Origin of the sequence: Mesorhizobium sophorae, from assembly GCF_002270415.1 — a bacterium.
Lineage (GTDB): Bacteria > Pseudomonadota > Alphaproteobacteria > Rhizobiales > Rhizobiaceae > Mesorhizobium > Mesorhizobium sophorae.
On record NZ_NNRI01000012.1, the window covers coordinates 169881 to 223181 of the forward strand.

64 protein-coding genes, 2 tRNA genes and 1 pseudogene (2 of these 67 running past the window's edge) are annotated in these 53301 nt (G+C 62.4%); 28 read left to right on the forward strand and 39 right to left on the reverse strand.

Annotated elements, in window-relative coordinates:
• Window positions 1–83, reverse strand: the beginning of a protein-coding gene (locus CGZ66_RS18050; protein WP_095086067.1) for a D-arabinono-1,4-lactone oxidase. It extends 1198 nt beyond the left edge of the window; only the first 83 of its 1281 coding nucleotides appear in the window; its start codon is at window positions 81–83; its stop codon lies beyond the left edge, outside the window.
• Between the two features lie 9 nt (window positions 84–92).
• Window positions 93–1280: an MFS transporter gene (locus CGZ66_RS18055; RefSeq protein WP_095086070.1), complete on the reverse strand. Its 1188-nt coding sequence runs from the start codon at window positions 1278–1280 to the stop codon at window positions 93–95.
• A gap of 124 nt (window positions 1281–1404) precedes the next feature.
• Between CGZ66_RS18055 and CGZ66_RS18060 the strand changes: the two genes are divergently transcribed.
• From CGZ66_RS18060 to groL, 3 genes are all read left to right on the forward strand, one after another.
• Window positions 1405–2031 carry a TetR/AcrR family transcriptional regulator gene (locus CGZ66_RS18060; RefSeq protein ID WP_095086073.1) on the forward strand — a complete coding sequence of 209 codons (627 nt, stop codon included), beginning with the start codon at window positions 1405–1407 and terminating at the stop codon, window positions 2029–2031.
• A gap of 173 nt (window positions 2032–2204) precedes the next feature.
• Window positions 2205–2501: a co-chaperone GroES gene (gene groES, locus CGZ66_RS18065; RefSeq protein ID WP_006203049.1), complete on the forward strand. Its 297-nt coding sequence runs from the start codon at window positions 2205–2207 to the stop codon at window positions 2499–2501.
• Between the two features lie 62 nt (window positions 2502–2563).
• Window positions 2564–4219, forward strand: a complete 1656-nt coding sequence (gene groL / locus CGZ66_RS18070) for a chaperonin GroEL (protein WP_095086076.1) — start codon at window positions 2564–2566, stop codon at window positions 4217–4219.
• Between the two features lie 92 nt (window positions 4220–4311).
• Here the strand turns inward: groL and CGZ66_RS18075 are convergent, their stop codons facing one another.
• Window positions 4312–4920 (reverse strand): TetR/AcrR family transcriptional regulator, encoded by a 609-nt coding sequence (locus CGZ66_RS18075; RefSeq protein ID WP_095086079.1) that lies wholly within the window; start codon window positions 4918–4920, stop codon window positions 4312–4314.
• A 98-nt stretch (window positions 4921–5018) separates the two neighbouring features.
• Here CGZ66_RS18075 and CGZ66_RS18080 point away from each other — a divergent pair, with 98 nt between their 5' ends.
• The 3 genes and pseudogenes from CGZ66_RS18080 (at window position 5019) to CGZ66_RS18090 (ending at window position 6907) form a co-directional block, all read left to right on the forward strand.
• Window positions 5019–6029: a zinc-dependent alcohol dehydrogenase family protein gene (locus CGZ66_RS18080; RefSeq protein ID WP_095086082.1), complete on the forward strand. Its 1011-nt coding sequence runs from the start codon at window positions 5019–5021 to the stop codon at window positions 6027–6029.
• A gap of 34 nt (window positions 6030–6063) precedes the next feature.
• Window positions 6064–6505, forward strand: a pseudogene (locus CGZ66_RS18085) (OsmC family protein).
• Window positions 6506–6520: 15 nt separating this feature from the next.
• Complete coding sequence (locus tag CGZ66_RS18090) at window positions 6521–6907, forward strand: nuclear transport factor 2 family protein (RefSeq protein ID WP_095086084.1); 387 nt, start codon at window positions 6521–6523, stop codon at window positions 6905–6907.
• Between the two features lie 20 nt (window positions 6908–6927).
• Here the strand turns inward: CGZ66_RS18090 and CGZ66_RS18095 are convergent, their stop codons facing one another.
• The 9 genes from CGZ66_RS18095 to CGZ66_RS18135 all read right to left on the reverse strand — a co-directional run bounded on the left by CGZ66_RS18095 (window position 6928) and on the right by CGZ66_RS18135 (window position 11820).
• Window positions 6928–7539, reverse strand: a complete 612-nt coding sequence (locus CGZ66_RS18095; protein WP_095086726.1) for a LysE family translocator — start codon at window positions 7537–7539, stop codon at window positions 6928–6930.
• A gap of 140 nt (window positions 7540–7679) precedes the next feature.
• Window positions 7680–8063: a YkgJ family cysteine cluster protein gene (locus CGZ66_RS18100; RefSeq protein WP_095086087.1), complete on the reverse strand. Its 384-nt coding sequence runs from the start codon at window positions 8061–8063 to the stop codon at window positions 7680–7682.
• A 4-nt stretch (window positions 8064–8067) separates the two neighbouring features.
• On the reverse strand, window positions 8068–8223 hold the full coding sequence (locus CGZ66_RS18105) for a hypothetical protein (protein WP_095086090.1): 156 nt from the start codon (window positions 8221–8223) through the stop codon (window positions 8068–8070).
• Window position 8224: 1 nt separating this feature from the next.
• Complete coding sequence (locus CGZ66_RS18110; protein WP_095086093.1) at window positions 8225–8632, reverse strand: hypothetical protein; 408 nt, start codon at window positions 8630–8632, stop codon at window positions 8225–8227.
• Entirely contained in the window at window positions 8632–8859 is a 228-nt protein-coding gene (locus CGZ66_RS18115) for a hypothetical protein (protein WP_095086096.1), read from the reverse strand. The genes CGZ66_RS18110 and CGZ66_RS18115 overlap by 1 nt, the downstream gene beginning before the upstream one ends.
• Window positions 8860–9243: 384 nt before the next feature.
• Complete coding sequence (locus CGZ66_RS18120; protein WP_010915421.1) at window positions 9244–9453, reverse strand: cold-shock protein; 210 nt, start codon at window positions 9451–9453, stop codon at window positions 9244–9246.
• A gap of 395 nt (window positions 9454–9848) precedes the next feature.
• The gene (locus CGZ66_RS18125; RefSeq protein ID WP_245331137.1) at window positions 9849–10631 is read right to left on the reverse strand and encodes an SRPBCC domain-containing protein; all 783 of its coding nucleotides are present in this window, start codon (window positions 10629–10631) and stop codon (window positions 9849–9851) included.
• Window positions 10628–10948, reverse strand: coding sequence for an ArsR/SmtB family transcription factor (locus CGZ66_RS18130; RefSeq protein WP_095086102.1), 321 nt, complete (start codon window positions 10946–10948; stop codon window positions 10628–10630). The genes CGZ66_RS18125 and CGZ66_RS18130 overlap by 4 nt, the downstream gene beginning before the upstream one ends.
• Before the next feature lie 212 nt (window positions 10949–11160).
• On the reverse strand, window positions 11161–11820 hold the full coding sequence (locus CGZ66_RS18135; RefSeq protein WP_095086105.1) for a glutathione S-transferase family protein: 660 nt from the start codon (window positions 11818–11820) through the stop codon (window positions 11161–11163).
• Between the two features lie 187 nt (window positions 11821–12007).
• On the opposite strand from CGZ66_RS18135, the gene CGZ66_RS18140 reads away from it, so the two are divergent.
• On the forward strand, window positions 12008–12196 hold the full coding sequence (locus CGZ66_RS18140; protein ID WP_167392156.1) for a CsbD family protein: 189 nt from the start codon (window positions 12008–12010) through the stop codon (window positions 12194–12196).
• Window positions 12197–12249: 53 nt separating this feature from the next.
• Here CGZ66_RS18140 and CGZ66_RS18145 read toward each other — a convergent pair whose 3' ends face one another.
• Window positions 12250–13383, reverse strand: a complete 1134-nt coding sequence (locus CGZ66_RS18145; RefSeq protein ID WP_095086112.1) for a metallophosphoesterase — start codon at window positions 13381–13383, stop codon at window positions 12250–12252.
• 103 nt (window positions 13384–13486) lie between these two features.
• Entirely contained in the window at window positions 13487–14041 is a 555-nt protein-coding gene (locus CGZ66_RS18150; protein WP_167392157.1) for a TetR/AcrR family transcriptional regulator, read from the reverse strand.
• A gap of 150 nt (window positions 14042–14191) precedes the next feature.
• On the opposite strand from CGZ66_RS18150, the gene CGZ66_RS18155 reads away from it, so the two are divergent.
• Window positions 14192–14971: an NIPSNAP family protein gene (locus tag CGZ66_RS18155; RefSeq protein ID WP_095086115.1), complete on the forward strand. Its 780-nt coding sequence runs from the start codon at window positions 14192–14194 to the stop codon at window positions 14969–14971.
• 76 nt (window positions 14972–15047) lie between these two features.
• On the opposite strand, the gene CGZ66_RS18160 is transcribed toward CGZ66_RS18155, so the two are convergent.
• Both CGZ66_RS18160 and choX read right to left on the reverse strand, forming a co-directional pair.
• Entirely contained in the window at window positions 15048–15887 is an 840-nt protein-coding gene (locus CGZ66_RS18160) for an alpha/beta fold hydrolase (RefSeq protein WP_095086119.1), read from the reverse strand.
• Window positions 15884–16822, reverse strand: a complete 939-nt coding sequence (choX, locus tag CGZ66_RS18165; RefSeq protein ID WP_095086123.1) for a choline ABC transporter substrate-binding protein — start codon at window positions 16820–16822, stop codon at window positions 15884–15886. The genes CGZ66_RS18160 and choX overlap by 4 nt, the downstream gene beginning before the upstream one ends.
• 83 nt (window positions 16823–16905) lie before the next feature.
• Here choX and betI point away from each other — a divergent pair, with 83 nt between their 5' ends.
• The 5 genes from betI to CGZ66_RS18190 all read left to right on the forward strand — a co-directional run bounded on the left by betI (window position 16906) and on the right by CGZ66_RS18190 (window position 21135).
• On the forward strand, window positions 16906–17544 hold the full coding sequence (betI, locus tag CGZ66_RS18170; protein ID WP_095086126.1) for a choline-binding transcriptional repressor BetI: 639 nt from the start codon (window positions 16906–16908) through the stop codon (window positions 17542–17544).
• Window positions 17545–17687: 143 nt separating this feature from the next.
• Window positions 17688–18521, forward strand: a complete 834-nt coding sequence (locus CGZ66_RS41750) for an SDR family NAD(P)-dependent oxidoreductase (RefSeq protein WP_245331138.1) — start codon at window positions 17688–17690, stop codon at window positions 18519–18521.
• Between the two features lie 51 nt (window positions 18522–18572).
• Window positions 18573–19970, forward strand: coding sequence for a class II fumarate hydratase (fumC, locus tag CGZ66_RS18180; protein ID WP_095086732.1), 1398 nt, complete (start codon window positions 18573–18575; stop codon window positions 19968–19970).
• Window positions 19971–20150: 180 nt separating this feature from the next.
• A complete protein-coding gene (locus CGZ66_RS18185; protein ID WP_095086128.1) occupies window positions 20151–20570 on the forward strand; it encodes a DoxX family protein in 420 nt (139 codons plus the stop codon).
• A gap of 160 nt (window positions 20571–20730) precedes the next feature.
• Window positions 20731–21135 carry a DoxX family protein gene (locus CGZ66_RS18190; RefSeq protein ID WP_095086735.1) on the forward strand — a complete coding sequence of 135 codons (405 nt, stop codon included), beginning with the start codon at window positions 20731–20733 and terminating at the stop codon, window positions 21133–21135.
• Window positions 21136–21138: 3 nt separating this feature from the next.
• On the opposite strand, the gene ppx is transcribed toward CGZ66_RS18190, so the two are convergent.
• Entirely contained in the window at window positions 21139–22674 is a 1536-nt protein-coding gene (gene ppx / locus CGZ66_RS18195; protein ID WP_095086131.1) for an exopolyphosphatase, read from the reverse strand.
• A complete protein-coding gene (locus CGZ66_RS18200) occupies window positions 22674–24875 on the reverse strand; it encodes an RNA degradosome polyphosphate kinase (protein WP_095086134.1) in 2202 nt (733 codons plus the stop codon). The genes ppx and CGZ66_RS18200 overlap by 1 nt, the downstream gene beginning before the upstream one ends.
• 238 nt (window positions 24876–25113) lie before the next feature.
• Between CGZ66_RS18200 and CGZ66_RS18205 the strand changes: the two genes are divergently transcribed.
• Window positions 25114–25359, forward strand: coding sequence for a zinc-finger domain-containing protein (locus CGZ66_RS18205; protein ID WP_095086137.1), 246 nt, complete (start codon window positions 25114–25116; stop codon window positions 25357–25359).
• Window positions 25360–25378: 19 nt separating this feature from the next.
• A complete protein-coding gene (locus CGZ66_RS18210) occupies window positions 25379–26617 on the forward strand; it encodes an FAD-dependent monooxygenase (protein ID WP_095086140.1) in 1239 nt (412 codons plus the stop codon).
• Between the two features lie 40 nt (window positions 26618–26657).
• Here CGZ66_RS18210 and CGZ66_RS18215 read toward each other — a convergent pair whose 3' ends face one another.
• The 5 genes from CGZ66_RS18215 to CGZ66_RS18235 form a co-directional block, all read right to left on the reverse strand.
• The gene (locus tag CGZ66_RS18215) at window positions 26658–27326 is read right to left on the reverse strand and encodes a TIGR02117 family protein (RefSeq protein ID WP_095086143.1); all 669 of its coding nucleotides are present in this window, start codon (window positions 27324–27326) and stop codon (window positions 26658–26660) included.
• Window positions 27327–27441: 115 nt separating this feature from the next.
• Complete coding sequence (locus CGZ66_RS18220) at window positions 27442–28191, reverse strand: amino acid ABC transporter ATP-binding protein (RefSeq protein ID WP_184872215.1); 750 nt, start codon at window positions 28189–28191, stop codon at window positions 27442–27444.
• A gap of 79 nt (window positions 28192–28270) precedes the next feature.
• Window positions 28271–29428, reverse strand: coding sequence for an amino acid ABC transporter permease (locus CGZ66_RS18225; protein ID WP_095086157.1), 1158 nt, complete (start codon window positions 29426–29428; stop codon window positions 28271–28273).
• Window positions 29429–29432: 4 nt separating this feature from the next.
• Entirely contained in the window at window positions 29433–30620 is a 1188-nt protein-coding gene (locus CGZ66_RS18230; RefSeq protein ID WP_095086160.1) for an amino acid ABC transporter permease, read from the reverse strand.
• 62 nt (window positions 30621–30682) lie between these two features.
• Window positions 30683–31711, reverse strand: a complete 1029-nt coding sequence (locus tag CGZ66_RS18235; protein WP_095086162.1) for an amino acid ABC transporter substrate-binding protein — start codon at window positions 31709–31711, stop codon at window positions 30683–30685.
• Here CGZ66_RS18235 and CGZ66_RS39200 point away from each other — a divergent pair.
• A complete protein-coding gene (locus CGZ66_RS39200; protein ID WP_143748784.1) occupies window positions 31710–32057 on the forward strand; it encodes a hypothetical protein in 348 nt (115 codons plus the stop codon). The genes CGZ66_RS18235 and CGZ66_RS39200 overlap by 2 nt on opposite strands.
• A gap of 74 nt (window positions 32058–32131) precedes the next feature.
• Here CGZ66_RS39200 and CGZ66_RS18240 read toward each other — a convergent pair whose 3' ends face one another.
• Window positions 32132–33022 carry a DUF2182 domain-containing protein gene (locus tag CGZ66_RS18240; RefSeq protein WP_095086165.1) on the reverse strand — a complete coding sequence of 297 codons (891 nt, stop codon included), beginning with the start codon at window positions 33020–33022 and terminating at the stop codon, window positions 32132–32134.
• Between the two features lie 9 nt (window positions 33023–33031).
• Window positions 33032–33667, reverse strand: coding sequence for a DUF1326 domain-containing protein (locus CGZ66_RS18245; protein ID WP_095086166.1), 636 nt, complete (start codon window positions 33665–33667; stop codon window positions 33032–33034).
• A gap of 326 nt (window positions 33668–33993) precedes the next feature.
• Here CGZ66_RS18245 and CGZ66_RS18250 point away from each other — a divergent pair, with 326 nt between their 5' ends.
• From CGZ66_RS18250 to CGZ66_RS18270, 5 genes are all read left to right on the forward strand, one after another.
• Window positions 33994–35163: a cystathionine beta-lyase gene (locus CGZ66_RS18250; protein ID WP_095086170.1), complete on the forward strand. Its 1170-nt coding sequence runs from the start codon at window positions 33994–33996 to the stop codon at window positions 35161–35163.
• A 168-nt stretch (window positions 35164–35331) separates the two neighbouring features.
• Entirely contained in the window at window positions 35332–36417 is a 1086-nt protein-coding gene (locus tag CGZ66_RS18255; RefSeq protein ID WP_095086173.1) for an HPP family protein, read from the forward strand.
• A 101-nt stretch (window positions 36418–36518) separates the two neighbouring features.
• Window positions 36519–37193, forward strand: coding sequence for an RNA polymerase sigma factor (locus CGZ66_RS18260; protein WP_095086176.1), 675 nt, complete (start codon window positions 36519–36521; stop codon window positions 37191–37193).
• Window positions 37194–37298: 105 nt separating this feature from the next.
• The gene (locus CGZ66_RS18265; RefSeq protein WP_095086738.1) at window positions 37299–37823 is read left to right on the forward strand and encodes a DUF4142 domain-containing protein; all 525 of its coding nucleotides are present in this window, start codon (window positions 37299–37301) and stop codon (window positions 37821–37823) included.
• Window positions 37824–37833: 10 nt separating this feature from the next.
• A complete protein-coding gene (locus tag CGZ66_RS18270; protein ID WP_095086179.1) occupies window positions 37834–38142 on the forward strand; it encodes a cupredoxin domain-containing protein in 309 nt (102 codons plus the stop codon).
• Here the strand turns inward: CGZ66_RS18270 and CGZ66_RS18275 are convergent.
• On the reverse strand, window positions 38088–38984 hold the full coding sequence (locus CGZ66_RS18275) for a crotonase/enoyl-CoA hydratase family protein (protein WP_095086182.1): 897 nt from the start codon (window positions 38982–38984) through the stop codon (window positions 38088–38090). The two genes, CGZ66_RS18270 and CGZ66_RS18275, sit on opposite strands and share 55 nt — an antisense overlap.
• An 87-nt stretch (window positions 38985–39071) precedes the next feature.
• Here CGZ66_RS18275 and CGZ66_RS18280 point away from each other — a divergent pair, with 87 nt between their 5' ends.
• The gene (locus CGZ66_RS18280; RefSeq protein WP_167392158.1) at window positions 39072–39659 is read left to right on the forward strand and encodes a TetR/AcrR family transcriptional regulator; all 588 of its coding nucleotides are present in this window, start codon (window positions 39072–39074) and stop codon (window positions 39657–39659) included.
• 98 nt (window positions 39660–39757) lie between these two features.
• Here CGZ66_RS18280 and CGZ66_RS18285 read toward each other — a convergent pair whose 3' ends face one another.
• The 6 genes from CGZ66_RS18285 to CGZ66_RS18310 all read right to left on the reverse strand — a co-directional run bounded on the left by CGZ66_RS18285 (window position 39758) and on the right by CGZ66_RS18310 (window position 44193).
• Window positions 39758–40984, reverse strand: coding sequence for an anion transporter (locus tag CGZ66_RS18285; RefSeq protein ID WP_095086197.1), 1227 nt, complete (start codon window positions 40982–40984; stop codon window positions 39758–39760).
• A gap of 112 nt (window positions 40985–41096) precedes the next feature.
• Window positions 41097–42110: a glycosyltransferase family 4 protein gene (locus CGZ66_RS18290; RefSeq protein WP_245331139.1), complete on the reverse strand. Its 1014-nt coding sequence runs from the start codon at window positions 42108–42110 to the stop codon at window positions 41097–41099.
• A 195-nt stretch (window positions 42111–42305) separates the two neighbouring features.
• Window positions 42306–43088, reverse strand: a complete 783-nt coding sequence (locus tag CGZ66_RS18295) for a GGDEF domain-containing protein (RefSeq protein WP_095086200.1) — start codon at window positions 43086–43088, stop codon at window positions 42306–42308.
• A 179-nt stretch (window positions 43089–43267) separates the two neighbouring features.
• Entirely contained in the window at window positions 43268–43492 is a 225-nt protein-coding gene (locus tag CGZ66_RS18300; protein ID WP_095086203.1) for a hypothetical protein, read from the reverse strand.
• Between the two features lie 272 nt (window positions 43493–43764).
• Window positions 43765–43841: transfer RNA gene (locus CGZ66_RS18305), tRNA-Arg, on the reverse strand.
• Window positions 43842–43887: 46 nt separating this feature from the next.
• Entirely contained in the window at window positions 43888–44193 is a 306-nt protein-coding gene (locus CGZ66_RS18310; protein WP_095086744.1) for an ETC complex I subunit, read from the reverse strand.
• 123 nt (window positions 44194–44316) lie between these two features.
• On the opposite strand from CGZ66_RS18310, the gene CGZ66_RS18315 reads away from it, so the two are divergent.
• Window positions 44317–44393 (forward strand) — tRNA-Pro (locus CGZ66_RS18315).
• A gap of 310 nt (window positions 44394–44703) precedes the next feature.
• Window positions 44704–45165, forward strand: coding sequence for a hypothetical protein (locus CGZ66_RS18320; RefSeq protein WP_095086206.1), 462 nt, complete (start codon window positions 44704–44706; stop codon window positions 45163–45165).
• On the opposite strand, the gene hdaA is transcribed toward CGZ66_RS18320, so the two are convergent.
• From hdaA to CGZ66_RS18340, 4 genes are all read right to left on the reverse strand, one after another.
• Window positions 45162–45866 carry a DnaA regulatory inactivator HdaA gene (gene hdaA, locus CGZ66_RS18325; protein ID WP_095086209.1) on the reverse strand — a complete coding sequence of 235 codons (705 nt, stop codon included), beginning with the start codon at window positions 45864–45866 and terminating at the stop codon, window positions 45162–45164. The two genes, CGZ66_RS18320 and hdaA, sit on opposite strands and share 4 nt — an antisense overlap.
• 47 nt (window positions 45867–45913) lie before the next feature.
• Window positions 45914–47119, reverse strand: a complete 1206-nt coding sequence (locus CGZ66_RS18330; RefSeq protein WP_095086212.1) for an AI-2E family transporter — start codon at window positions 47117–47119, stop codon at window positions 45914–45916.
• The gene (locus CGZ66_RS18335; RefSeq protein ID WP_095086215.1) at window positions 47091–47648 is read right to left on the reverse strand and encodes a CDP-alcohol phosphatidyltransferase family protein; all 558 of its coding nucleotides are present in this window, start codon (window positions 47646–47648) and stop codon (window positions 47091–47093) included. Before CGZ66_RS18335 ends, CGZ66_RS18330 begins: the two co-directional genes overlap by 29 nt.
• 136 nt (window positions 47649–47784) lie before the next feature.
• A complete protein-coding gene (locus CGZ66_RS18340) occupies window positions 47785–48774 on the reverse strand; it encodes a methyltransferase (RefSeq protein ID WP_095086218.1) in 990 nt (329 codons plus the stop codon).
• Between the two features lie 280 nt (window positions 48775–49054).
• Between CGZ66_RS18340 and purM the strand changes: the two genes are divergently transcribed.
• Genes purM through CGZ66_RS18355 form a run of 3 tightly spaced genes read left to right on the forward strand, consistent with a single transcriptional unit; the run spans window position 49055 to window position 51354 of the window.
• Window positions 49055–50119 carry a phosphoribosylformylglycinamidine cyclo-ligase gene (gene purM / locus CGZ66_RS18345; protein ID WP_167392159.1) on the forward strand — a complete coding sequence of 355 codons (1065 nt, stop codon included), beginning with the start codon at window positions 49055–49057 and terminating at the stop codon, window positions 50117–50119.
• Window positions 50116–50829 (forward strand): phosphoribosylglycinamide formyltransferase, encoded by a 714-nt coding sequence (purN, locus tag CGZ66_RS18350; protein ID WP_095086224.1) that lies wholly within the window; start codon window positions 50116–50118, stop codon window positions 50827–50829. Before purM ends, purN begins: the two co-directional genes overlap by 4 nt.
• A gap of 15 nt (window positions 50830–50844) precedes the next feature.
• Window positions 50845–51354: a SixA phosphatase family protein gene (locus CGZ66_RS18355; RefSeq protein ID WP_095086227.1), complete on the forward strand. Its 510-nt coding sequence runs from the start codon at window positions 50845–50847 to the stop codon at window positions 51352–51354.
• Between the two features lie 50 nt (window positions 51355–51404).
• Here the strand turns inward: CGZ66_RS18355 and CGZ66_RS18360 are convergent, their stop codons facing one another.
• From CGZ66_RS18360 to CGZ66_RS18370, 3 genes are all read right to left on the reverse strand, one after another.
• Window positions 51405–51644: a DUF680 domain-containing protein gene (locus CGZ66_RS18360; RefSeq protein WP_095086230.1), complete on the reverse strand. Its 240-nt coding sequence runs from the start codon at window positions 51642–51644 to the stop codon at window positions 51405–51407.
• A 325-nt stretch (window positions 51645–51969) separates the two neighbouring features.
• Window positions 51970–52197 carry a DUF680 domain-containing protein gene (locus tag CGZ66_RS18365; RefSeq protein WP_095086233.1) on the reverse strand — a complete coding sequence of 76 codons (228 nt, stop codon included), beginning with the start codon at window positions 52195–52197 and terminating at the stop codon, window positions 51970–51972.
• A 62-nt stretch (window positions 52198–52259) separates the two neighbouring features.
• Window positions 52260–52493 carry a DUF680 domain-containing protein gene (locus CGZ66_RS18370; protein WP_095086236.1) on the reverse strand — a complete coding sequence of 78 codons (234 nt, stop codon included), beginning with the start codon at window positions 52491–52493 and terminating at the stop codon, window positions 52260–52262.
• A gap of 531 nt (window positions 52494–53024) precedes the next feature.
• Between CGZ66_RS18370 and CGZ66_RS18375 the strand changes: the two genes are divergently transcribed.
• On the forward strand, window positions 53025–53301 hold the 5' end (the start) of the coding sequence (locus CGZ66_RS18375; RefSeq protein ID WP_095086239.1) for a response regulator. 392 nt of this gene lie beyond the right edge of the window; 277 of the gene's 669 nt are visible here — the first part of the coding sequence; it begins with the start codon at window positions 53025–53027; the stop codon falls past the right edge of the window.

A 53301-nucleotide genomic window follows, 5' to 3' on the forward strand; every position in this document is an offset into this window, starting at 1 on the left:
AGTTCGCCGGCGTCAGTTGGGGTGGCAATCAGCTGCGGTTCAGCGCTGACGTAGCCGGACCAGTTGCTCCAGGTTTTCGACATGTTGCCTCCTCAGGCAACGGCGCGGCGACGCCGCGACACGAGGATGAACAGGCCGAGCAGCGCCGCGCTGGCAATGGCGCTGGTGGCGGCGAATTCCGGCACCGGGCAAAAATCCTTGCCGTCGATGAGCAGCGACGCCGCGACCGGCCCTATCGCCAGGCCAAAAAGCTGCGCCGCCGGCACGAGCAGCACGGCGGTGCGCGTCTCATCGGCGGTGATCGCCAGCCGGATCTGGTAAGGCACGATGAACAAGAGGATGAAGCCCATGATCAAGGCGGCAACCCAGAATGTGATGAGGTCAGGTCCGCTGGCGAGGACCAGGGAGCTGACAAACGCGACGGCACCGATCGACGCGATGGCAAGGCGGTAGTCGATGCGCGCCTCGAACACGGTCGCCGTCATCGCACCCAGGACCTGAACCGCGAGGCTGGCCGAGACGATCAGGCCAACGGTGCGGCCATCGATGCCGTATTGTGCGCCAAGCGGCTCCAGAAAGGCCCACACCGCGCCGAAGAACATGAAGTAGCAGAAGACCGACAGCAGGGCGGTCATCGAAGGGACCGTCAGCACATTGGCCAGATTCTCTTCCTTGGGCAGATCGGCATAGTCAGTGGGAACGGTGAAGGCGACCGCCAGCGAGGCAACGCAGACGATGGCGAGAACGATGAAGCCGCCCGCCGACCCGGCTGCCGGGATGACATAGAGCGCCAGCAGCAGGGCAAGCGCGCATTGCGCCAGCGTTTGCATGGTGACGAAATAGCCACCGATGCGCTCGGCCCGCCGTGAGCGGGCAATGAGTTCGGTGGCGACCGCCACCAGGCCGCCCTCGGCCAGCCCGGCCAGGGCGCGAACCGCAATCAGCATGTTGGCGCCGGCGGCATAGGCCGTCCAAACATTCGCCAGCGCCAGCAGGAGCAGAAGGGCCGCACTTTTCCAGCGCATATTGTGGGCCGAAAGCAGCATCGCCACGATTGCCGAGCCGATGGCAATGGCGATCATCTCGGCGGTGGCGACCAGCGCCAGCTCATCGCCGCTGACATGGCCCTCGGTGAAAAGGGCGCCGAGCAGCACCGGTTGCAGTCCGAGGATGAGCAGGCCGACCGAACCGATCCACAGCGCCGAGGCAAGCTGCCTGCCGGTCGGATTGCCGACCAGCCAGTCGCCGCTTCCGGGGTGCCCGGTATCTGTCGAAGTCAAAGGCGCCTCCCAACGTCCTTGCCGCGCGGCAAAAAAACTGACAATCTGTCAGCATTTCAGAAGCTGATACTTGATCATATTTTTTGTCAATCAGAATTTGGAAACTCGTGCGAAAGACCCGTGCATGATGGAAGCAACGCGAACAGCCACCGAACCCAGGCGCAAACCCAAGCAGGAGCGCAGCCGCGAGCGCATCGACGCGATCCTGTCGACAACCATGCGGCTGATCGGCGAAAAGGGCATCGACGCCGTGACCATGAAGGAGGTCGGCATGCTGGCGGGCGGACCGATCGCCACCGTCTACCATTACTTTCCCAACAAGTCGGCGATCCTGGCAATGCTCTACGAGCGGTTTTCCGAGGTCAGCCGCACGCGGCTGACAGCGATCATCAGCGACATCCGCGAGGCCAAGGACGTGATCGTGGCGGCTGACCGGCTGCTTGACGACTATCACAGCCGTGTCGCCGGCGATCCGGCCATCCAGGATTTGCAGAACGCCATCCAGGCCGACAAGGCGCTCAAGAATCTCGACATCGCCGAAACCCGGCATCAAGCCAAGATGTTCTGCGACCGCGTCAGTCCCCTGCTCGCCCCCGAGAAGCGCGAGCAGTTCGAACGCATCGTTCTGCTGATCTTCCAGCTAGCCGGTGGTGTGGTGCGCTTGGCGCTTGCCGAGGGCGAAGCGGAAAGTCGGCAAACCATCGAGGATTACCGGTCGATCATCCACACTCAGTTGCGGCTCTTTCTCTAGCCGCCGCCTCATGCGAATTTCGCGTGTTTCGACAGCGTGTCGCGCCTTGACTCTGGCAGGCCGGCGGCCTATTTCAGCGCCACGTTAGCACTCGCCATTGGTGAGTGCTAACCATATGTCCGGCGTCGCCGGACGGAGGAACTGTTCTCACCGTTCTCATCGAGGAAGAAAAAATGGCAAAGTCGAAGTTCCGCCCGCTTCATGACCGCGTGGTCGTTCGCCGGGTCGAATCCGAATCCAAGACCGCCGGCGGGATCATCATCCCCGATACGGCAAAGGAAAAGCCGCAGGAAGGCGAGATCATCGCTGTCGGCTCCGGCGCTCGTGACGAAGCCGGCAAGCTTGTCCCGCTGGACGTCAAGGCCGGCGACCGCATCCTGTTCGGCAAGTGGTCGGGCACCGAAGTCAAGCTCAATGGCGAAGACCTTCTGATCATGAAGGAATCCGACATCATGGGCATCATCGGCTGATATCAGCACTTTCCGTCAACTGAATTCCCGGGCTCAATCCAAGCCCTTGCCAGGAGTTAAAAATGGCTGCCAAAGACGTAAAATTCTCCCGTGATGCCCGCGAGCGCATGCTGCGCGGCGTCAACATCCTCGCCGACGCGGTGAAGGTCACGCTCGGCCCCAAGGGCCGCAACGTCGTCATCGACAAGTCGTTCGGCGCCCCGCGCATCACCAAGGACGGCGTCACCGTCGCCAAGGAAATCGAGCTCGAGGACAAGTTCGAAAACATGGGCGCGCAGATGGTCCGCGAAGTTGCTTCGAAGACCAACGACATCGCCGGCGACGGCACCACGACCGCGACCGTTCTGGCGCAGTCGATCGTCCAGGAAGGCCACAAGTCGGTTGCCGCCGGCATGAACCCGATGGACCTGAAGCGCGGCATCGACCTGGCCGTGACCGAAGTCGTCGCGGCGCTTGGCAAGGCTGCCAAGAAGATCAAGACCTCCGAGGAAGTTGCCCAGGTCGGCACGATCTCGGCCAATGGCGACGAGTCGGTCGGCAAGATGATCGCGGAAGCGATGCAGAAGGTCGGCAACGAGGGCGTCATCACGGTCGAGGAAGCCAAGACCGCCGAGACCGAACTCGAAGTCGTCGAAGGCATGCAGTTCGACCGCGGCTACCTCAGCCCCTACTTCGTCACCAACGCCGACAAGATGGTTGCCGAGCTCGAGGACGTCTACATCCTCCTGCACGAGAAGAAGCTCTCCAACCTTCAGGCCATGCTGCCGGTTCTCGAAGCCGTCGTGCAGACCTCGAAGCCGCTGCTCATCATCTCGGAAGACGTCGAAGGCGAGGCTCTGGCCACGCTGGTCGTCAACAAGCTGCGTGGCGGCCTGAAGATCGCCGCCGTCAAGGCGCCGGGCTTCGGTGATCGCCGCAAGGCCATGCTGGAAGACATCGCCATCCTCACCGGCGGCCAGGTCATTTCGGAAGACCTCGGCATCAAGCTCGAGAACGTCGGCCTCAACATGCTCGGCCGCGCCAAGAAGGTGTCGATCTCCAAGGAGAACACCACCATCGTCGACGGCGCCGGCAAGAAGGCCGAGATCCAGGGCCGCGTTGCCCAGATCAAGCAGCAGATCGAAGAGACCACCTCGGACTACGACAAGGAGAAGCTGCAGGAACGTCTCGCGAAGCTCGCGGGCGGCGTTGCGGTGATCCGCGTCGGCGGTGCGACGGAAGTCGAAGTCAAGGAAAAGAAGGATCGCGTCGATGACGCCCTCAACGCGACCCGCGCGGCCGTGGAAGAAGGCATCGTTGCAGGCGGCGGCGTCGCCCTGCTGCGCGCTTCGGCCAACATCAAGGCCACCGGCGCCAATGCCGACCAGGCCGCTGGCATCAACATCGTTCGTCGTGCACTGCAGGCTCCGGCCCGCCAGATCGCGGCCAACGCCGGTGCGGAAGCATCGATCGTTGCCGGCAAGATCCTTGAGAACAAGGGCGCGACCTTCGGTTACAACGCCCAGACCGGCGAGTATGGCGACATGATCGCCATGGGTATCGTCGATCCGGTCAAGGTCGTGCGCACGGCTCTCCAGGACGCGGCCTCGGTCGCCGGCCTGCTCGTCACCACCGAAGCCATGATCGCGGAGGCTCCGAAGAAGGAGTCGGCTGGCGGCGGCATGCCTGGCGGCATGGGCGGCGGCGGCATGGGCGGCATGGGTGGAATGGACTTCTAATCCAGCCCCTATCAGCCTTCAGATACGGAAAGGGCGCCGAAAGGCGCCCTTTCTGTTTACGTGTACCTTAAATCGTCGCGCCTGACCGGCCCTCAGACGGCGGCATCGGCGCGTCGCCGTGCCTCTCCAGCCAGCACCGCGCCTTCAATCAGTGCCGCGACTTCGTCGGCGACCGCCTGCAACGGGGCGCGGTCGCGGGTGGCGCGCGCGATCACCATCAGCCCTTCCAGCGACGATTCGACCAGCAGCGCCAAAGCATGGGCGCGGCGCTCGGGCACCCCTGCCCTGACGAAGGCCTCTCGCAGCAAGCCGATCCATTGCTCGAAGGCCGATCGGCACAATTCGGCCAGCTCCGGCACATCGGTCGGCGAATCCAGCACCACGGGTGCGATCGGGCAGCCGAGCGTGAATTGGTTCTCCTCGAGCATGTGTCCGACCTCCTGGTAGATGTGGTGGACGGCCACTGCCGGATCCTGCTCGGCGGCCAATGCCGCGCCCAGCCTTTGCGTCACCTTGTCGACGCTGTCACGCGTCACCTCGATGACCAGTTGGTCCTTGCCGCCGGGAAAGTGGAAGTAGAGCGAGCCGCGCGGCGCACCGCTGGCGCTCAAAATGTCGTTGAGCGAGGTGCCGTGATAGCCGCGTTGCCTGAGCAGCAGTGCCGTCGTCTCGAGTATGCGGGTGCGGGTGTCGTTGGCCATGTCAACCTCTGTCAGTAGCAATCATTATAGGCCTTGCATCAAATATGACAATCGGTCTACATAATATGTAGATCAGTCTACATATTTGGAAGGTCGACATGAACACCTATCGTCTTGAAGGATCCGGCGGGACGGCATGCCTGGTGATGCGCGACGAAGCGCGCCCGGAGCCGAAACCGCATGAGATCGTGGTGCGCGTTCGCGCCACCTCGCTCAACCGACGCGACACGATGATCCTCAACGGCACCTATCCGCTGACGCCGCGCCAGGGCGTCGTTCCCCTGAGCGACGGGGCTGGCGAGATCGTCGCCATCGGCGATGCCGTCACCCGCTTTGCCGTTGGCGATCGCGTCACCGGCAGTTATTTCGCCCGCTGGGTCGACGGCCGTATCAACGCCGGGCTCATCGACCAGCTCGGCTGCACGCTGGACGGCATGTTGGCCGAATATGCCGTTCTCGACGAGCAATGGGCTGTGCGCCTGCCCGATCATCTTGACTGGCATGAAGCAGCAACGCTGACCTGCGCCGGCCTGACCGCCTGGAATGCGGTGACCGGCGCCGGAATTCCGAAGCCTGGCCAGTGGGTTCTGGTCATCGGCTCGGGCGGCGTCTCGCTGTTTGCGCTGCAGTTCGCCAAGCTGCTCGGCTGCCGCGTCGTCGCCGTCACCTCACGTGGCGAGAAGGCCGAGAGGCTGCGGATGCTGGGCGCCGACCTTGTGATCTCGACTTCGGAGATGCCCGAATGGGGTGCGACTGTCCGCGACCAGACAGGCGGCATCGACCTCGTTGTCGAAACCGGCGGCCCTGCGACATTCGCGCAATCGCTGATCGCCAGCACGCTCTACGGGCACATCGTGCTGCTGACGCTGCAGGACCAGCAAGGCAGGTCAATCGAGATGCCGGCAGCGCTCTACCAGCGCAGCCTCGCTACCATCAGCCGCCTGTTCGTCGGCAGCCGGACCAATCTCGAAGCCATGCTGCGCGCTGTCTCCCATCACCGGCTGCGGCCCGTCATCGACAAGGTCTTTGCCTTCACCGAAGCCGGTGATGCGTACCGCTATTTCCAGCAGGGCGACGTCTTCGGAAAAGTGGTCGTCGACGGCGCCTGACCCATGCATTTCTCGGAACCAGGGAGTGCAGACAATGACAATTCGTGAAGCTTCGGCCGAGTGGCAAGGCACGCTGAAGGAAGGCTCAGGACGTCGGCAGCGGTGTGTTCGAAGGCGCTTATTCCTTTCCGTCGCGTTTCGAAAACGGTCCGGGCACGAACCCGGAGGAACTGATCGCGGCAGCGCATGCGGGCTGCTTCTCGATGGCTTTGAGCGCCATACTGGGCGGCGCCAAGTACATCCCGACAAGCATCAACACGATCGCCAAGGTGCATCTCGGCGCAACCGCTGCCGGGCCGACGATCACCCGCATCGAAATTGAGACCCAAGCCGAGATCCCGGGCATTGCCCCGGACGAGTTCCAGAACCTAGCGGAAACGGCGAAAGCGGCATGCCTTGTGTCGCGCGCCCTGGCCGGGGTGGCAACCATCACGCTCAAAGCCGAGCTCGTCGCGACCGCCGCCACGCAACAATGAAATCAGGAGGATGATATGAAACAGGACAGCATCGTGACCGTTCATCCGGACGAACATTCCAGGCAGACAGCTGAAATCATGCAGCGCTTCAACGACGTGTTCCAGCTGCATGATCCGTCGGCACTGCAAGGCCTGGTCGCCGAACACTGCGTGATCGAAAACACCGTCCCGGCACCGGACGGCGCCCGTCATGTCGGTCGGGAGGCGTGCGTCCAGCTGTGGTCGACGATCGCCACTCAGCCCGGCACGCGATTCGACCTTGAGGAGACATTCATTGCGGGCGAACGGGCGACGATCCGTTGGCGCTATTGGCTCGCCGATGGCAACTCCATCCGCGGCGTCAATCTGATGCGCGTCGAGGGCGGGCTGATCGTCGAAGCGATGGGGTACGTCAAGGGATAGCCGCCCCTGACCGCTCGCCGCTACCGGTCTGCCAACGCCAGTTTTGCGCCGAGCATGACAAAGGCGCCGGCAAAGGTCCGGCGCATCCAGGTCAGCACCATTGGCCGAGACACGACATGGCTGCGGATCGAGGCGGCGAAGATGCCGTAGCCGACGAAAACAACGAAGGTCAAAAGCATGAAGACGGAGCTGAGCTCCAGCATCTTCGACAGAGCATTGGGCTCGGTGGTGCTGACGAATTGCGGCAGGAAGGCGAAGAAGAAGATCGACAGCTTCGGATTGAGCACGTTGACGAGGACGCCGGTCGCAATCACCTTGCCGGCGGAGCGCGGCGCCACATCCTGCTCGACGCTCAGGCCACCCTTCTCCTTCAGTGTGTTCCAGGCCATGTAGAGCAGATAGGCGACGCCGAGATATTTCAGCGTCTCGAAGGCAACCGCGCTTGTGTGCAGCAGCGCCGCAAGGCCGGTGATGGCGGCTGCCATATGTGGAATGATGCCGAGCGTACAGCCGAAGGCGGCGATGATCGAGGCGCGTGCGCCGCGCGAAAGGCCGGCGCTCAGCGTGTAGAGAACACCGGTGCCGGGCGAAGCCACGACGATCAGTGACGTCAAAAGAAATTCGATGCTCACGGTGGTTTCCTCCGGCGCCCTGCCCTGTTGCAGCGTAGCCAGCAAGGAGGTTGCACACAAGCCGCCGGCAGTCGTTGCCGGTGCATGTCGTCCAAAAGTGCGCACCGTTTTTTGCGACGACCTGCGCGAAAAAAGGACCCTTAAGACGTCGGCAGTCCGTGCGCCCGGCGCGCCATCAGGCAATCGTCGTCGCCCGGCATGCAGGCGCGGCAGACATCCGGGCGAACTTCGTAGATGCCGCAAGCGGTCGACTTGCCGATCTCGCCGGAGAGCGCCGAGCAGCGCACGCCATCGCAGCGCATGCCGGACAAGTTGGCCGCCACATATTTTTCCGGGATGCGATCGAGCTGGGCGTCATCCTCGGTGGAAAAGCGCGGCCACTCCGCCGAATAGGAACAGCAGGCGCCGCAGCTCTGGCAGTCGAAGACAGGGCCGGTGCTGCGTTGCAACGACGAAAGACTTGCAGCGGCCGCCAAGGCGAACAGTCCCGGCTCGGCAGGGTCGTGATCTGCGTCTTTCGGCAAGGTGTTATTTCTTCTTGCCTGTCTTGCCCTTTGGCGCATCCGCCGGCGACTTGAACAGATCGGTCGCGGCTTCGTCGGCTTTCGGCGCCGCAACCGGCTTGGCCGGTTTTGCAGCAGCTGGCGTTGCAGGCTGGTCCTTGGCGGAGAATTTTATGGCCATGTCAGTCCTCGTCGGCGAAACGCGATGATGGAGCGCGCGGATTGCGCAAGCGGCCGATCAGCGCCGAAACCGCCGTGATGTTCATTTCCTCGGGCGACCAGTTCTTCACCGCCTCGATGTGGTGGGGCGCAAGTTCGCGATGCGTGCTGCCGCTGTAGGCGGCATCCTGATAAGTCACCAGCTCATGCGTCTTGGTGTCTTCGCGGACATACTCGATCAGGTAGTTCGGGCACTCAGCCCGGCCACGCACGCCGACGCGCACCTGGGCGTCGCCATGGGCACGCTTGCAGCGTTCGAGTTTTTCCAGCACGCGCCGGACATATTCGACCGGCTTGTCGAGGCCTTCGACCATGTCGGCAATGGTCGCATCGGTCGCGATCGGAGTAGGCGGGACGCGCTTGGTGGCCATCAGCGTTTTCCGACTCGTTTCGGCAAAGCGGCGAGAGCCGCGGCCGCGGCCATCTCATCGGCCTCCTTCTCCAGGCGCTGTTCGCGTAGCCGCGCGGTCTTGGCTTCCCGCGCCTCGCTGACGGCATCGCGCTCGGAAATGATGCGGTTGAGTGACATCGACTGGGTCTGCGTCTTGCTGAACAGGGACACGGCCTGATCAGGGGCTGTCTTCGAATTGGCGGTCAAAATCTTTCTCCTGTCAGGAGCTGGTGCAGACATGGCGAGACCGGGTCTTCGGTCAGGACCACGCACAAAGCAATACGGCAGCGGATTCAAATTGCTGGAGCGTCCCTTAGCACGTTCAGGCCGACGCGCAGTGCACTTTCGGCGGCAAGACGCGCAAAATGAAAAAGGCCAGGCACCGCCTGACCTCCCCCATGAGAGCGCCGCGCATCCAATGACATCCAGAAGGATGCACAGGTGACATCCAGAAGGATGCACCAGGGATGCAAGGCAACGCCCTTCACATGCGCATGCCGTAGAAACTCAAGTCTCCGCGGCCAAGCGCCCGAATTCGCCATTCACCGGTGCCAGTACATCCGTGGTCACCGGGAAGGCTGAATTCTGTTTTCAGGCCGCCTTCAACTGGTCGGCGGACATCTTGCCCGACTTGTTGTCGCGGACCATCTCGTAGCCGAGCTTCTGGCCCTCGACGATGTCGCGCATGCCGGCGCGCTCTACGGCCGAGATGTGGACAAAAACGTCGGCCGAGCCGTCGTCAGGCTGAATAAAACCAAAACCCTTGGTGGCGTTGAACCATTTAACTGTGCCGGTGCTCATGACGAACCCTTTCCATGGCAAATATTCGTTAATCGCGGTGCGAATGCACAACGATTTTTGTCTCGATTTTTGATGGGGAAGTTCGTCAAAGGCGCGCATGCGTGCGCGGATAACAAAAGTCGGTCAAACAAATATCGACGAAATTCTTGTAGGCTTCTTTTTGCGCCTTGTCAATTTCTGGTTTAGCCGCCATCGAGATCAGGCGCAAAGTTGTCCGGCGAGAAGGAAACGAAACGCCGCCGCTCCAAAAAACCGCAACCCGCCGGGAACCAGATCGGCGCCGGTGCATTTTAGCTGTGTCGTCAGCAGTTCATGAGAGCAATCGAAGGAAAGGTTGACGGCAAAAGACGCCTCCCGCGCGATAAAAGGCGCGAGGGGCGTTTTTGTTTTTGCCCTCACATAACGGCGGTCATCATCGGCAGGATCTCGTATCGAAAGCCCAACCCGGAACGAACCGTCGGGTCCGCCTCGGTCAGCGCCCGGACGGCCGCCTCATCGACGGCACGCACGATACCGAGCCCCCAGGGACCGGCAGGATCTGCGACCGGCCCAAACAGGATGACACCCCCCTCACCCCATTTGCCGCGCAGATAGTCCGAGTGCTGCTTCATCAGTGTTTTTTCTGCATCGGTCAGGGTGAAGGCAAAGTCGGGCCGGGGCGGGATCAGCCGGCAGTGGAACACGCCTTGCGGCTTGCTGCCGGCTTCATCGGTGAGGAAAGTGGTCAGCCAGCCGAGCACGCGCTCCCAGCCGGAGCCGTGATCGCGGCATGCGCCTTGACGGACGCCAAACCCTTCATGGCGTAAGGTCAGCCGCGTTCCGGCACCCACCGCCTCGAGCATGTAGGTCACGGTGGTGACGTTGTCGCCGTCCCATGGCGCTTTCCACGTCAACACCAGAAGGTGCGGCGGCTCGACCTTGAGATACTCGCCCTGGACATGAAAGTCCTGGCCGTCGGCCCCCTTGCCTTCTGATCGCCACGCCCCGCCCGGCCGCAAGTCGGCGGTGTGTTTCGTCGTCCGGTAAAGTTCGTCCGCCCCCCACCAGAGCGGTATCTGGTCGTCCGCCGTCAACGCGCGAAACACTCGCTCGGGCGGCACCGCGATCGTCACGGTGGCGAGAATCGTGCCCGCCGACACATCGGCGATGGCGCGCGGTCTGTCGTTGTTGGCCATCATTCATTCTCCAGGTAGGATTTCAGGTTGCCTAGGCTCGCTTGCCAGAAATCGCGATAGGGCAAGATCCAGTCGGCCACGTCCTTCAACTCAGCCGGCTCCAGCCGGTAGAGCCGCTCGCGGCCATACTTCTGTTCGGAGACGACCCGCAATTCGCGCAGGACCCTGAGATGCTTGGAGATCGCTGGCCGGCTCTGCGAGAAGGCCGAGGCAAGTTCGTTGACCGGCGCTGGTCCCTGCCGCAAGCGGTCGAGGATCGCGCGCCGCGTCGGATCGGCAATTGCGCGGAAAACGGAACGGTCGGGGTCAGCCTGCGGCATAATACGTATCCATTCGTTTACGTATTATGCCGAATAGCCGTTCCGGTCAATTCCGGCTCGCGGCCGATTCCGGACGGGTTTGGAGCCTGCCTCACTCCAAGCCAGACACGCCTGGCGTCGCCGCCGACATCCGCGAGGGACAGACAGGCGCCCCTCAGCCGCATCGCCTGAAACCATATTTGCGGCTACGAGGCTCGAAGCCGCATGCCAGATCAGTCCTGTTCGTGCGGATCGGGCTCGGGCCAGGTTTCCTTGGCGGCTTCCGCGTACCAGTGACGCATTGCAGGCGTGGAAAGCACCGCATCGACATAGGTTCTGATATCTGGCGCCAGCGTGCCGCCATAGGTGTCGAAGCGGGTGACGATCGGCGCATACATGGCGTCGGCCGCGGTGAAATGGCCGAACAGGAACGGGCCGCCCTTGCCGTGTCCTTCCCGGCACTCGCGCCACAGGGCCTCGATGCGCTCCCGCTGCGCCTCGCCCTCAGCGTCGAGAGGCTTGTGGCCTTTCGGGCGACGCAAATTCATCGGCCAGCCATAGCGGACCTCGCGAAAACCGGAATGCATTTCGGTCGCCACGGAGCGCGCCAGCGCGCGGGCGCCGATATCGGCCGGCCAGAGATTTTTCTCGGGAAACAGGTCGGCAAGATATTCAAGGATGGCAAGAGTTTCCCAGATGATCCTGCCATTGTGATTCAAGACCGGCACCAGCCCGGTCGGCGAAATCTTGCCGAGATTGGCAGCGGTCTCGGGCGTGCGCAGCCGCACGAACCCTTCCTCGAAGGGAATCTCCAGATGCTTCATCGCCACCCAGGGCCGAAGCGACCATGAGGAGAAGCACTTGTTGCCGATATAGAGTGTGAATTCAGCCATTTTTCTCCCCGCGCGCACGGTTGTCCCGACGTCCTTTTGGCCTGCGCGACATCGCAGCCTAGCCTGCCAGCCTTACCGCCGAAAGCGGTTGCGTAACTTTGATCCGCGGCTGGGGAAGCTTGGAACCTAACCGACGCCGGCTCGTTAGCCTCCGCGGACGAATTCCCCGAATTCAAACTCCCAGGAGATGCGGAAAATGGTGAACAAGGATCAGGTCGCGGGCATGGCCAAGCAGGTCAAGGGCTCGGTCAAGGAAGCTGCCGGCAAGGCGACCGGCAACAGGCAGACCCAGGCCGAAGGCACGGCCGACAAGATCGCCGGCAAGGTGCAGAAGGCCTATGGCGACGTGAAGGACAAGGTCAAGAAGGCGCTCTGATCCCCATCGGGTATCGCTTTGCCTGGGAAAGGCGGCCGCCAGGGCCGCCTTTTTCATGTGCTCCAGTCCTTGCTGAAGGCGTTGGTGAAGGCGACCTCGCCATGATCACCGGTCGCCTCGCCCAGTACTACGTCCATGGCGTCGCTAGTCACCCTGGCCAGCGCGAAGCCACCCATATAGGCAGCCTTCGGCTTGATGAGGTCGAGCCCGTCGCCGCGGTAGATCAGCGGTGTGTCGTGCTTGTGGCCGTGGAAAATGGCGACGACATTGTAGCCCTTCAGCGCCGCCAGCAGGGCCTGCCGGTCGGCCTCGCTCCACCAGTGCGGCGCGCCGGCACCGCCATCGTCATACGTCCTTTTGGCGGCATCCCACCGTTCTATCGAGAAGGTGTCCCAGCCATAGTGCTGGAACAGGATGACCGGGCGGCCATCCGCAGCGTAGGTGGCCAGATCCTGCTTCAGCCATGGCAGGCCGCTGTCGGCGCCGTGGCCGGTGTCGCCGGCGAAGCGATGCGTCTGAACAAGATGCAGGCCGCCCCAGTCCCAGGAATAACAATCGGTGTCGACGTCGTAGTCGGTGGCCGGCACCGGCGGCTTGAAGAACACGCCGGCGCGGTGATTGACCTCGACATAGTCGCGCATTTCGCGCCGGTACCAGTCGACATGATGCGGCGGGCCGTTCTGGTCGAGATCGTGGTTGCCGAGCCCGACATAGACCGGCACGTGCACGCGATCGGAACCGACACCTTGCTGGTAGCGCTGGCTGAACTGGAGCAGTTGGGTGCCCTCGCTCGGCTGGGTGATCTGGCCGCCGCCATCGTCGGTGATGTCGCCGCCGACGACGAGGCCAAGCGGCGTGCCGATACGGCTACCGGCGGAACGCAGACCGGTGGCGACGCCGTTGATCTCGGCCGGCCAATCCTTGTCGCCGAGGGCGTTCAGCGCGGCGATGTTGCGCAGCAGCGCGGCGTCGGTCTTGCCTTCCTTCAGGCAGTTGGGGCTCAAGCCGCTCGCCATGTGACAGGCATGGACATCTGCGATGAACAGGAAGGTGGCGTCGATCGGCTGGACGCGCTGCCCGGTCTGGCTGCGTGCCGGGCACGACATCACGCCGGCCGCGGCAAATCCCGCGGCCTGGGCCAGAAAGCTGCGTCGAGAAAACAAACCAGGCGAGCGGCGATTCATCATGAGGTGAATTTCAGCATGGAGAGCGGCCGGCCGTCCAGTTCAACGCGCGGCATCGCGATAGCAGCGTGAATGAGCAAGCTCGATCACGTTTCGGGATCATTTCCTAGGCCTCACCCAGCGCCGGCAGGCAGTCGCGCAGAACACCCGCATCCTGCGCCGCCTTGGCCATCGACATGGCGCCGGAATAGGTGGCCACGGCAAGTGCTGCAAAGCGCTTCGGGTCGGTGCCTTGCTCCCTGCCCGCATGCTGGTCGGTCCTGACCTTGTCGGCGATCGCCTGGCGCCATGCCGAAAAGATGCGGGCAAGTGCCGTCCGGAAATCGGGATCGGCGAGCGACAGTTCATGCGCCAGATTGTTGAGCGGGCAGCCGCGCACGAAACCCTGTTGTTCCAAATCCGCCGCCACGGCCTCGAACACCGCGCGCACACCCTCGCGTGCCGAGGCCGCCGCCCGCACCGGCGCGATCCATGTCGCTTCGACCGCTGCCGCCACACGCTCGTCGATCACCGCCAGCGCCAGCGCCTTCTTGGTCGGGAAATGGTGATGCAGCGCGCCGCCGCTGACACCTGCCGCCGCCATCAGGTCGCCGAGGCTGGAGGCATGATAGCCGCGCGCCTGAAACGCCGCCTCCGCGACATCGAGCACCTTGTTGCGCATGCCTTCGGGGTCGTTGATGCGTTTTCGCGACCGAAGCCTCGGTCGCGTTCTGATCTCTGCTGACATTGCCGAACAATAGCATGTTGACAAAACAGGACAACCGGTCTGTTTATAAACAGGACGATCACCCTGTTTTTTGGAGACTGACGGATGAACCTGCCCCTGAATGCCACGCCGCAACCCGCGGCGCTCGCCTCGCCTGTGGTCGAGCTGCGGCAATACACGCTGAAGCCCGGCAAGCGTGACACGCTCATCGACATCTTCGACGGCAGACTGATCGAGGGCCAGGAGGATGCCGGGATGACCATCATCGGCCAGTTCCGGGATCTCGATCGTCCGGACATGTTCGTCTGGATGCGCGGCTTCGACGGCATGGACGCGCGCAGGGATGCCTTAACCGCCTTTTATGGCGGGCCGGTCTGGGCGGCGCATAGCAATGCGGCCAACGCGACAATGATCGATTCCGACGATGTGTTGCTGCTCAAGCCGGCATGGCCAGGCGCCGGTTTCGACCTCTCGGGCACACTGCGGGCAGGCTTGACCGCCGACAAAAAATCAAGCCGGAACAAGCCCCTGTCGGCCATTGTTGTGATCCGGATTCATCATTTGCGGCCAGGCGCCGAGGGCATTTTTGCCAGTCGCTTCGAGACCGAAATGGCGCCGCTGATGACCGCACCCGGCGCGCGCGTGCTCGCCACGTTCGTTACCGAGCATACCGAAAACAGCTTTTCGCGCCTGCCGGTACGGGCCAGCGAAGACGTCTTCATCAGCGTCATGGGATTTGACAGCCCGCAAACACACGCCCGCCACGAGGCCACGCTGGCCGGTTCGGCTGCATCGCAGGCGTTTTGGCAAGCGGTCCGGCAAGATCTAACCAGACCAACCGAGACTTTACGTCTGTCCCCGACCTCGCGTTCGCGGCTTGGGTAACGGTCCGCTTGATCAGGGATAGTGATGGTGCCTAAGCCCGGCAGAACGTGCCACCGGCACGCGCATTGTTCGGGCGCTAATCGAACCCGAAACTCTTACCGATGGCGTTGGCAACAAAGGCCGGATCCTCCCAATGAGGATTGTGGCCACACTCCTCGGCGTGCACGAGGCTTGCCCCAACAAGGGCATCCAACAGCGCCCGCTGATGCGCCTCGCCGAACAGCGGGTCGTGCTCGCCGGCGATGATCAGCGTTCGAGCCTGCACGGCTCGCGCCAGGTCACTCAGATCGGTGCGGCGAATTTCCTTCAGGGTCGCTTGCCAGCGTGATGCCGGCATCTCCGAGGCGTCTTTCGCCAGGCCTGCGAGGAAGGGCTCGGGCACGCCAGGCCGGCAGGCATGCCACCAGGCATAGAACGGGTCGACCGGCGATATCGGGTCGCGCAGAGCCTGAACGCCCATGACCAGTGGATGGTTCTGCGCCAGGTCGGGCTTCAATGTGCCGGCCAACAACACCAGCCCGCCGATGAGCTCGTTATGCCGCGCAGCCAATGCGATAGCCACCATAGCGCCTAGCGAATGGCCGACGAGCACCGGCCGGTCAAGTCGCAAGTGGACGATCAATCCGGCAATGTCACTTGCGAAATCGGCGATGCGGCAACCTTCGCCAGTTTGCGACCCGCCGTGGCCGCGCAGATCCGGCATGATCAGCCGACGTCCGGCCAGATGCGGCGTCAGTAGCGAAAAGCTGCGGCTTGTGTCAGTGAAGCCGTGCACCAACAGCAGCGCCGGCTCGGCGCCGGCGACCTCGACATAGGCAATGTCGAGATCGCCGCTATTGACGAATTTCTTGCGGCCAGCCCAGCCGTCCTGTTCCGCCCAGCCATTCGGAAAGGCATCAAATGCTGCCGGTCTCACAGGCCAAGCTTTTCCTTGAGCGCGGCAAGGCCGGGCTTGCCGTCGAATGTGGTGACCCCGGCAAGCCAGGTGTCCAGACGATCCTTGTTCAGCTTGATAGCCTTCAGCCCCGCCTCTTCCGGCTTCATGCCGTCATTGATCAGGTAGCCCATGCCGACATTCTCGAAATCGATGTCAAAGGTGAGGTTTTTCAATAATTGCCCGGCATTCGGGCACTGTTGCAGATAGCCCTTGCGCACTTGCGTGGTCACCGTCGCGGCGCCGAGGTTGGGGCCATAAAATTTGTCGCCGCCGGTGAGATATTTGAAATCGTACATCGTGTTCATCGGATGCGGCGCCCAGCCCTGGAAGACGATGAACTGCTTTTCCTTGATCTCATAGCCGACCTCCGACAGCATGCCGGCTTCGCTCGACTCGACGACCTGCCAGCCGTCTAGGCCAAGCGAGGGATCGGCAATGGCGTCCATCATCAGCTGGTTCGAGCCGGGCTCGATGCCGTACATTTTCTTGCCGAACTTGTCGGCGAACTTGTGCAGGTCGGCAAAGTCCTTGACGCCGGCGTCCCAGACGTAGGTCGGCACGGCGAAGGTGTATTTGGCGCCTTCCAGATTGACGCGCACGTCTTCGACCGAGCCATCCTTCTTGTAGGGTTCGTAATAGGTGACCATGGCCGGGTTCCAATAGCCGAGGAACAGGTCGAGATCGTTGTTTTTCATGCCTTCATAGATGACGTTGATGCCCAGCACCGAACTCTGTGGCTGGTAGCCGAGTGCACCCAGCAGGACATTGGCAACGCCGGTGGTGAAGGCCAGATCGTTCCAGCCGGGTTCGGCCATACGGACCGCCCTGCACTGTTCGGCCTCGGCCGCTTCGGCCGCAGAACAAGCCAACGCCAGGGCAGCGAGACAGACGCCATTCGCAAGGATGCGGAACATTTCGGTTCTCCTCATTTTTCGAAAATTGACCAATTGGTCTTTTTATTGTCCCATTGGTCAATAGTTGATCTGCGCGGACGAAAATGTCAATGTGGAATCGCAATGCATGGATCGATCCGGTGAAACTCAAGCGTCTCAGCGAGATACGCCGCAAGGAACTGCGGCAGGCGGCGTTCGCGGTGCTGGAGCGCGAAGGCATTGCCGGCGCGACGCTGGAAAAGGTGGCGGCCCAGGCCGGCGCCTCGAAGGGAATCGTGCTGCACTATTTCCGCAACAAGCAGGAATTGTTCGAGCACGCGATGCGCGAAGCCAACGCCGTCCTGTGCCAGGCGGTGATTGCGCGCCTTCGCCGGGCGATCACCCCGATGGAGCGCATGGATGCCGTGATCGAGGGTAATTTCGAACCGCATCTTTTTCAGCCGCCTCTGTGCCATGCCTGGCTTTCGCTCTGCGCCGAGGTGCCGCGCGACGAGAAGATGGCGCGTATCCAGAGGGTGATCCACGCGCGTATGCGCTCGAACCTGTTGTCCGGCCTGCGCGGCCTTGCCTCGCCGGCGGATGCCGACGACATTGCGCTTGGCGTCACAGCGCTGATCGACGGGCTTTGGCTGCGGCTCGGCCTGCAGCCGGGCAGCGTCTCGCGCGAACAGGCGGTCCGCCAGGTCAAGAATTATGTCGCGGGACGGCTCGCCATTCGGGAACCCGTGATCGACGGCGCCTAAATCGACACTGGGCACGATGGGCCGGCTGTTCCACGCGGGAATGCCAGCGGTCGAAGTTCATACCTTGGGATAGGCCGTTGGCTTGACCGCGGTCGCTTATATGCGGTGCTCTCGCGGTGGCCAAAGCTGCCTCGGAGCGTCCTATGAGACTTCATAACAAGCGCGCGCTGGTTACCGGCGGATCGGACGGCATCGGCCTTGCGATCGCCGAGGCCTTTTCGCGTGAAGGTGCGGACGTCCTGATCGTCGGCCGTGACACCAAAAAGCTCGACGCCGCGGCCAAGCACCTCGGCGGCAATGTCGAGACGCTGTCGGCCGATCTTGCCACCAGCGTCGGCATCGAAGGCGTGGCCGGGTACGTGAAAAATTCCGGTCGGCCGCTCGATATCCTCGTCAACAATGCCGGGGTGGCTTTGTTGGTGCCTGTCGAGACCGTCAGCGAGGAGCAGTTCCAGCAATCCTTCGCGCTCAATGTAACGGCGGTGTTCTTTCTCACCCAGGCTCTGCTGCCGCATCTGGCAGCAGGCGCGTCGGTGATCAACATCTCGTCCTATTTCGCCAACAAGATGATCCCGAGGCGGCCGTCGAGCCTCTATTCCCTGTCGAAGGGCGCGGTGAACTCGCTGACCAAATCGCTGGCCTTCGAACTCGGGCCGCGCGGCATCCGCGTCAATGCCATCGCGCCCGGCACAAGTCGACACCGCCATGCGGCGCAGCACGGTCGACTACCTGCCGGCCGAGGCAAAGGCGGAGCTGACGGCCTATGTCGAGCGGAGCTATCCGCTTGGCCGCATCGGCCGCCCCGACGATCTGGCCGGCATCGCGGTCTATCTCGCCAGCGACGAGGCCGCCTGGACCAGCGGCGGCGTCTTTGCGATCGACGGCGGCTACACGGCCGGGTAAGCGTCCCGGCTCTCCCATCGAGGGGCAAGCGCTTCAACCGATTTGCATCCGTCCTGCCCGCAATCTCCGCTTGAAGCCGTTTGTGCAACGCGATACCCGTTGCCGACTTCGACAAGGAGAGACCCGTGACCGCTGCAAAGACCAGAACCGAAACCGACACGTTCGGCCCCATCGAAGTCGCCGCCGATCGTTATTGGGGGGCCCAGGCCCAGCGTTCGCTCGCGAATTTCAAGATAGGTTGGGAGAAGCAGCCGGCGTCGATCGTGCGCGCGCTCGGCATCGTCAAGCGGGCCGCGGCGGAAGCCAACATGGAACTGAAGCGGCTCGATCCGGCGATCGGCAAGGTCATCGTCGAGGCAGCGCAAGAGGTTATCGACGGCAAGCTCAACGACCATTTCCCACTGGTCGTCTGGCAGACCGGCTCGGGCACGCAGTCCAACATGAACGCCAACGAAGTGATCTCCAACCGGGCGATCGAGATGCTGGGCGGCGTCATGGGCTCGAAGAAGCCCGTGCATCCCAACGACCACGTCAATATGAGCCAGTCGTCGAACGACACCTATCCGACCGCCATGCACATCGCGTGCGCCGAGCGCATCGTGCACGACCTGTTGCCGGCGCTGAAGCACCTGCACAAAGCCCTGGACGCCAAGAGCCGGGCTTTCGCCCACATCATCAAGATCGGCCGCACGCACACGCAGGATGCAACCCCCCTCACCCTCGGCCAGGAATTTTCGGGCTATGCCGCGCAGGTCGCTTCGTCGATCAAGCGCATCGAGCTGACGCTGCCCGGCCTGCAGGAGTTGGCGCAGGGCGGCACCGCCGTCGGCACCGGGCTCAATGCGCCCGTCGGCTTCGCCGAGAGGGTAGCGGACCGCATCGCCGCCATCACCGGCATCGCCTTCGTCACCGCGCCGAACAAGTTCGAGGCGCTGGCCGCCCACGATTCCATGGTGTTCTCGCACGGCGCCATCAACGCCTGCGCCGCCGCCCTGTTCAAGATCGCCAACGACATCCGCTTCCTCGGTTCCGGCCCGCGTTCGGGCCTCGGCGAACTATCGCTGCCGGAGAACGAGCCGGGCTCGTCGATCATGCCGGGTAAGGTCAATCCGACCCAGTGCGAGGCAATGACCCAGGTCTGCGTGCAGGTGTTCGGCAACAATGCCGCGCTCACCTTCGCCGGCAGCCAGGGCCATTTCGAGCTCAACGTCTACAACCCGCTGATGGCCTACAACTTCCTGCAGTCGGTGCAGTTGCTCTGCGACGCTTCGGTCTCCTTCACCGACAATTGCGTCGTCGGGATCGAGGCGCGCGAAGACAACATCAAGGCGGCACTCGACCGCTCGCTGATGCTGGTGACGGCACTGGCGCCGACCATCGGCTACGACAATGCCGCCAAGATCGCCAAGACCGCGCACAAGAAGGGCACCACCTTGCGCGAGGAAGCGCTGGCCACCGGGTTGGTCAGCGAAGCCGACTACGACCGGCTGGTGCGGCCGGAGGACATGACGCACCCCGGGTAAGACATTTGGCGACGGGAGAATTTACTCGTATCACGACCTCACTCGACGCGAATTTTGCGTAAGCCGCCCGATCACGGAAACGTAAGTACTGTGAACAATGTGTCGCCAATCTGGCGGCTTTGGTGAACAGTCAGCTTGCTCTATCTGGGTTGCATTGAACCCTTCCCAGAGAGAGCCACCATGTCCATCAACACTTCAGTCGCCGGTTCCGGCGCTTCCAATGCCTCAGCCACCATCCTCCTCGGTCGCGTCCTGCTTGCCGCCATCTTCCTGCTTTCAGGTTTCGGCAAGCTCACCGCGATCGCCGGCACAGCCGGTTATTTCGGCAGCCTTGGCCTGCCCGTACCGACCGCGACGGCCATCATCGTCGGCCTGATCGAGCTTCTCGGCGGAGCCGCCATCCTTGTCGGCTTCCAGACCCGGATTGCCGCCTGGGTGCTCGCTATCTTCACCGTCGCCACAGCGCTGGTCGCCCACACCGGCTGGGCCGATCAGATGCAGATGATCAACTTCCTCAAGAATCTGGGGATTGCCGGCGGCTTCATCGTGCTGGCCACCTCGGGTGCCGGCGCCTACTCGGTTGATGCCAAGCGCGGCTGAAGCCAGAAGCAATCAGAGAAAAGAGGGGCGCGGAATTTTCCGCGCCCCTCTTTCGTTGTCTGTCCATGCATCCCAGCGAACCAGTTCCTGCTAGGATCGTGGCGTCGGGATGGGGAACGGTCTCAGCCGCCCCTGCTCGATCGACATCGGAGACGACAGCATGCCTCGTAACGCACTGCTTCTGCTTTCCCGGCTGCTGCTTGCCGCCTTGTTCGTACCCTCCGGCTTCCACGCGCTCTCCGACATTGTCGGCACGACAGGCTATTTCGCCAGCCTTGGCGTACCGCTGCCGACGCTCGCCGCGTGGGGTACCGGCTTGTTCGAACTGATTGCCGGGTTGCTCATCCTGGCCGGCTTCCAGACCCGGATCACCGCACTGCTGCTCGCCGCATTCTGCATTGTCGCTGGTTTCATCGGCCATTACGGCCAGGGCGGCGACGACGCGATGCTCGCCTTCCTGCATTCGCAGATGCTGATGAAGGACATCGCCATATCAGGCGGCTTCCTGGCGCTGGCGATGGCCGGCGCAGGTGCCTGGTCGACCGACGGGCGGCGTTCGGCGTAAGGCCTACTTCACCGAAACGCTCGGGCCGCCCTCGACGGCCAGCACCAGCCGACGGTTGGTTATCCTTGCCAGTTGCGCCAGGCGGCCGGCCGGCCGTTCGCCATAGAGGTCGGCCAGAGATGCAGGCAGCACCAGAGCCAGCACGCCGTTGCCGCGCTGTTCCCATTTCAGCCGGGGCATGATGCCAGGCATCGATGCCGTGAGCAGGTAGACGACGCGCATCATCGCCGCCAGCACGCGTGCCCGCTCCAGGTAACGCGGCGAAGCCAGCGCCTTGATCTCGGGCGCGATGGCTTCGTTGAAGATGCCGTCGTGACGATAGGCGTTGGCCAGTGCCAGGAAGGCACGGCCGGGATGGTCGACGCCGAAGAAGGACGCGTGCGCGATAATGTTGAGCGACTGCTTGCCGCGATATTCGGGATGCGCGCGCCAGCCGATATCGGCCAGCAATGCGGCGGCGTGGCGATAGCGCGCCTCGTCCTCGGTCTCGTCGATGCCGAAGGCGGCAAAGGTCCTGGCGGTCCAATCGACAAGTTCATGCGCATGGGTGACGGAGCGTGAGCGCAGCCGGGCGAGTTCCTCCGACGCCGAAATCAATGGATCGGCCTTCTGCTCGGCCTCGTCGAGCAGCGAATAGAGAAAGCCCTCGCGCACGCCGAGCGCCGACACGATGACCTTCGACGGCTGCATCGCCGCCATGATCTCCTGCAACACGATGGCGCCATAAGGCAGCAGCGAACGGCGGTTCTTCGAAACGCCTTCGATGCCCTTGACCTTCTCGATCTCGGCCTTGGCCACCTGCTTGAGGAAGTTCGTCGCACTGTCGGCGCTGATCTCGTAATGGTGCATGACGCCGAGCGGATAATTTGTCATTTCCATGTGCAGCCGGGCGAGATTTCGCCAGGTGCCGCCGACCGCGTAGAAGGGCCTGCCCTGCCCGCCTTTCAACAGCTTGGCCCTCGACAGTTCGTCACGCGTGATCTTGGCCGCCTGGGTCAGCGAGTTCTTCGCCATGTCCTGCAGGCGCAAGCCGCCAAGCGGCAGCGTTATGCCGTCGCCGATCGCCTCGCCGTTGACGTCGACCAGTTCGAGACTGCCGCCACCCAGATCGCCGGCGATGCCATTGGCCGGATGGAAGCCCGAAATGACGCCGAGCGCCGAATAATAGGCTTCCTGCCGGCCACTGATCACCCGGATCTCGGTCTTGAGCACATCCTCGGCACGGTGGATGAAATCGGGACCGTTGATCGCCTCGCGCGCCGCGGCGGTGGCCAGAACATACATATGCTCGGCGCCAGCCTGGTCGGAGAGCGCGCGAAAGCGGCGGAATTCCTCCATCGAGCGGGTCACCGCCTCGGGGTCGAGCTTGCCGGTGGAAACGATGCCGCGGCCGAGGCCGGCCAGCATCTTTTCGTTGAACAGCATGGTCGGCGAGCGCGCCAGCCCCTCATAGACGACGAGACGGATCGAATTCGACCCGATGTCGATGATGGATAGCGGTCGGCGGTCCTGCAACCGGCCCTGGGAATCAGACAGCATCAGGTGGACGCTGCGGCGTTCTTCTTGCGGCGCTTGAACTGCGCGATGCGCTTGGGCGCGTGCGACTTCAGCGCGTCACCCCGTCCCGACAGGCTCGGATTGGTCATGAAATATTCCTGCGCGTTGAACGGTTCCTCGCCCTCCTCCAGCACGACGCGCCGGGAGGTTCCATCAGCCAATACGTCGAAACTTTGCTGATTGTCCATGATGTTGCCCAGCATGATCTGGCCCAGGATCTGTTCATGCACAGTTGGATTGGTGATCGGCACCATGGTCTCGACGCGGCGGTCGAGATTGCGCGGCATCAGGTCGGCCGAAGAGATGTAGACGATCGCCTCGTCCGATGGCAGCCCATGACCATTGCCGAAGCAATAGATGCGGCTGTGTTCCAGAAAACGGCCGACGATCGACTTCACCCTGATATTTTCCGACAGGCCCGGGACCTGCGGCCGCAGGCAGCAGATACCGCGCACGACGAGGTCGATCTCGACGCCGGCACGGCTGGCGTCATAGAGCGCATCGATGATGATCGGATCGACAAGCGCGTTCATCTTCATCCAGATGCGCGCTGGCCTCCCCTCCACCGCATGAGCAATCTCGTCGGCAATATGCTTCAAGATGCGGCTTCTCAGCGTGAACGGCGAGATCGCCAACCGCATTTCATCCGTCGGCTCGGCATAGCCGGTGATGAAATTGAAGAGCTGGGCGACATCGCGGGCAATCGTGGGATCGGTGGTGAAGAAAGACAGATCGGTGTAGATGCGCGCGGTGACCGGGTGGTAGTTGCCGGTGCCGAGATGCACATAGTTGCGCAGCTTGCCGTCCTCGCGCCGCACCACCAGCGACATTTTCGCATGGGTTTTCAACTCGAGGAAGCCGAACACGACCTGCACACCGGCGCGCTCCAGGTCGCGCGCCCAGCGGATGTTGGCTTCCTCATCGAAACGCGCCTTGAGCTCGACCAGCGCCGTCACCGACTTGCCGGCCTCCGCCGCATCGACCAGTGCGCGCACGATCGGGCTGTCGTTGGAAGTGCGGTAAAGCGTCTGCTTGATCGCCACCACTTCGGGATCGGCCATCGCCTGGCGCAGGAACTGCACCACCACATCGAAGGATTCGTAGGGGTGATGGACGACGATGTCCTTCTCGCGGATGGCGGCGAAGCAGTCGCCGCCGTGCTCGCGGATGCGCTCGGGAAAGCGCGGATTGTAGGGCGTGAACTTGAGGTCGTCGCGCGGGACGGCGACGATCTCGGAAATCTGGCTGAGCGCCAGCGGACCGGTCAGAACGCTGATGCGGCTCGACGATACGCCTAGCTCGCCGGCAACGAAGTCGCGCAGTTCGGCCGGCATCAATACGTCGAATTCGATGCGGATCACCGACCCGCGGCGGCGGCGCTTCAGCGCCGTCTCGAACAGGCGCACCAGATCCTCGGACTCCTCCTCGACCTCGATATCACTGTCGCGGATGATGCGGAACGTGCCGGAGCCCTTGACCTCATAGCCTGGGAACAGCTTGCCGATATAGAGGCCGACTGCCTCTTCCAGCGGGATGAAACGGACATGGTGCTTGCGGTCCGGCAAACGGATGAAGCGCTTCAGCGCCACAGGCAGGCGCAGAAGCGCGCTCATCTCTTCGCCGTTCTTGCGGTGGCGCAATTGCAGCGCCATCGAGAAACCGAGATTGGGGATGAACGGGAACGGATGCGCCGGGTCGATCGACAGCGGCGTCAGCACCGGAAACACCTGCTCCTGGAAATGGTCTTCCAGCCAGATCTTTTCGTCCTTGGTCAGTGCATCACGGGTGATGCTCTCGATGCCTTCCTTGTTGAGCAGCACGATGAGTGCCGAAAGGCTCTTCTGCTGGTCTTCCTGCAGCCGTTCGACCTCCCGCAGCAACTGCTCGAGCTGCTGTTCGGGGGTGCGGCCGTCAGGGCTCTTCAGCGTGATGCCCTCGCGCACCTGGCCGGCAAGACCAGCGACGCGGACCATGAAGAACTCGTCGAGGTTGGCCGCCGAGATCGACAGGAAACGGACGCGCTCCAGCAGCGGATGATTGAGGTTCAGCGACTCCTCGAGAACGCGCCGGTTGAACTGCAGCCAGGAAAACTCCCGGTTGACAAAGCGATCCGGGTTGCCGCCCTCCGGGCGAGCCACCTCGACATTCACGAATTCGCTCTGCACCGGCTTCAGTTCGTTCATTTTCCCTGCTCTTCCCGCATGCTCCGCCGCCGAGCGACACAACCTTCCCGGATGCGCCGCAGGTGACCTGAAGCGAGGCCTGACCCTCTCCGTAACCCGATTCCGTTTTCGGGGTCATGCCTTAACCGGCTTAACTTATCCTCTGACAGGCTTTTGCGACAGTTTGATTTCATCGAACTTGCAAAGAGGCCGGTTATGATCCAGATGCAGAAGAGACTGCGTTAAGGAGACGACGACGATGGCAGGCGGTTCCATTCCCCATTTCCAGAACGATGCGGGCCACCCGGCGATCGACATCGGCGTCAAGGAATTCATGTGCACGGGCGCCAACCCGCCTTTCGACCACCCGCATGTGTTTCTCGACATGGGCGACGACAACGAAAAGGTCTGCCCCTATTGCTCGACGCTCTACCGCTATTCGTCCAAGCTGAAGGCGACAGAAACGCTGCCGGCAGGCTGTATCTACATCGACCAGGCCGCCTGATTCCTTCGCGGCAAGCCCGATGGACAACACGCGGTCCCGGCAAATCGTCATCGCCGGGGCGGGTGTCGCCGGGCTGACCGCCGCGCTGGCGTTCGCCGAACGCGGCTACCGCGTGCAGGTGTTCGAACAGGCGCAGCGCCTGGAAGCGGCTGGCGCCGGCGTCCAGCTTTCTCCCAACGCGACACGCATTCTTCGCCAGCTCGGCGCGCTCGACCGGCTGCTGCCGGCAGCGGTGCGGCCGGAAGCGGTGGTGTTGAAGGACGCCGCGACGTTGCGCGAACTGGCACGCGTGCCGCTGGGACAAGCCGCCGAAGCCCGCTGGCAGGCACCCTATCTCGTTGCGCACAGGGCTGACCTGCAGAGTGCACTGACTGCGCGCGTTGCCGAGATGCCGAACATTGTTCTTTCTCCCGGAGCACATGTCAGCGGCGTTACCAAGGGCAGCCATGGCGTCACAGTAGCTGCCGAGATGGACGGCGAGACCGTCGAGGCCGAGGGCTTGCTGCTGGTCGGCGCCGATGGCGTCTGGTCATCGGTGCGCGGACTTGTCGACACAACCCATGGGGCGGCCTCGCCGAGAAGTCACTTTTCGGGCGAACTGGCCTGGCGTGCCACCATTCCCGCCGACAGCGCTGCCGGACAAGCCTTTGCCGCGATCGGCGCCACCAATTGCGTCACCACCTTCCTGCATCCCGGCTTCCACCTGGTCGCCTATCCCGTAAGCAAAGGTGCTGCCTTCAATCTTGTCGCCTTCACCCGGGGCGAACGCATTGCCGAGGGTTGGTCGGGCAATGCCGACACCAGGATCTTGACCGGTGCCATGCACGGTACGGCAGCAGCACTTGCCCGTCTGATCGAGGCAGCTGGCCCATGGACGGCGTGGCCGATCCATACGGTGGAGAGCAAACTGCCTTGGACAAACGACCGCATGGCGCTGATCGGCGATGCGGCGCATGCGATGACGCCGTTCGCGGCGCAAGGTGCCGCCATGGCGATCGAAGATGCGGCGATGCTTGCGGATGTCGTTGCCGACTTGCCCGGCGATCCGGCACAAGGTCTTCAAATCTGGGAGAACCTGCGGCGGCCGCGCGTTGCCAGGGTCGCCCGTCGCGGCGCCCTCAACCGCCTCGCCTGGCATGCCGCGGGTCCAGTCTCCATCGCACGCAATCTGTTCCTGAAAATGCGCTCGTCTGAAAAACTCGCCGCCGATCTGGACTGGCTTTATGGCTGGCAGCCGCAGAAAATCATCCGGCGCTGAAAGCTGGGGCATAGCCCGGATGCCAACCCGTGGAGCGGTGCTAATTGTAAAGCCGCAGCGACAGACCGAGCGAAGCCGGCAGCGGGTTCCACCAGCCGGTGCGCAAGCCGGCGGTGCGCAAGGCCGCCGCGGTCCAGGTGTTGCAGCCGACCAGCGCGTTGAAATGGCCGTTGGCTTCATAGAAGCGGTCAAAGCTGGAATAGGCCGCGTCCGGAACAAGAAGCGGCCCTTGCGGCCCCCGCTGGAAACTCGCATCGATGAAATCGAGCAGTGCTGCAAAACGCTCCTCGCCGATGTCGAAGCCGGCGACATCCGGATGCGGTTCGACTATGGCGCCAGCAACATCGACATGCATGACCGACGCGTCGAGGGTCAGTGCCTTCATCACCGGGACGGCCTTGAGTTCGGACCACGTCGGCGTCTCCAGGTAGAAGGCGCGACCGCCCCAGCCGAAGACGACGTAGCGAACTTCCAGACCATCGGCTGGGATGCCGGCGTCGACCAGGAAATGGAACCGCTGGCGCACGCTGTCGTCGACCGGGATGGCGATGTCGGTGTGGATCGGGTTGTTCAGCACCAGGATATGGCGCGTGTTGGCGGGATTGGCGGCAGCCGGCGGCCACAGCGGCCGCGGCACGAGAGTGCCCAGCGTCACAGCGAACGCAACGACGATCAACGGCAGGCCTAGAAAACGTCCCAGCTTTTTCATGAATGGCGGCCTTGCAAACGCACCCCGGCGCGACACAGACCGCCCGCCTCCTACTCATCCATACGCAAAAGAGCCCGGCACTGTTTCAGCCGGGCTCTTCCTGGTTGTCGAAAGCCTAGTGCAGGATCTGCGACAGGAACAACTTTGTGCGCTCGTGGCGCGGATGGTCGAAGAACTCGGCCGGCGTGTTCTGCTCGACGATCTGGCCCTGGTCCATGAAGATCACGCGGTTGGCGACCTTGCGGGCAAAGCCCATTTCGTGCGTGACGCACAGCATGGTCATGCCTTCCTCGGCAAGGCCGACCATCGTCTCCAGCACTTCCTTGATCATTTCCGGATCGAGCGCCGAGGTCGGCTCGTCGAACAGCATGATGCGCGGGTTCATGCACAGCGAACGGGCGATCGCCACGCGCTGCTGCTGGCCACCGGACAGCTGGCCGGGATATTTGTTGGCCTGTTCCGGGATCTTGACGCGCTTGAGGAAATGCATGGCGATTTCCTCGGCCTGCTTCTTCGGCGTCTTGCGCACCCAGATCGGCGCCAGCGTGCAGTTCTCCAGGATTGTCAGATGCGGGAACAGGTTGAAGTGCTGGAACACCATGCCGACCTCGCGGCGCACCTCGTCGATCTTCTTCAGATCGTTGGTCAGTTCCTTACCGTCGACGATGATCTTGCCCTTCTGGTGCTCTTCCAGACGGTTGATGCAGCGGATCATCGTCGATTTGCCGGAGCCCGACGGGCCGCAGATGACGATGCGCTCGCCGCGCATCACTCTCAGGTTGATGTCCTTCAGCACATGGAACTCACCATACCATTTGTGCATGGCGACGATGTCGATGGCGACATCAGTGTCGGAGATGTGCATCTTGGCGGCGTTGACCTTGATCTCTTCCGCGCTGACAGCATTTTCGGTTGTCATGACAGGATCCCCTTGTTCTTTTTGTTTAGCGTTTGTGGCCGGTGTCGAGTCGGCGTTCAGTGTACATTGAATAGCGCGACATGCCGAAGCAGAACAGCCAGAAGACAAAGGCGGCGAAGATCAGACCCGACTTGGCGGTCTGCGCCGTCGCCCAGTTGGCGTCGGAGAAGTTCTGCTTGACTATGCCGAGCAGGTCGAACATCGAAATAATCGTGACCAGGCTGGTGTCCTTGAACATGCCGATGAAGGTGTTGACGATGCCCGGGATGACCAGCTTCAGTGCCTGCGGCATGACGATGAAATACATCTTCTGCCAATAGCCAAGGCCAAGCGAATCGGCGCCTTCATACTGACCCTTGGGGATCGCCTGCAGGCCGCCGCGCACCACTTCAGCCATATAAGCGGCGGCAAACAGCGACACGCCGATCAGCGCACGCAGATACTTGTCGAAGGTGACGCCCGGCGGCAGGAACAGCGGCAGCATGACGCTGGCCATGAACAGAACGGTGATCAGCGGAATGCCGCGTACGGCTTCGATGAAGATGACGCACAGCATCTTTACGATCGGCATTTTGGAGCGACGGCCAAGCGCCAGCACGATGCCAAGCGGCAACGACACGACAATGGCCACGAAAGACAGCGACAGCGTCACCAGCAAGCCGCCCCAGCGCGCCGTTTCGACATGTTCCAGACCGAACGCGCCACCGACCAGCAGGAAGAACGACACAATCGGGAGACCGACGATCAGCAGCAGGGCGTTGAGACCCTTGCGCGGCACGCTTGGCATCAACATCGGCACCATGAGCACGACCAGCAATATGCCAACCAGGATCGGCCGCCAGCGCTCCTCGACCGGATAGGTGCCGAACATGATCTGGCCGAACTTGGCGTTGACGAAGGCCCAGCAGGCACCGGACCAGCCATCCGGCTGGATACCGCCCTGCGCCACCGTGGCGCACACGGTCCGATTAGGTCCCGTCCACACGGCGTTGATGAAGGCCCAGTTGATGATCTGCGGCAGGATCATCGCCACCAGCGCGAAACCGATGATGGTCAAAATGGTGTCGCCCGTCGACGCAATCAGGTTCTTGCGCACCCAGGCGCTGAAGCCTGTGACGCCGGCCGGCGCCGGCTGCGCCAGTGCCATTTCGGTGCGAACCCAGGACATATCATGTTCTTGCATGTCCTTACCTCTCCACCAGCGCCATTTTGGCGTTGAACCAGTTCATGAATAGCGAGGTCAGAAGGCTGATGGCCAGATAGATCACCATCATGATGACCACGCATTCGACCGCTTGGCCGGTCTGGTTGAGCACCGTGCCGGTGGTTGCCGTCAGGTCGGGATAGCCGATGGCGATGGCGAGTGAGGAATTCTTGGTCAGATTGAGATACTGGCTGGCCAGCGGCGGAATGACGATGCGCATGGCCTGCGGCACAACCACCAGCCGCAACGCCTGGCCGGCACGCAGGCCAAGGGCTGACGAGGCCTCGCTCTGGCCCTTGGCAACACCGCGAATACCGGCGCGCACGATCTCGGCGATGAAGGCGGCGGTATAGAAGGACAGCGCTAGATAGAGTGACAGGAATTCCGGCTTGACGACGAAGCCGCCAGTCAGGTTGAAGGTCGATTGCTTCGGAAAATCAAAGGTTACTGGGAAGCCGCTCAGCACATAAGCAAGCAGCGGAAGCCCGATGATCAGCGCCAGCGACGTCCAGAACACCGGGAATTGCTGCCCGGTCGCCATCTGCCGCTGGTGCGCCTTGCGGGCGACGAACCACGCCATGGCGATGCCGACAAGCAGCCCCACCGGGATCAGCCAGGAGCCGTCACCCCATACGGCGCGCGGAAAATAGAAGCCGCGCTGGTTGAGGAAGGATCCGAACGGCAGGTTGATGCTATCGCGCGGCGCCGGCAGCACGGCCAGCACGCCGGAATACCAGAAGAAGATGACCAGCAGCGGCGGGATGTTGCGGAAGACCTCGACATAGACCGTGCAGATCTTCTGGATCAGCCAGTTCTGCGACAGCCGGCCGATGCCGACAATGAAACCAATGATGGTGGCGGTGATGATGCCGACAAACGCGACGATCAGCGTGTTGATCAAGCCGACGATGATGGCCCGGCCATAGGTGGAGTCCGACGTATAGGCGATCGCCGTATCGGAAATGTCGAAGCCGGCGCGGCCTCTCAGAAAGGCGAAGCCGGAGGCAATATGCAGGTTCGTCAGGTTCACGATCGTGTTGTGAACGATCCACCAGACACCAGACACCAGCAAGGCGACGACCAGGCATTGATAGAAAATGCTGCGGACTTTTGGATCATTTATGAGAGAAGCGCGACTTGGCTCCTCGCGAAGAACTTCCTGCGATGCCATTCGACCGTCCCCTGAAAGAGAAACCGGAAGGCAGACGATCTGCCTTCCGGATCACATTTCGATCAGCGGATCGGCGGAGCGTATTGCAGGCCGCCCTTGGTCCATAGCGCGTTGATGCCGCGGGCGATCTTGAGCGGGCTGCCCGAGCCGACATTGCGGTCGAACATCTCGCCGTAGTTGCCGGTGGCCTTGACGATGTTGACGACCCAGTCATTGGAGACGCCGAGATCGGTGCCGATCTTGGTATCGGCTTCCTGGCCGAGCACGCGCTTGATCTCCGGGCTGGCGGAGTTCTTCATTTCGTCGACATTGGCCTTGGTGATGCCGAGCTCCTCGGCGTCGAGCAGCGCGAAATAGGTCCACTTGACGATGTGGTACCACTGGTCGTCGCCCTGGCGCACGGCCGGTCCGAGCGGCTCTTTCGAGATGATCTCGGGCAGCACGACGTGGTCGGCCGGCGCGCCCAGCGTCAGGCGAATACCATAAAGACCCGACTGATCGGTGGTGTAGACGTCGCAACGGCCGGCATCATAGGCGGCGTTGACCTCTTCCAGCTTCTCGAAGACGACCGGGTTGTACTCCATCTTGTTGGCCTTGAAATAGTCGGCGAGATTGAGCTCGGTGGTCGTGCCGCTCTGCACGCAGACGGCGGCGCCGGAAAGCTGCAGCGCGGAATTGACGCCGGGCAGCTTCTTGGCGTTGATCATGAAGCCCTGGCCGTCATAGTAGGTGGTGCCGACGAAGTTCAGGCCAAGCGCGGTGTCGCGATTGATGGTCCAGGTGGTGTTGCGTGACAGGATGTCGACCTCGCCGGACTGCAACGCGGTGAACCGCTCCTTGGCGCTGAGCGGCGTGAACTTGACCTTGGTGCCGTCACCAAAGACGGCGGCCGCGACTGCGCGGCAGAAATCCGCGTCGATACCTTGCCAGTCACCCTTGTCGTCCGGCGCCGAGAAGCCAGCCAGGCCGGTCGAGACACCGCACTGGATGAAGCCTTTCGCCTTGACTGTGTCGAGCGTCGTTGCCGAGGCGGCTGACGCCATCAACCCAAGCGTGGCGGCGCCAAGAATGCTGATAGCAATATGTTTCATGACCCACAGACCCTTTTCTCTGTTTTTCAGGCAAACCCTGATCTTTTCCCGTGTGAACGCAGCTCCCATTCCGGCCCATACCCGGAACCCCGCATCGCAACCGACGCGCCGCCTCCCATTCACGAATGGCATCGAAGGCGATAATTCCGGTGAGGTCAAGGAAAATGACCGAATTCCAAAGAGTTTGAAAACCAACGGCCGCAAATGCCTGAATTGCAGCCAAGAGCGTCCGAAAATTAGCAAGCCGCGCAAACAAAATCGGCAAGTCCGGTTGGCCGCGGATCCGGACCATGCCGGCGAAATCTGTCCCGCGGATTTACTACGCGCCACCAATATCCCGGAATGAATTGGAGTACCCAAAGACTAAATGCATGACGAGCAATCCGGCCGCATGGCATGCCGGAACGGGAGAGCGCATGCTCAGGATGCTTGGACGAGCAGCCAGGCGCCGATTGCCGCCATCAGCGTGCCAGAGATGCGCGGGATCAACTGCCCGGTCGGGACGGTTTTTTCCAGAAGAATGAGGATGGCGATGCCGGCGATCCACAACACGTTCATGACGCCGCCGACGAACAGGAGTGCCATCAGCGCCCAGCAACAGCCGAGGCAATAGGCGCCATGAACGATCCCGAATCGAAGCGCACCGAGCGGATCGGAGCGGAACCCGCCATGAATGGCCAGAAATGCGATCGGTGCCTGGCATTGCTGCAGGCAGACGCCCTTCATCGGCGTCCATTGATAGAGGCCGGCCGCGATCAGGACGAGGCCGCCGAGAACCGTACTGTTGGTTGCCATCAACGGGCTCAGCAAGGCCTGACTGGCCAGCAGCCATTGCGCGCCGGTCGCAACCACGCTGAAGGCAACCCAGACGAGCAGATAGCCGGTGAAAAACCATGCAGTCGACGCGATGGGCCGCCCGCCCGCCCGCGCCTTGCGACCGACCCCGGCATAGAGCAGCACCATCGGCGCGACCGACGGCGTCATCATGCCAACCATCATCACGGACCACATGGCGAAGATGAAAGCGAAGTCGGCTGGCGCCCAGGCGCGGAAACCGGGCGCCATCGTGGCGCCCATGTCCATGCCACCCTTATCCATGCCCGGCATGTCCATATTGCCCGCATCGGTGCCTGACATGTCCATGCCAGCCATATCGCCAACTGCGGCGCTCGGGGCGGCAGCATGCTGCATGGCCATGTCGGCCGCGAGCCACAGCACATAGACCCATGCGAGCACGGCTATGATGACGAGCGCGGCCGTCACGACTGTGCGGTCGCGCCGCAGCACCGCCTCGAGAGCCGTGTCGATCATTGGATCAGGTCAATGCACGATGCCGCTTTGCGAGAGGTGCAAATTGGCGAAATGGCTATGCGAGTCCGCAAGTTCGAACTTGATCGGGCCGGTCGCCTTGGTCCAGCCACGCCCGACCTCGGCAAGCGAATATTCGAAACCATGCGTGAGGTCGATGCGCGCCCGATGCTCCGCACCGGTGACGGGATTCTTGATCGGCTCGCCGCGGCCCGAGGTTACGCCCGGCACGTGCAGGCGAGCGGCTCGGGCATCGATGTCGACTTCGAAGTCTATTGCCGCGAAGATCGGATCGTGGACCGTCTCCAATGTGGTCGAAAAGACCTGGAATATGGTCGCGCCGGGTTCGGTGTCCTCACCGCTGAGAATGCGAAGCAGCGCTCCGCGCTGCGCCTCGGTCGCCCGCTCGTCAATGACCACTGCCGCCTCACCCCTGCCGTGGTGAATTGCGCCGGGCCAGCGGAAGACACCGGCAAAGCGCAAGCCGTCCAGCTTGGTGTCGCCGTGATAGCCGCTCTCGATTTCCACGCCGACCACCGCGCGGCAGAATCCATTCGTCGGCAAGGCGTTGAACTGGCAGGGGCAGCCATAGGCGCAGTTGCAGTTGACGAACTCGCGCGCCTTGATCATCCACTTGACGTTCGTCATGGCATTCCTCCTTGGCTGCATTCACTGCTCTGCAAGCGAGATGCCCGGATCGCAGGGGATCAGGAGGTCAACCGGGAAGGATCATCCGGCAGCATCTGATCGAGGCAGTCCGGGAAAATATTAGGAATCAATCATATATCTTTCGCGGCCGTCCTCAATAGCCGAACGGCCAAGAGCGCAATGCGTTCGGACCGGGCAAGACTGTGCGCCGCTTCACCAGACACGACTTGGTACATCCGAAGTCGGTTGCCTGGCGGGTGCAGGCCGGTTGCACGGCCAAAGCGGTCGCACTATGGCTAGCGCCTTGTCGAACAAGGCGAAGAAGAATGGCGAAAGACGGCGACCGACTGGGTATCAACACGCGGCTTACCCATTCGGGCAACAACCCGCATGACTATTTCGGTTTCGTCAATCCACCGGTGGTGCACGCCTCGACCGTTCTTTATCCCGACGCGGCGTCGATGGCTGCACGCAGCCAGAAATACACTTATGGCACGCGTGGCACGCCAACGACCGATGCCCTTGCCCATGCCATAGATGCACTGGAGGGGTCGGCCGGCACGATCGTGGTGCCATCGGGCCTTGCGGCGGTGACCGTACCGCTGCTCGCCTTCGTCTCGGCGGGCGACCATCTGCTGATCGTCGATTCCGTCTATCACCCGACGCGCAACTTCGCCGACACCATGCTGAAGCGACTGGGCGTCGAGGTCGAGTACTACGCCCCCGATGTCGGCGCCGGCATCGCGGCGTTGATCAAGCCCAACACCAAGGTGGTGTTCACGGAATCGCCAGCGTCCAACACGTTCGAGCTGCAGGACATCCCGGCCATCGTCAAGGCGGCTCACGCCGCAGGCGCCATCGTCATGATGGACAATACCTGGGCGACGCCGCTGTATTTCCGCCCGCTCGACCACGGCGTCGACATCTCGATCCACGCGGCGACGAAATATCCGGCGGGCCATTCCGACGTGCTGCTTGGCACGGTCTCGGCCAACGAAGGCTGCTGGAAGCATCTTTACGAAAGCTTCTGCACGCTTGGCTGTTGCGCCGGGCCCGACGATGTCTACCAAGTGCTGCGCGGCCTGCGCACCATGGGCGTGCGCCTCGAGCACCATCAGCGCAGCGCGCTCGCCATCGCCTCCTGGCTCGAGGGCCAGAAGGGCGTGGCGCGCGTGCTCCACCCTGCCCTTCCCAGCCATCCGGACCACGGCCTCTGGAAGCGCGACTTCTCCGGCTCGAGCGGCATCTTTTCCATCGTGCTTGCCGGCGGCGGCCAGAAGCAGCAGCACGCCTTTCTCGACGCGCTGCAGATCTTCGGCCTCGGCTATTCCTGGGGCGGCTATGAGAGCCTTGCGGTGCCGGTCTGGCTCGCCGACCGCGTTGTCGCAAAGGGCCCGTATGAAGGCCCGTTGATCCGCCTCCAAATCGGCCTCGAGGATGTCGACGACCTGAAGGCCGACATTCTGCGTGGCCTGACCGCCGCGGCTTCTGCCTGAGCCATCGGGGCACCCGCCCAACTGATTCGGCAAATCACGGAATTCTATTTCTCAAAGCCGCGCCTTTGAGGATCAATTTGGCTTTCAAATCCGACAATGCCGCGTCATTGCGGTGCGATCATCTGGTTTCGACTTCCCTCTGGCATACCGGCAGAGTTTCCGACTCCCATGGCCTTTCGCCTTTTTGTTCCGATTCTTGCCGGCGCGACGCTGCGCGAGCGCATCATCGCCTGCATCGGCGCGACGATCGGCATTGCACTGACCGGCGCGATCGGCGGTCTGGTGCTCGGCAACGGCCCGCACGTGCCGCTGCTGGTGGCGCCGATGGGAGCCTCGGCCGTACTCCTGTTCGCGGTGCCGGCCAGCCCGTTGGCGCAGCCATGGTCGATCATCGGCGGCAACACGATATCGGCACTGGTCGGCGTGATCGTGGCGCATTTCATCCACGAAACCGCCCTTGCCACCGGCATCGCGGTGGCGCTTGCCATCGCCGCCATGTCGTTCACGCGCTGCCTGCATCCGCCGGGCGGGGCGGCTGCCCTGACGGCAGTGTTGGGAGGGCCTGCCGTCACCAGCGCCGGCTTCCTTTTTCCATTCGTGCCGGTGGCGTTGAACTCGCTTCTGCTGGTGGCGCTGGGCTACGGCTTCCACAAGCTGGCCCGTCGCAATTACCCGCACGTGCCGATTCCCCCGACGAACAGCCATGGCACCGTCGATCCGCCGGCGCAGTTGCGCGTCGGCTTCCAGCCCGAAGACATCGATGCCGCGCTTGGCGCGCTCGACGAGACGTTCGATATTGATCGCAATGATCTCGACCGGCTGCTGCGGCAAGTCGAATTGCAGGCTCTGGTGCGCGCGCACAAGGGCCTGCTGTGCGAGGACATCATGTCGCGCAATGTGATCTCGGTCGACGAACACACGTCCACCGAGTCAGCGCGCCAATTGCTGCTTGACCACAACATCCGTACCTTGCCGGTCGTCAACGCGGAGACAAGGCTGGCAGGCACCGTGGGATTGCGGGAACTGGCACTGGCCTCCGGCACGGTCGGATCCGTGATATCGCCCGCGGCGACAGCCGCCGCCGGTTTCGCCGCCATGGGTCTGCTGCCGGTACTCACCGACGGCCGCAGCCATGCGGTCATCGTCGTGGACGACGACAAGCGCATTCTCGGACTGATCACACAGACCGATCTGCTGGCAGCCACGGCGCGTCTGCAGGCTGCTGACAAGTCCTCGCCGGAAGCGGTACGGTAGCCGCCGCCGGACCCGGCAAAAATGGCCGGGAACCTTTTGCCGGCAATGCCATCCAATCTCTCAATCGGGTTTCGGTCCGGGATTGGGTTGAGGAACTGGCCATGCCTGCTGTCTTGACGGCCATGCCTTCTGTCGCTTCAGGCGACATGCAACTCGTGCGCCGCGCCTTGGCGCGCGAGGGCGACGCTTTCCGCACCATCATCAAGATGCACAACCAGCGGCTCTACCGCATCGCCCGCGGCGTGGTGCGCAATGACAGCGAGGCCGAGGACATCGTGCAGGAGGCCTATGTCAGGGCCTTCGCCCATCTCGATGCGTTTCGCGGCGACGCCTCGCTTGCCACATGGTTGTCGCGCATCGTCATCAACGAGGCGCTCGGCCGACTGCGCAAAAGACGCAGGACGGTGGCAATGCCGGAAAATCCGCAAGCCGAGATCATCCGGTTCCCCCTCAACCCCAGCGACGATCCGGAACGGACGATGGCGCAACGGCAGATCCTCCAGCTGGTGGAACGGGCCACCGACAGCCTTCCGGATGTCTACCGGACTGTGTTCGTGGCGCGGGTGATCGAGGGGCTGAGCATTGAAGAGACCGCCGATCTCCTCGGCGTCCGGCCACAAACCGTCAAGACAAGGCTGCACCGCGCCCGCACCCTGGTACGCAAGGCACTGGACGACCAGATCGGGCCGGTGCTGCTCGATGCGTTCCCCTTCGCCGGCCGACGTTGCGAAAGGCTGACCAGCGCCGTGATGCGGCGGCTCGGCCTGGAAAGCTGACCTTTCGCCGATTCCTTGGGAACGTTTGCCGCTGCCCGGCATCCAATGACCGTCAACCGAGAAACACTGACCGGCGCGATTTCCGCTCCGGGCGAAGGAGATGCCATGCCTATCCGACACACCGCTGCCCTGGCCGCCATGCTGCTGCTTGGCACTGCCCCGTTCGCGCAAGCGGCCGACAAGCCGACCGACCCACAGATCGCCCACATCGCCTACACGGCCGGGGTCATCGACGTTGAAGCCGCCAAGCTGGCGATCGAGAAATCGAAGAACAAGGACGTCGTGGCCTTCGCCAACGACATGGTGCGCGACCACGAAGCCGTGAACGTGCAGGCGCTCGACCTGGTCAAGAAGCTCAAGGTGACGCCGGAAGACAACGCCACCAGCCAGGCGCTGAGCAAGGCGGCCGCCGAAGAGAGGGCCAAACTAGCCAAGCTCGAGGGTGCTGCCTTCGACAAGGCCTATGTCGACAACGAGGTCGCCTACCACAAGCAGGTCAACGGCGCTCTCGAAACGCTGCTCATCCCGTCGGCCAGCAATGGCGAACTGAAGAGCCTGCTTGAGACCGGCCTGAAGATCTTCCAGGGCCATGAGCAGCATGCCGAACATGTCGCCGGCATGCTGAAGTAGGACAGGCAGTATGTCGAAACGCCATCTATGGATCGCGCTGACGCTGGCCATCGGCATCGTTCCGGCACAGGCTGAAACCATCCACGTCACAATCGACAAGCTGGTGTTTTCGCCAGCCACTGTCGAGGCCAAGGTCGGAGACACGATCGAGTGGGTGAACAAGGACGTGTTCGCCCACACGGCGACCGTCAAGGGCGGCTGGGAGGTGACGATCCCGCCGAAAAAGTCCGCGAGCCTCACCCTGCAGAAGGCTGAGACGGTCGATTATTTCTGCCGTTTCCACCCCAACATGAAAGGCCGTTTGGTGGTGGCGCCCTGATCCAGTGCCAACGAGACCCGCCTGGCCTCGTCAGGCCGAGCGATGTGCGTCCATGAGCCGTCGAAACGGGGCTCGCGGCGTGTCAGCCAGGCATCCAGCGCTTCGCGCAGGTCGGCGGTCGGAGCCATGCGGGCAAACTGCTCGGCTTCGACCTGCAGGCCTTCCGCGATGCTCAGGTTGAGGCCGCGCGCCACCGAGGTGAGGATGCCCGCGATCGCCAGATCGGAGTGCCGCAGGATACGCTTGGCGAGGCCCATTGCGGCCGGCATCAAATCGCCATGCGGCACCACCTGGTTGACGAGGCCAAGTTCAAGGGCGCGCTCCGGCGGAAACCAATCGCCGGTCAAGAGCAGTTCGAGCGCCCTCTTGCGCCCGGCGAGCCTGGGCAGGCGCTGCGTTCCGCCAAAGGTCGGCGGCATCGCAAGGCTGATTTCCGGCTTGGCGAACAGGGCGCGTTCGCTGGCGATGGCCAGCGGCACGGCCTCGGTGATTTCGCAGCCGCCGCCAAAGGCAATGCCGTTGACCGCGGCGATGACGGGTTTGCGGAATGCTTCCAGCCTTGCCGTCAGCCGCTGCCCGCGCATCACAAAGTCACGCATCGCGACATCGACGCCAAGCGCCACACTGGCCGAGAATTCATGGATGTCGCCACCCGCCGAAAACGCCCGCTCCCCTGCTCCGGTAAGAATGACCGCCCGAACGCCGGCATCGACTTCAATGTCGTCGAGGACTGCGAGCAGGCGATCGATCAAGGCATAGTTCAACGCGTTGAGCTTCTCCGGCCGGTTGAGGGTGAGGATGGCAATCCCATCCCTGGTTGCGTTGAGGACAAGATCGGTCATTTGGCTTCCTTCTCCAGCGTACCCATGGCTGGGAAGGTTACGCCCTTCGTCGCTTGTGTATATTCACTAGTCAGTATACATAAGCGAATGCCTGAAGCGCAAAGCCCCACCCGCAAACGCATTGTCGATGCCGCAACAAGACTGTTTTACGCGGAAGGAATCGGCCGCGTCAGCGTCGATGCCGTTGCCGAGGAAGCCGGGCTCACCAAGCGGACGCTTTATTATCACTTCAAGAGCAAGGACGACCTGATCGCCGCCTATCTCGATGGCCGCGACCAACCCAATCTGAAGCGGATGGCCGGCTGGTTCGATGCCTCCGAAGGCGGAGCGGATCGCAAGGTCGAGGCGATCTTCGCCAATCTGGCGAAGGCCGCCCACCATCCGAAATGGAAAGGATGCGGCTTCCTGCGCACGGCCGCGGAACTCGCCTCGATGCCTGGACACCCGGCGATCAAGGTCGGGTCGCGGCATAAGTCAAATTTTGAGACGTGGCTGGCCGGTGCGTTGTCCGTCCGGGGCGTCGAGGAGCCGCAAGCCTTGGCACGCGAGATCGTGCTCCTGATAGATGGCTGCTTTTCGATCATGCTGATCCACCGCAATCCCGATTACATCGAGGCAGCAGGCCGCGCCGCGGCGACGCTTGTCCGGGCTCGAATTGCCAGCGACCAGGTCTAAAGCGCGTCGCGTTTGAACGGATTCAGGCAACGCGCCTTAGGTCTTTGTTTTGATGCATGTCGTTCTCCCAAAACCGGGCCACTTTTGGGCGACATGCATTAGAATCCAAACGCCAGCCATGCCGTGCCGACCACCAGCGTTATCAATGTCAGCGGCAAGCCGACCTTGAAGAAGGCGCCGAACGACAGCTGCGTGCCGGCGGTCCTTGCCTGCTCGGCGACAATCAGGTTGGCGACCGAACCGAGCAGCGTGAAATTGCCGGCTAGCGTCGAGCTCATGGCGACCACAAGCCAGGCACGTTCGGGATTTTCAAGGCCGGGTATGAAGGGCCGCAGCGCCAGCACGGCCGGGACATTGCTCATGATGTTGGAGAGCACCGCGGTGAAGCCGGACAGGCGCCAGACATCGTCCAGCCCAAGGTTCTTTGCCGAGGCGATCATGTCTGGCGTCAGCAGCGTCTTTTCCGCGCCGGCGACGACCACGAACAGACCGGCGAACATGAACAGCAGCGGCCCGTCGATCTCGCGGTAGATGCGTTCCGGTTTGATGGCACGGGTGAGCAAGAGGATGGCACCGCCAATGAGTGCCGCCTTGGCGACGGGCACGCCGGCGAAGAAGGCGATGGCCAATCCGATGCAGACCACCACCGCCTTAAGCACCTGTCCCTTGTGCATGCGACCACGCGAGACTTCTGGGGTCAATTGGGCCGTGCGGGCGAATTCGGCCCTGTAGACGATGCGGATGATGACAATGACCGCGACCAGGCCAAACAGAGCGACCGGAGCAAGGGCCGCCGAAAAGGCAGGATAGGAAATGCCCGACAGCGCGCCGATCACCATGTTTTGCGGATTGCCGGTGATGGTGGCGACGCTGCCACAATTCGACGCGGTGGCGGTGGCGATCAGATAGGGGATGGGGTTGCGCTTGATGACGCGGGTGACGTGGACGACGATCGGAGCCATGACCAGGCAGATGGCATCGTTGACCAGGAAGGCCGACAGCACGCCGGTCAGCAGCGTCACCATGACCAGGAGCATGAAGGGCGCATGTGCCTGCTCGATGGCGACGGCGCCAAGACCGCGAAAGGCGCCGGAAACCTTCAGATGCGCCACCACGATCATCATGCCGAGCAGAAGCGTGATGGTGTCGAAATTGATCGCGCGGTAGGCATCTTCCATGCTGAGCGCGCCGACGGCGATCATCGCAGCCCCGCCGAGCAGCGCGATCCCTGCCCGGTCGAGGCGCAGGCCCGGGATGCGGCCAATGGCGACACCAGCGTAGGTCAGGATCAGGATCAGCAGTGCCGCCGCGCCCGTCAATGTCATCGGTAAGAAGTCCTGCTCAGTCTGTGGCGCGCCGCTGCCCGTCCGCCCGATGGTTGGTTTGCATGCCAGCTTTAGCGCGATGCCGAGGGTGTCTGCAAAGCCCGATGTGCTGCTAGTGCAGATAGAAATCCAGCCGCCGTCGAAGCGCCTGCGAAGAAAACAGCTGCTCAACGGTCCGCCGCGCCTCACGACCCACTGTCGCCCGCAGCTCCGGATCGGCTTTGAGGTCGGCCAGGATCTGCCGCGCCTGTTGCGTCGTCTCGAACAGAAAACCGTTTTCGCCATGCCTGATATGGTCGGCATAGCCGCCATGCGAATGGCAGACCACAGGCAAACCACAGGCCATCGCTTCGAACACCACCCGGCCGAACGTCTCAACATGGGAGCCGGTGCGATAGTAGAACACGTCGAGCGTCGGCAGGAACTCTTCGGCCGCAAACCGGCCTTGCGGAAGGAGTTCGAGTTGCGGATGCGGTTTGAGCCTGTCCTTGAGCAGCATCCCGCCCTGAATCCGCAACGCGACACCATCCGCCAGCAATGCTTCGTAAAGCAGCACATCGTCTGCATGATGTTTGTCCGGGGTGTCTCGGCTCAATCGTCCCAGGGTGAACGGACGACCGGGCTTGACCGGTTTTGGTGAAAAACGTTCGATATCGATCGGCGACGGATGCACGACGCCATCGACCCGCAGCGTGCGTTTTTGAAAATCGGAAATCAGCACCAGTTCGGCGTCGGGCCAGCTGAGCATATGGGGCATGCGCGTCGTCAGCGGGATGACTTTCGGGTGAAAGGTATTGAAGACATAGATCAGCCGACGCGGCCGCGGGATCAGGTAGGGCCACATTTTGTTGCGCCAATGCGCGCCGAAGAAGACGTAGGTACCGCCGTCCGGCACATTCCACTTTGGCAGCGAGATGCGGTGAATCGGAAATTGCCCCATCAACTCGCCGGACACCCTGGAGGACGTTGCCCACAGACGCACCTCGGAGTCAGCGCTCAACAGCCGGTACAGTTCCAGGGTTTCGAGGTCACTGCCGCCAAAAGGGTTCTGAAAGCCATTGAACAAATGAATCATAGTTGCTGCGCTGATCTTGCCTGAACCGTCCCGCCATTCGTTCGCCGGCATTGAGAAAGGCCATGACTGGACCGGCCCGGACGCTTGCGAAACTCGGGAAAGCAGTAACGCTTTTTAGCGTGATGTCAGCAAAGCGAAAGCACCGTCAGCGCGACAGATTACTCAAGTCAGCGTGCGGTGCCCGAGGTCTTCGTGCCCAACAGTGACAGGACGCGACGGTTCAAGGTTGCGTGACCACGCTTGCTGTCAATGCACGATGGCGCCGCTGGGCACCAGAGAAGCCCCTGATGGATCGAAGCTGACTTGATCGCGCCCGTTCGATTTGGCCGCGTAGAGCCGCCTGTCGGCAGCCACGAAAATCTCTTCGAAGGTTGTCGGCCCGGTAAAGCTTGTGCCGCCGATGCTGACGGACAATGGGCATGGCCGCCCGCCCGGCGAGAAGTCCATCTCACGGATGCGCCGACGAATGCTTTCGGCAACCACCCATGAATGCGAGGGATCGACGCCGGGCAGAAACACGCCGAACTCTTCGCCACCGATGCGGCCGACGATGTCGCCGCCGCGCAGCTGGCCTTTGATCGCCTGCGCGATCAGCTTGAGCGCCTGGTCTCCGCAGTCATGTCCGTGCCGGTCGTTGATCGACTTGAAATGGTCGGCATCGATGATCAGCAGCGCCCCCGAATGGGCCTGCTCCTGCTTGCGGGTCTGCTCGAGATAGGCTTCGACCAGCATCGAGAAGGCGCCGCGGTTCAGCACGGCCGTCAGGCTGTCGGTCGCGGCAACGATGCTGAGATCACGCTGGGCGATGGCCAGCTGGCGGATCTTCCACATCAGGAAAAACAGAAACGAGCCGCCCAGCACCAAAGGCAACATCAGATCGGTCAGTTGCGCCCGCCACAGTGCCTCGGGTGAAAGATAGGGGAAATTGAAGGAATCGACGAAGAACGCCACGGCGATGAAGAATGCCGTACCGGCTGCCGTGACAGCGATCACCCTGCCCCAGCTCGTCGGCGACACATCGATCCTCATCGCGTTCCACTCCGTTAGCCACTGCTACTATGACGCAGCAACGCAAACAAATTGATAAGACTTTCCTTCCAATTCGATATCGGCAGACACGACAACACAACGGCCACCGACGGCAGCCGTGCTCGCTCCCGCGGGTGAAAACCGTCGCTCTGCTGGACTTCGTGCAGGACTCCTGAATGTCAGCGGTTGGGCGCTGGTCCACCCAGCGCCTCGGCAACGAACGATGCCGCGATCAAGTCGTCGGCATCCAGTCGTAGGGAGCCGTCGCCTGCCCCCATGATGGCGGCGACCTTGTGAAACGTTTTCATCTCATGGTCGGAAATTTCGGCATCCTGCATTCTGGCCTTGAGTTCAGCGATACGCCGCCCCAAGGCGGGGGACGTTCCAATCTCGCGTTTCGACATAACCTGGCTTCTCCTCCCCCAACCCGCGCTTGTTTTACCCCACCCCTTTCGTCGGCCCGCACATTGCCTTCTTATGAGGCACCGCGAATACAAGGCCCCGAACGCGTGGTGGGAGCTATGGTTCCAACCCCGCTGGATCACGAAATAATTCCGGATCGCTGCGCCGAACCCAGGCTCAACTCCCTGTTGCACAAGGTGGTGGCGCTGGCAGTCGCGGGGTGACAGAGCGAGCGGCCCTGATCAGGCTCACCGGTACAAACTTTTGAAATTATTGGCGATCCCGACAGGATTCGAACCTGTGACCATCGGCTTAGAAGGCCGGTGCTCTATCCAGCTGAGCTACGGGACCGCTGGCCGGCCGCCGGGCCGGCTGAATACTTGACGCTGGCCGCCGGTCAATGCGTCCAGGGCGTCCTGCGGTCATAGCGGAAATTCTCCGCATAGGAAATCTGGCGGCGCTTGGTCTCTTTCGGCTCCTCGACGCGGAAGGCAAAACCTTCCTTTTCGGCGTAGGCCACCGCTTCTTCCCTCGTATCGAAGGTGAGCCTGATCTGGCTCCTCATGTCTCCCGACGTGGTGTAGCCCATCAAGGGGTCGATCTTCTTGCGCATCTCGGGGTCGAATTCCAGCACCCAATGGCCGGTCTTGGCCTTGCCGGACTGCATCGCGGTTTTGGCTGGGCTGAAAATGCGCGCGGACATGGCCACCTCGTTATTGTGCAAGGCAGCATCGCCACCCTGCGACGTCATTACTGCGCAATGCGCAACACGGCAAGGTTTTTGCACTTGCCATGCAACACCGAAATGAATAGGCAACAGACCGTTCGGAGTGTAGCGCAGCCTGGTAGCGCATCTGGTTTGGGACCAGAGGGTCGGGAGTTCGAATCTCTCCACTCCGACCATCCTCTCCCGGAATGCAATGTCGTTAGCCGTTGGCGCGACCGTATGGTGGTCTTGCGTCGCTCTCGGTCGTCGGCCTTGCCGCGACGGTTTTCCGGTGCAAGTCGGAAGGCAGCGACGGAAGCGCTTCGAAAATGGCAGCAAACGACAGGCCGGTCATCCTCCGGAAAGGCAAGGCCAGCTTTTGTTTCCTCATAGCGGGACAGATCTCAGATTGCCGCTTTCTTGTTTTCCAGAGTCAAACTTGTTTTTTGACTAAGTGACCCGTGTCATGTCATCTGGAAGAAGACGGTATCCGAAGCGGGCAGTAGAATGTCTAACTCCTATCCTGGTGAAGAGGCGACAGCCGAACAGATACTTGAACTCGCAAGTGAATTCAAAAATGCGGCGGTCAATCTTCTAGCACTTCGCCGCAAGCGTAATGCTCTTTCCCTGGTGCCATGCCGTTTCGCTGCACTTCACGCGATTGAACTCTACCTCAATGCGCGGCTCCTGCTGTCCGGTTCCGATCCAAAAATGGTCCGCGGGCTACATCATGATTTTGCTGCACGCACCGAAAAAGCCGTTATTTCTGGACTCGTCCTACGGAAACGCACGGCAGATCACCTGTCTCAACTGACTGGAAACAGAGAATATTTGGTGGCTCGGTACGGCCCCGAAATGACCACCACCCTGTCACAAATCAACAGGTTGATGGCGACATTGCACGAGATCGCAACGAAAGTAGAGGGGCCGCGCCGTCTCGGAGCAGTACGCCAGACAACCAGCAGCTAGATCTCGAATTCGCCCTGCCCCTCGTCCATGGCGCTGACGGTTTCGGCCGCCAATGCCCGCGTGATCGGTGTCTTGCGCTCGAGCGCTGTGCGGTCCAGCCGTTCCACCACACGCATCGCGGTCGCCAGCGAGCGCTCGATGCGGCGGACCAGATACTGCACGACATGCGGCTCGACCTCGACCTGGCGGTCGGCGAACAGCTTGGTGATGACGCCGGCGAGCAGGACGTCGTCGGGCTCATGGATCTCGACCGTCGCCGCCGCCTTCAGCCGCGAGGCCAGATCAGGCAGCGCAACACCCCAAGCCGAGGGAAAGCGGCGCGCCGTCAACAACAGCGTTGAGCCCGCACCACGCACCGCATTGATCAGATGGAACAGGCCTTGCTCGTCCACCGCGTCGGCATCGACATCGTCGATCAGTGCCGGCCGGGGGCCGAGATTGGCGATGCTGTCACCGATACGCCTGGCGTCGACCGCCACCGCGTTGGCGCGCGCGCGCCAGATCGAGGCCAGGTGCGTCTTGCCGGAGCCGGCGGGACCGGCCAGCACCACCACCGGCGAGGGCCAGTCCGGCCAACGGTCGACCAAAGCCACTGCTTGCGCATTGGTGCCGGAGACGACGAGGTCGTCGCGCGAATAGCCGGTGCCATGGCCGAGATCGAGCGGCAATTGGCGCGGCGGGTCGGCTTTCTGGTCGCTCATACTGGCTCAGCCATGCGGCCCGGCAAGGAACCTGGTCACCGGCCGAATCATGGCTTGATGGCCTTGCGCCGATCGGCCGGGAGCGCCGGCGCAGTGCTGCCGTGGCCCTTGTAGAGCGGCGATTCCAGATAACGGGCTATGGCAAACCGCACCAGCACGGCAACTGCCGCCGAAGCCGGCACGGCAATCAGCAGGCCGACGAAGCCGAACAGCGCGCCGAAGGCAAACAGCGAGAACATCAGCCAGACCGGATGCAGGCCGACGCTCTTGCCGACCAGCCGTGGCTGCAGGATGTTACCCTCGATGAACTGGCCGATGAAAAACACCACCGCGACGGCGACGATCATCGTCCAGTCCGGCCAGAACTGGACGAAGGCGACGCCGACGGCCAGCACCAGTCCGGTGAGCGAGCCGACATAGGGGATGAAGGAGATCAGCCCGGCGAACAGGCCGATAAGAATGCCGAAATTCAGCCCGGTCAGCGTCAGCCCGGTGGCGTACATGGCGCCCAGCACCAGGCACAGCGTGCCCTGGCCGCGCACGAAGCCGGCTGTTGCGGTGTTGATGTCCTTGGCGATCGCGCGCACCGTCGTGACGTTGTCGCGCGGCACCCAGCTGTCGATGACCGCAACCATGCGGTCCCAGTCGAGCAGCATGTAGAAAGCAACCACCGGCGTCACCACGAACAGGCTGACCACCGAGACCAGCGCCACGCCGGAACTCCAGATCGAGGTGAAGACCGTGGTGAGCAGGCCGAAGCCGGAGGTCAGCAGCGAATTTAGCCCGTCGCGCAAGCCATTGGCATTGACGCCGAATTTCTGTTCCAGCCATTTCGGATCATATGACGTGATCAGGCTTTGCAGCCGGGTCAGATAGTCCGGCAATTTGCCGGCGAAATCGGCCATCTGCGTCGCCAGCACGGGAATGAGGACGACGAAGGCCAGCACCAGCACGATGAGGAAGGTGATGAGGATGACCACCGTGGCCATGAAGCGGGACAGGCCGAGCCGCTGCAACCGGTCGGCGACCGGATCGAGGAAATAGGCGAGCACCATGCCCGCAACGAAGGGCAACAGGATGGCACTGAAGACATAGAGGAAAAGTGCGAGCACGGCGGCGCCGGCCAGCCAGAAGAAGATCTGCCGGCGGAAGGTGGATGATGCGGCGAGATCGGCAGCCGCAGCCTCGATCACCGCCGTTTCTCTCTCAACCGCCGCTTCTCTCTCAGATGTCCGGATTGGAGCCTTCGCCATAGCCGCTCATATGCCTCAGCCAAGCCACGAGATAGGCCGCGGCCGAAGCCACGGTCAAGACCCCGGACAGCAATATGAGGGCTGGCCGCAGAGGGTCGAGGTGAACGGCAAGGGCAAGTTCGCCCAGCACAACCGCCGCCAGCACGATCTGGCTAGCGGTGTTGGCCTTCGACACGAAAAGCGGCTTCATCTCGACTGGATGGGCCATGACCGACGACAACACAACGGCGCAGACGATCAGCGCGTCGCGCGACACCATGGTGACGACCAGCCACAGCGGCAATTGCCCGATGAAGCCCAGGACGACGAAGACCGAAACCAGCAGCAGCTTGTCGGCCATCGGATCGAGATAGGCGCCGAGCCTGGACTGCTGATTGAAACGACGGGCGATGAAGCCGTCGACGCCGTCGGAGATGCCAGCCACGAGGAACCCGGCAAAGGCCCATTCCCAGCGCGCCTGCAGCATCGCCAGCACCACCGCTGGCACCAGAACCAGGCGCAGGATGCTGATCAGGTTGGGGATGGTCAAATGCGCGCCTGTCGGGTTTGCATGCTGATAGATGATGGGAGACGGAGGGGATCGCAAGGGAGAAGCGCCACACATAGCAAAGGTTAGCTGGACGGCGTGGCACCGCGACCTAGGCTCACATTGTGATATTCTCTGGTTAGGCTGCAGACGCCTCAAGGATGGAAATGGGTCCTCGGGTCTGAATCACTCGCTCAAGGCGTAGCCCAGCGGCGTCGAACAAGCTTGCATATTGGACCTGCGTCCTCTCCAGGCCGCCAGTGACGGCGAGCATGACCACGTCGATACCCTTGATCTGGTTCGGTTCGTCACCTGGCGGCACGAGGGTCTCGGCCACAAGCACCTTTCCGTTCGGCAACATTGCCTTGCGGCAATTTCGCAGGATCTCCGCGGCACGCCCATCGTCCCAATCGTGAACGACCTTCTTGATGACGTAGACGTCACCGGTGGGAACGCTTTCAAAGAAATCACCTGCGATAAATTCGGTGCGCGGCAGGTCGCCTCCGGCACCCTGGCGTGCTGCCGCGACACCCGAAGGCAGATCGAAAAGCACGCCGCTCAAATGGGGGTTGCGGGCCAGGATCGCCGAGAGAAGCTGACCATGTCCGCCGCCAACGTCGACGATCCGTGTGAACGGCCTGAAGTCACAAGCTTCGGCAACGGCCTCGTTACTGCCTTGGCTCAAGGCGACCATTGCACGCTGAAACAAGGCAGCCTGCTCCGGGTGTTCCGACAGCCAGTCAAACCTTGGGCTCCCGAACACCTTATCGAAGGCTGGCTTTCCGGTGCGGACAGAATGCAGGAGCTGCTCGAAGGCAAGATAGGCCTCACTGTTGATCATGCGGACGAAGTCACGGGGACCCGGCTTATCGGAGCGCAGCGCGGCGCCAACCTCCGTCAATTCGAAATGACGGGGCAGTACTTCCCTAAAGACGCCTTCCGGCGCGAGAAGTCGCATTACTCGATAAAGCGCGTCAGCATCCGACTGAGTGGCAGCTGCAAGTTTATCCACCGACTGCTCGCTGACAGCCAGGAGATCGGGGATGCCGAGTTCGATAATTACGCGCAACGCCTGTGACACGGCGAATCCAAAGCCTAGCCTCATGATCTGTTGCGACGGATTGGGCATGGCCTGTCCCCGGATGCCTGATGCGAAGCAACAGAGCACCAACAACAGACAGACACAAGGATGCAAAGGGGTGAAGGCGCAGACGGAGCTACGGGGTTTTGCCTCCGATAAAAAGCAAGGACAGCGGGGATTTCACACAAGGGGCGCTACCGCCGCCGAAAAACCCGCTCTTCACGTTTTTTATCGGGGCAAAACTTCGGCATCCCACCGTCATCCTTGCGGGGCGAAGCCGTTCATGCGAAGAGCCCGCAAACGAAACAACGATGAGCAAGCGCCAGAAATGAGCAAGCGCAAGAACGGGCTCACCTATGCCGAGGCCGGCGTCGATATCGATGCCGGCAATCTGATGGTCGAGAAAATCAAGCCGCTGGTGCGCGCCACACGCAGGCCGGGCGCCGACGGCGAGATTGGCGGCTTTGGTGGCCTGTTCGACCTCAAGGCGGCCGGCTTCACCGATCCGGTGCTGGTCGCCGCCAATGACGGCGTCGGCACCAAGCTCAAGATCGCCATCGATGCCGGCAAGCACGACACGATCGGTATCGATCTGGTCGCCATGTGCGTCAACGATCTCGTCGTGCAAGGTGCCGAACCGCTGTTCTTCCTCGACTATTTCGCCACCGGCAAGCTCGATCCCGACCAGGGTGCCGCGATCGTCGGCGGCATTGCCGCGGGCTGCCGGCAGGCGGGCTGCGCGCTGATCGGCGGCGAGACGGCGGAAATGCCCGGCATGTATCACGGCAACGACTACGACCTCGCCGGCTTTGCGGTGGGCGCGGCCGAACGCGGCCAGCTCTTGCCGACCGACGACATCGTCGAAGGCGATGTGCTGCTTGGGCTCGCCTCCTCGGGCCTGCATTCGAACGGATTTTCGCTGGTGCGCCGCATCGTCGCCGTCAGCGGGCTCGCCTGGAGCGATCCGGCGCCGTTCAACGATGAGGCGACGTTGGCCGAGGCGCTGCTCGAGCCGACCCGCATCTACGTCAAGTCGATTCTCAAGGCCATACGCGGCACGCATGGCATCAAGGCGCTGGCCCACATCACCGGCGGCGGCTTCCCCGAAAACATTCCACGCGTGCTGCCCAAGGATTTTTCGGCCGAGCTCGACCTCGAGGCGATCGACGTCCCCGCGGTGTTCTCGTGGCTGGCCAGGACCGGCGGTGTCGCGCCGGAAGAGATGATGCGCACCTTCAATTGCGGCATCGGCATGATTTTGGCGGTTGCTTCCGGCCAGGCAGCGCAGGTCGCCGCCGTGCTGCAGGAAGCCGGCGAGACAGTGACGCCGATCGGCCGCATCGTGCCGCGCCGCGATGCCGGCGTCATCTACCGGGGCTCGATCGGCCTATGAGCGCGCAGAGGAAACGCACCGTTGTCCTGATCTCGGGGCGCGGCTCCAACATGACCGCGCTGATCGCGGCGGCCAGCGACCCGGCCTTCCCCGCCGAGATCGTCGGCGTCATTTCCGACAAGGCCGACGCCGCCGGCCTTGGTGTCGCCAAGGCGCGCGGTATCGCCACACAGATCATTCCCCGCGCCAACCATGGTAGCAAGCAGGCGCATGACGCGGCGATCGATGCGGCACTTGCAGCATTCAATGCCGAGATCGTCGCGCTGGCCGGCTACATGCGCATCCTCACGCCCGGTTTGGTCCAGAAATGGCAAGGCCGCATGATCAACATCCACCCTGCCCTGCTGCCGGCGTTCAAGGGGCTCGACACCCATGCGCGCGCGCTGGCCGCCGGCATGCGCATCCACGGCTGCACGGTTCATTTCGTCACGTCCGAAATGGACGACGGCCCGATCATCGCGCAGGCGGCCGTGCCAGTGATGGTCGGCGACAGCGCGGATGCACTGGCCGCCCGTGTGCTGAAGGCCGAGCACCAGCTCTATCCGCTGGCGCTTGGGCTGGTCGCAGAGGGCAAGGCGCGAATGGCAGCCGGCCGTACCGTGCTGGCCCACTTTGCCGACGATGCCGACAATGCCACCTCGGTGGTGATGGCGCCCGACCCACTGCGCGAGGAAGCCGACCTCGAGCAATTGGCGCGGATAACCCCCTAAGCCGGGTAGATGGGGATGAAACAGCTTCTCCTGCTTCGCCACGCCAAATCGAGCTGGGAGGACCCCAAGCTCGCTGATTTCGATCGGCCGCTCGCCGGGCGCGGGTTGAAGGCCGCCAAGCTGATGGGGCGCGAGCTTGCGGGGCGCGACTGGCTGCCGGACCTGGCACTGGTGTCGACGGCGCTGCGAACCCGCGACACGTGGCGGCTGGTTGCGGCGGAGTTGCCTGCGCACACGCGGGTCACGTTCGCCGATGCGCTCTATGATGCGTCGGCAGCGGATATTTTGGGCCAGATACGTCAGACCGACCCTTCAAGCGACAGCTTGCTGGTGGTTGGCCACAATCCGGGCCTGGAAGATTTGGCAAACCAGCTTGCCGCGCCGGGGTCGGAGGCCACGGCGCGCAAGAGGCTCGAGGAAAAGTTCCCGACTGCATCGCTTGCGCGCTTCGTCTTCGAGGGAGATTGGTCCGGCCTGTCCTCGGCCCGGCTGACGCATAGTCTGCGGCCGAGGGATCTAGGCTAACGTGCAAGACAGGTGTGACAGGCGACCTGCCGTCCACCCTGCTCGAGACATCAGTTGCCCCAGATGCCCTGGCCGGATTCCGGCCAGTCCGTGGTGGTCTTCATCTTGGTATCGGCAGCCTTGTACCCAGCCATATCCGGGTTGTTGACCGCGCCGGTGATGGCATGATCGACGCCGGCGACCGGGGCAACCATCTGGTTGGCTTCGTTGGAGCCATAGTGGTCGCTGGCGGCGAAAGCGCTGCCTGTGGCAACGAGGATGGCGGTGGCGACGAGGGCAATCCTGTTCATTTTCAAGTCTCCTGGTTCTTGGGTTGGGCGGCGTCTTGGGAGGACGGTTCCGCTAAGGACAAGACCCCAGGCAGTGCGGTTTTATTCCTTGAGACTGAACTTTTTGCCGACTGCGAAGATCGGTTGGCCAAGCGCAGGCCTAAAGCGCGTCACGTTGAAACGGATTCAGGCGGCGCGCTTAAGTCTTTGTTTTTATGCATGTCGTTGCCCAAAACCGGGCCACTTCTGGGCGACATGCACTAGTTGACGGCTATCCCTTGTGCGCAAAAAACAAGAGCGGCGGGCCAGGCCCACCGCTCTTTGTAGTCAAGGTCTGCGTCGTGGATCAGCGGCCCCAGATGCCCTGGCCAGACTGAGGCGGCACGTTCGCATTGGCGTCAGCCTGGGCCTTTTCGGACTTCAGGATCGAGCCGGTGTGCATGGTGTCCATGTTGGAAACCGAGTGGCTGGCAACCGGCTGGTTGACGTTGCTTGAGCCATAGTTGTCGCTACTGGCGAAGGCGGTGCCGGTGGCAACGAGGATGGCGGCGGCGGTGAGCGCTATCTTGGTCATTTCAAATACTCCTGAATGAAGGTTGATGGTTCTGGTTTGGGAGGGTCCGGACAGACGCCGGCTTACCGGCCCCAGATGCCCTGGCCGGATTCCGGCTGGTTCGAATCGGGCGTCAGCCAGAAGCCGTGGTGCTCGACCGGCCTACGGATCGAAGCCGTGAAGCTGTGGTCTATTCTACCAGCGGGCGCGGACACGGCCGGCTGGTTGACATTGTCGGCGCCATAGTGGTCGCTGCTGGCAAAAGCGGTGCCCGTGGCAACGAGCATGGCGGCGGCGGTAAGAGCGATCTTGGTCATTTTCTTAACTTCCAGTAGTTCTCAGTTCAGTCCGTCTAGTGGCGTGCCCTTGGGAGGAATTTCGCGTCGCTCGGACCACACCGAAATGGGTTTCTCGTTCGCCGACTTCCAATCACGAAGATGTTCCTCCGCGCTCCGAATCCAGACCTTGAAACGGGGCCAGCAGCCGAAGTGGCAAAGATTTTCTTTATCAATATCAAATAGTTACCAGATGCTCTCGGCCAACTGTATGGTCTTCCGCCGAGCCGGCGTTCACCATCTCATCACGGTCCGTCAACATAAATTGAACCGACTGGTTCGATCGACAGTGGGCGCTTGCGCGCAAGCCGATCCGTTCAACTCGATTTTGGCGCCGAAGTAAGCCGATCCCGCCCGAAAAACCCGTTGTCATCAGCCGCAAGACCGCATTTACCTTGCGTTGAAATCGATACTGTCGCTCATTCAGTCGGCATTGTCGGATGCCGCGGCTGATCAAGCCCGAGGCCATCCGGTGAAAGACTGAAGGCGGCGGATAGTGAGACAGCGATAGAAATGCGGCTGCTGCTTGTCGAAGACAATCTCGAACTGGCCGACTGGCTGGGCAAGACCCTGCGCCAGGCGAACTATGTCGTCGACGTCGTCCATGACGGCGAAGATGTCGAGCACGCGCTGGCCGCCGGCGGCCACGCGCTTGTCATCCTCGACCTTGCATTGCCGCGTATGGGCGGCCTGGAAGTGCTGCGCATGCTAAGGGCGCGCGGCAACCGGGTCCCGGTGATCGTGCTGACCGCCAATGCCAGTCTCGACGGCCGGGTCAAAGGCCTCAATG

Excerpts from the sequence above, each read along its gene's own strand:
- CGZ66_RS18060 (WP_095086073.1), top strand. The coding sequence starts at position 1,405 with ATGATGGAAGCAACGCGAACAGCCACCGAACCCAGGCGCAAACCCAAG.
- groES (WP_006203049.1), top strand. The coding sequence starts at position 2,205 with ATGGCAAAGTCGAAGTTCCGCCCGCTTCATGACCGCGTGGTCGTTCGC.
- groL (WP_095086076.1), top strand. The coding sequence starts at position 2,564 with ATGGCTGCCAAAGACGTAAAATTCTCCCGTGATGCCCGCGAGCGCATG.
- CGZ66_RS18075 (WP_095086079.1), bottom strand. The coding sequence starts at position 4,920 with ATGGCCAACGACACCCGCACCCGCATACTCGAGACGACGGCACTGCTG.
- CGZ66_RS18080 (WP_095086082.1), top strand. The coding sequence starts at position 5,019 with ATGAACACCTATCGTCTTGAAGGATCCGGCGGGACGGCATGCCTGGTG.
- CGZ66_RS18090 (WP_095086084.1), top strand. The coding sequence starts at position 6,521 with ATGAAACAGGACAGCATCGTGACCGTTCATCCGGACGAACATTCCAGG.
- CGZ66_RS18105 (WP_095086090.1), bottom strand. The coding sequence starts at position 8,223 with ATGGCCATAAAATTCTCCGCCAAGGACCAGCCTGCAACGCCAGCTGCT.
- CGZ66_RS18110 (WP_095086093.1), bottom strand. The coding sequence starts at position 8,632 with ATGGCCACCAAGCGCGTCCCGCCTACTCCGATCGCGACCGATGCGACC.
- CGZ66_RS18120 (WP_010915421.1), bottom strand. The coding sequence starts at position 9,453 with ATGAGCACCGGCACAGTTAAATGGTTCAACGCCACCAAGGGTTTTGGT.
- CGZ66_RS18125 (WP_245331137.1), bottom strand. The coding sequence starts at position 10,631 with ATGATGGCCAACAACGACAGACCGCGCGCCATCGCCGATGTGTCGGCG.
- CGZ66_RS18130 (WP_095086102.1), bottom strand. The coding sequence starts at position 10,948 with ATGCCGCAGGCTGACCCCGACCGTTCCGTTTTCCGCGCAATTGCCGAT.
- CGZ66_RS18135 (WP_095086105.1), bottom strand. The coding sequence starts at position 11,820 with ATGGCTGAATTCACACTCTATATCGGCAACAAGTGCTTCTCCTCATGG.
- CGZ66_RS18140 (WP_167392156.1), top strand. The coding sequence starts at position 12,008 with ATGCGGAAAATGGTGAACAAGGATCAGGTCGCGGGCATGGCCAAGCAG.
- CGZ66_RS18145 (WP_095086112.1), bottom strand. The coding sequence starts at position 13,383 with ATGATGAATCGCCGCTCGCCTGGTTTGTTTTCTCGACGCAGCTTTCTG.
- CGZ66_RS18150 (WP_167392157.1), bottom strand. The coding sequence starts at position 14,041 with ATGCGCAACAAGGTGCTCGATGTCGCGGAGGCGGCGTTTCAGGCGCGC.
- CGZ66_RS18155 (WP_095086115.1), top strand. The coding sequence starts at position 14,192 with ATGAACCTGCCCCTGAATGCCACGCCGCAACCCGCGGCGCTCGCCTCG.
- choX (WP_095086123.1), bottom strand. The coding sequence starts at position 16,822 with ATGTTCCGCATCCTTGCGAATGGCGTCTGTCTCGCTGCCCTGGCGTTG.
- betI (WP_095086126.1), top strand. The coding sequence starts at position 16,906 with ATGTCAATGTGGAATCGCAATGCATGGATCGATCCGGTGAAACTCAAG.
- CGZ66_RS41750 (WP_245331138.1), top strand. The coding sequence starts at position 17,688 with ATGAGACTTCATAACAAGCGCGCGCTGGTTACCGGCGGATCGGACGGC.
- CGZ66_RS18185 (WP_095086128.1), top strand. The coding sequence starts at position 20,151 with ATGTCCATCAACACTTCAGTCGCCGGTTCCGGCGCTTCCAATGCCTCA.
- CGZ66_RS18190 (WP_095086735.1), top strand. The coding sequence starts at position 20,731 with ATGCCTCGTAACGCACTGCTTCTGCTTTCCCGGCTGCTGCTTGCCGCC.
- ppx (WP_095086131.1), bottom strand. The coding sequence starts at position 22,674 with ATGCTGTCTGATTCCCAGGGCCGGTTGCAGGACCGCCGACCGCTATCC.
- CGZ66_RS18200 (WP_095086134.1), bottom strand. The coding sequence starts at position 24,875 with ATGAACGAACTGAAGCCGGTGCAGAGCGAATTCGTGAATGTCGAGGTG.
- CGZ66_RS18205 (WP_095086137.1), top strand. The coding sequence starts at position 25,114 with ATGGCAGGCGGTTCCATTCCCCATTTCCAGAACGATGCGGGCCACCCG.
- CGZ66_RS18210 (WP_095086140.1), top strand. The coding sequence starts at position 25,379 with ATGGACAACACGCGGTCCCGGCAAATCGTCATCGCCGGGGCGGGTGTC.
- CGZ66_RS18215 (WP_095086143.1), bottom strand. The coding sequence starts at position 27,326 with ATGAAAAAGCTGGGACGTTTTCTAGGCCTGCCGTTGATCGTCGTTGCG.
- CGZ66_RS18220 (WP_184872215.1), bottom strand. The coding sequence starts at position 28,191 with ATGCACATCTCCGACACTGATGTCGCCATCGACATCGTCGCCATGCAC.
- CGZ66_RS18225 (WP_095086157.1), bottom strand. The coding sequence starts at position 29,428 with ATGCAAGAACATGATATGTCCTGGGTTCGCACCGAAATGGCACTGGCG.
- CGZ66_RS18230 (WP_095086160.1), bottom strand. The coding sequence starts at position 30,620 with ATGGCATCGCAGGAAGTTCTTCGCGAGGAGCCAAGTCGCGCTTCTCTC.
- CGZ66_RS39200 (WP_143748784.1), top strand. The coding sequence starts at position 31,710 with ATGACCCACAGACCCTTTTCTCTGTTTTTCAGGCAAACCCTGATCTTT.
- CGZ66_RS18235 (WP_095086162.1), bottom strand. The coding sequence starts at position 31,711 with ATGAAACATATTGCTATCAGCATTCTTGGCGCCGCCACGCTTGGGTTG.
- CGZ66_RS18240 (WP_095086165.1), bottom strand. The coding sequence starts at position 33,022 with ATGATCGACACGGCTCTCGAGGCGGTGCTGCGGCGCGACCGCACAGTC.
- CGZ66_RS18245 (WP_095086166.1), bottom strand. The coding sequence starts at position 33,667 with ATGACGAACGTCAAGTGGATGATCAAGGCGCGCGAGTTCGTCAACTGC.
- CGZ66_RS18250 (WP_095086170.1), top strand. The coding sequence starts at position 33,994 with ATGGCGAAAGACGGCGACCGACTGGGTATCAACACGCGGCTTACCCAT.
- CGZ66_RS18255 (WP_095086173.1), top strand. The coding sequence starts at position 35,332 with ATGGCCTTTCGCCTTTTTGTTCCGATTCTTGCCGGCGCGACGCTGCGC.
- CGZ66_RS18260 (WP_095086176.1), top strand. The coding sequence starts at position 36,519 with ATGCCTGCTGTCTTGACGGCCATGCCTTCTGTCGCTTCAGGCGACATG.
- CGZ66_RS18265 (WP_095086738.1), top strand. The coding sequence starts at position 37,299 with ATGCCTATCCGACACACCGCTGCCCTGGCCGCCATGCTGCTGCTTGGC.
- CGZ66_RS18270 (WP_095086179.1), top strand. The coding sequence starts at position 37,834 with ATGTCGAAACGCCATCTATGGATCGCGCTGACGCTGGCCATCGGCATC.
- CGZ66_RS18275 (WP_095086182.1), bottom strand. The coding sequence starts at position 38,984 with ATGACCGATCTTGTCCTCAACGCAACCAGGGATGGGATTGCCATCCTC.
- CGZ66_RS18280 (WP_167392158.1), top strand. The coding sequence starts at position 39,072 with ATGCCTGAAGCGCAAAGCCCCACCCGCAAACGCATTGTCGATGCCGCA.
- CGZ66_RS18285 (WP_095086197.1), bottom strand. The coding sequence starts at position 40,984 with ATGACATTGACGGGCGCGGCGGCACTGCTGATCCTGATCCTGACCTAC.
- CGZ66_RS18290 (WP_245331139.1), bottom strand. The coding sequence starts at position 42,110 with ATGCCGGCGAACGAATGGCGGGACGGTTCAGGCAAGATCAGCGCAGCA.
- CGZ66_RS18295 (WP_095086200.1), bottom strand. The coding sequence starts at position 43,088 with ATGAGGATCGATGTGTCGCCGACGAGCTGGGGCAGGGTGATCGCTGTC.
- CGZ66_RS18300 (WP_095086203.1), bottom strand. The coding sequence starts at position 43,492 with ATGTCGAAACGCGAGATTGGAACGTCCCCCGCCTTGGGGCGGCGTATC.
- CGZ66_RS18310 (WP_095086744.1), bottom strand. The coding sequence starts at position 44,193 with ATGTCCGCGCGCATTTTCAGCCCAGCCAAAACCGCGATGCAGTCCGGC.
- CGZ66_RS18320 (WP_095086206.1), top strand. The coding sequence starts at position 44,704 with ATGTCTAACTCCTATCCTGGTGAAGAGGCGACAGCCGAACAGATACTT.
- hdaA (WP_095086209.1), bottom strand. The coding sequence starts at position 45,866 with ATGAGCGACCAGAAAGCCGACCCGCCGCGCCAATTGCCGCTCGATCTC.
- CGZ66_RS18330 (WP_095086212.1), bottom strand. The coding sequence starts at position 47,119 with ATGGCGAAGGCTCCAATCCGGACATCTGAGAGAGAAGCGGCGGTTGAG.
- CGZ66_RS18340 (WP_095086218.1), bottom strand. The coding sequence starts at position 48,774 with ATGCCCAATCCGTCGCAACAGATCATGAGGCTAGGCTTTGGATTCGCC.
- purM (WP_167392159.1), top strand. The coding sequence starts at position 49,055 with ATGAGCAAGCGCAAGAACGGGCTCACCTATGCCGAGGCCGGCGTCGAT.
- purN (WP_095086224.1), top strand. The coding sequence starts at position 50,116 with ATGAGCGCGCAGAGGAAACGCACCGTTGTCCTGATCTCGGGGCGCGGC.
- CGZ66_RS18355 (WP_095086227.1), top strand. The coding sequence starts at position 50,845 with ATGAAACAGCTTCTCCTGCTTCGCCACGCCAAATCGAGCTGGGAGGAC.
- CGZ66_RS18360 (WP_095086230.1), bottom strand. The coding sequence starts at position 51,644 with ATGAACAGGATTGCCCTCGTCGCCACCGCCATCCTCGTTGCCACAGGC.
- CGZ66_RS18365 (WP_095086233.1), bottom strand. The coding sequence starts at position 52,197 with ATGACCAAGATAGCGCTCACCGCCGCCGCCATCCTCGTTGCCACCGGC.
- CGZ66_RS18370 (WP_095086236.1), bottom strand. The coding sequence starts at position 52,493 with ATGACCAAGATCGCTCTTACCGCCGCCGCCATGCTCGTTGCCACGGGC.